52 protein-coding genes and 1 riboswitch (2 of these 53 running past the window's edge) are annotated in these 57671 nt (G+C 48.3%); of the genes, 23 read left to right on the top strand and 29 right to left on the bottom strand.

The genetic code is table 11. The annotated features are described in order from the left end of the window. Window positions 1-568, bottom strand: the 5' portion of a protein-coding gene (locus tag D1B31_RS13725) for a FecCD family ABC transporter permease (RefSeq protein WP_118921353.1). The gene continues 488 nt to the left of window position 1, outside the view; the window shows 568 of its 1056 coding nt (coding positions 1-568); the start codon lies at window positions 566-568; its stop codon lies off the left edge, out of view. Further along, complete coding sequence (locus D1B31_RS13720; protein WP_118921352.1) at window positions 565-1569, bottom strand: FecCD family ABC transporter permease; 1005 nt, start codon at window positions 1567-1569, stop codon at window positions 565-567. Before D1B31_RS13720 ends, D1B31_RS13725 begins: the two co-directional genes overlap by 4 nt. A 365-nt stretch (window positions 1570-1934) precedes the next feature. Between D1B31_RS13720 and D1B31_RS13715 the strand changes: the two genes are divergently transcribed. The 4 genes from D1B31_RS13715 (at window position 1935) to D1B31_RS13700 (ending at window position 6916) form a co-directional block, all read left to right on the top strand. Then, entirely contained in the window at window positions 1935-2903 is a 969-nt protein-coding gene (locus D1B31_RS13715) for an ABC transporter substrate-binding protein (RefSeq protein WP_118921351.1), read from the top strand. A gap of 357 nt (window positions 2904-3260) precedes the next feature. Further along, window positions 3261-4739: a spore germination protein gene (locus D1B31_RS13710; RefSeq protein WP_118921350.1), complete on the top strand. Its 1479-nt coding sequence runs from the start codon at window positions 3261-3263 to the stop codon at window positions 4737-4739. Window positions 4740-4752: 13 nt separating this feature from the next. Continuing rightward, entirely contained in the window at window positions 4753-5850 is a 1098-nt protein-coding gene (locus D1B31_RS13705; protein ID WP_118921349.1) for a GerAB/ArcD/ProY family transporter, read from the top strand. Next, window positions 5837-6916, top strand: coding sequence for a Ger(x)C family spore germination protein (locus D1B31_RS13700; RefSeq protein ID WP_118921348.1), 1080 nt, complete (start codon window positions 5837-5839; stop codon window positions 6914-6916). The genes D1B31_RS13705 and D1B31_RS13700 overlap by 14 nt, the downstream gene beginning before the upstream one ends. A gap of 61 nt (window positions 6917-6977) precedes the next feature. On the opposite strand, the gene D1B31_RS13695 is transcribed toward D1B31_RS13700, so the two are convergent. Continuing rightward, window positions 6978-8138 (bottom strand): FtsW/RodA/SpoVE family cell cycle protein, encoded by a 1161-nt coding sequence (locus D1B31_RS13695; protein WP_118921513.1) that lies wholly within the window; start codon window positions 8136-8138, stop codon window positions 6978-6980. Between the two features lie 546 nt (window positions 8139-8684). Here D1B31_RS13695 and D1B31_RS23890 point away from each other — a divergent pair. Both D1B31_RS23890 and D1B31_RS13690 read left to right on the top strand, forming a co-directional pair. Further along, on the top strand, window positions 8685-8876 hold the full coding sequence (locus tag D1B31_RS23890) for a hypothetical protein (protein ID WP_142922592.1): 192 nt from the start codon (window positions 8685-8687) through the stop codon (window positions 8874-8876). Beyond that, on the top strand, window positions 8860-9642 hold the full coding sequence (locus D1B31_RS13690; RefSeq protein WP_118921347.1) for an undecaprenyl-diphosphate phosphatase: 783 nt from the start codon (window positions 8860-8862) through the stop codon (window positions 9640-9642). The genes D1B31_RS23890 and D1B31_RS13690 overlap by 17 nt, the downstream gene beginning before the upstream one ends. 181 nt (window positions 9643-9823) lie before the next feature. Here D1B31_RS13690 and D1B31_RS13685 read toward each other — a convergent pair whose 3' ends face one another. After that, window positions 9824-10312, bottom strand: a complete 489-nt coding sequence (locus D1B31_RS13685; protein ID WP_118921346.1) for a C40 family peptidase — start codon at window positions 10310-10312, stop codon at window positions 9824-9826. A 225-nt stretch (window positions 10313-10537) separates the two neighbouring features. Next, a complete protein-coding gene (locus D1B31_RS13680; protein ID WP_118921345.1) occupies window positions 10538-11203 on the bottom strand; it encodes an FMN-dependent NADH-azoreductase in 666 nt (221 codons plus the stop codon). A gap of 399 nt (window positions 11204-11602) precedes the next feature. Here D1B31_RS13680 and D1B31_RS13675 point away from each other — a divergent pair, with 399 nt between their 5' ends. Both D1B31_RS13675 and D1B31_RS13670 read left to right on the top strand, forming a co-directional pair. Next, window positions 11603-12550, top strand: a complete 948-nt coding sequence (locus tag D1B31_RS13675) for a helix-turn-helix transcriptional regulator (protein WP_118921344.1) — start codon at window positions 11603-11605, stop codon at window positions 12548-12550. Next, window positions 12543-13406, top strand: coding sequence for an ABC transporter substrate-binding protein (locus D1B31_RS13670; protein ID WP_118921343.1), 864 nt, complete (start codon window positions 12543-12545; stop codon window positions 13404-13406). Before D1B31_RS13675 ends, D1B31_RS13670 begins: the two co-directional genes overlap by 8 nt. A gap of 251 nt (window positions 13407-13657) precedes the next feature. On the opposite strand, the gene D1B31_RS23885 is transcribed toward D1B31_RS13670, so the two are convergent. Continuing rightward, complete coding sequence (locus D1B31_RS23885; protein ID WP_142922591.1) at window positions 13658-13843, bottom strand: hypothetical protein; 186 nt, start codon at window positions 13841-13843, stop codon at window positions 13658-13660. Window positions 13844-13871: 28 nt separating this feature from the next. On the opposite strand from D1B31_RS23885, the gene D1B31_RS13665 reads away from it, so the two are divergent. The 3 genes from D1B31_RS13665 (at window position 13872) to D1B31_RS13655 (ending at window position 17068) form a co-directional block, all read left to right on the top strand. Beyond that, the gene (locus D1B31_RS13665) at window positions 13872-14570 is read left to right on the top strand and encodes an ABC transporter permease (RefSeq protein ID WP_118921342.1); all 699 of its coding nucleotides are present in this window, start codon (window positions 13872-13874) and stop codon (window positions 14568-14570) included. An 8-nt stretch (window positions 14571-14578) separates the two neighbouring features. Next, window positions 14579-15301 (top strand): ATP-binding cassette domain-containing protein, encoded by a 723-nt coding sequence (locus D1B31_RS13660; protein WP_240035267.1) that lies wholly within the window; start codon window positions 14579-14581, stop codon window positions 15299-15301. A gap of 201 nt (window positions 15302-15502) precedes the next feature. Then, window positions 15503-17068 (top strand): BCCT family transporter, encoded by a 1566-nt coding sequence (locus tag D1B31_RS13655; protein ID WP_118921340.1) that lies wholly within the window; start codon window positions 15503-15505, stop codon window positions 17066-17068. Window positions 17069-17240: 172 nt separating this feature from the next. Here the strand turns inward: D1B31_RS13655 and D1B31_RS13650 are convergent, their stop codons facing one another. After that, window positions 17241-18137 carry a LysR family transcriptional regulator gene (locus D1B31_RS13650; RefSeq protein ID WP_118921339.1) on the bottom strand — a complete coding sequence of 299 codons (897 nt, stop codon included), beginning with the start codon at window positions 18135-18137 and terminating at the stop codon, window positions 17241-17243. A gap of 113 nt (window positions 18138-18250) precedes the next feature. On the opposite strand from D1B31_RS13650, the gene hutG reads away from it, so the two are divergent. The 8 genes from hutG (at window position 18251) to D1B31_RS13610 (ending at window position 27275) form a co-directional block, all read left to right on the top strand. After that, the gene (hutG, locus tag D1B31_RS13645) at window positions 18251-19216 is read left to right on the top strand and encodes a formimidoylglutamase (protein WP_118921338.1); all 966 of its coding nucleotides are present in this window, start codon (window positions 18251-18253) and stop codon (window positions 19214-19216) included. A gap of 16 nt (window positions 19217-19232) precedes the next feature. Then, window positions 19233-20438: a sodium/glutamate symporter gene (gene gltS, locus D1B31_RS13640; protein WP_118921337.1), complete on the top strand. Its 1206-nt coding sequence runs from the start codon at window positions 19233-19235 to the stop codon at window positions 20436-20438. A 273-nt stretch (window positions 20439-20711) separates the two neighbouring features. Further along, complete coding sequence (locus tag D1B31_RS13635) at window positions 20712-21686, top strand: LacI family DNA-binding transcriptional regulator (protein WP_118921336.1); 975 nt, start codon at window positions 20712-20714, stop codon at window positions 21684-21686. A gap of 15 nt (window positions 21687-21701) precedes the next feature. Next, window positions 21702-22577 carry a ribokinase gene (gene rbsK / locus D1B31_RS13630; protein WP_118921335.1) on the top strand — a complete coding sequence of 292 codons (876 nt, stop codon included), beginning with the start codon at window positions 21702-21704 and terminating at the stop codon, window positions 22575-22577. Between the two features lie 125 nt (window positions 22578-22702). After that, complete coding sequence (locus D1B31_RS13625; protein WP_118921334.1) at window positions 22703-23932, top strand: NupC/NupG family nucleoside CNT transporter; 1230 nt, start codon at window positions 22703-22705, stop codon at window positions 23930-23932. 213 nt (window positions 23933-24145) lie between these two features. Further along, on the top strand, window positions 24146-25078 hold the full coding sequence (locus D1B31_RS13620) for a nucleoside hydrolase (protein ID WP_118921333.1): 933 nt from the start codon (window positions 24146-24148) through the stop codon (window positions 25076-25078). An 80-nt stretch (window positions 25079-25158) separates the two neighbouring features. Further along, window positions 25159-26058 (top strand): EamA family transporter, encoded by a 900-nt coding sequence (locus D1B31_RS13615; protein WP_118921332.1) that lies wholly within the window; start codon window positions 25159-25161, stop codon window positions 26056-26058. A 230-nt stretch (window positions 26059-26288) separates the two neighbouring features. Further along, complete coding sequence (locus D1B31_RS13610) at window positions 26289-27275, top strand: nuclease-related domain-containing protein (RefSeq protein ID WP_240035266.1); 987 nt, start codon at window positions 26289-26291, stop codon at window positions 27273-27275. 359 nt (window positions 27276-27634) lie between these two features. Here D1B31_RS13610 and D1B31_RS13605 read toward each other — a convergent pair whose 3' ends face one another. From D1B31_RS13605 to D1B31_RS13575, 5 genes are all read right to left on the bottom strand, one after another. Continuing rightward, complete coding sequence (locus D1B31_RS13605; RefSeq protein ID WP_118921331.1) at window positions 27635-29008, bottom strand: HAMP domain-containing sensor histidine kinase; 1374 nt, start codon at window positions 29006-29008, stop codon at window positions 27635-27637. Beyond that, the gene (locus tag D1B31_RS13600) at window positions 28986-29699 is read right to left on the bottom strand and encodes a response regulator transcription factor (protein ID WP_118921330.1); all 714 of its coding nucleotides are present in this window, start codon (window positions 29697-29699) and stop codon (window positions 28986-28988) included. Before D1B31_RS13600 ends, D1B31_RS13605 begins: the two co-directional genes overlap by 23 nt. Window positions 29700-30711: 1012 nt before the next feature. Beyond that, complete coding sequence (locus D1B31_RS13590; RefSeq protein ID WP_118921328.1) at window positions 30712-31410, bottom strand: Crp/Fnr family transcriptional regulator; 699 nt, start codon at window positions 31408-31410, stop codon at window positions 30712-30714. Between the two features lie 400 nt (window positions 31411-31810). Further along, on the bottom strand, window positions 31811-33727 hold the full coding sequence (locus D1B31_RS13585) for a heavy metal translocating P-type ATPase (protein ID WP_118921327.1): 1917 nt from the start codon (window positions 33725-33727) through the stop codon (window positions 31811-31813). Between the two features lie 268 nt (window positions 33728-33995). Continuing rightward, the gene (locus D1B31_RS13575; RefSeq protein WP_118921325.1) at window positions 33996-34217 is read right to left on the bottom strand and encodes a heavy-metal-associated domain-containing protein; all 222 of its coding nucleotides are present in this window, start codon (window positions 34215-34217) and stop codon (window positions 33996-33998) included. Window positions 34218-34597: 380 nt separating this feature from the next. On the opposite strand from D1B31_RS13575, the gene D1B31_RS13570 reads away from it, so the two are divergent. Continuing rightward, complete coding sequence (locus D1B31_RS13570; protein WP_118921324.1) at window positions 34598-35710, top strand: acyltransferase; 1113 nt, start codon at window positions 34598-34600, stop codon at window positions 35708-35710. A gap of 148 nt (window positions 35711-35858) precedes the next feature. Here D1B31_RS13570 and D1B31_RS13565 read toward each other — a convergent pair whose 3' ends face one another. Further along, a complete protein-coding gene (locus D1B31_RS13565) occupies window positions 35859-37385 on the bottom strand; it encodes a flotillin family protein (protein ID WP_118921323.1) in 1527 nt (508 codons plus the stop codon). Window positions 37386-37396: 11 nt separating this feature from the next. Next, on the bottom strand, window positions 37397-37939 hold the full coding sequence (locus tag D1B31_RS13560) for an NfeD family membrane protein (RefSeq protein WP_118921322.1): 543 nt from the start codon (window positions 37937-37939) through the stop codon (window positions 37397-37399). A 235-nt stretch (window positions 37940-38174) separates the two neighbouring features. On the opposite strand from D1B31_RS13560, the gene D1B31_RS25040 reads away from it, so the two are divergent. Further along, entirely contained in the window at window positions 38175-38309 is a 135-nt protein-coding gene (locus tag D1B31_RS25040) for a hypothetical protein (RefSeq protein WP_275670721.1), read from the top strand. Window positions 38310-38971: 662 nt separating this feature from the next. Here D1B31_RS25040 and D1B31_RS13555 read toward each other — a convergent pair. From D1B31_RS13555 to D1B31_RS13545, 3 genes are all read right to left on the bottom strand, one after another. Further along, window positions 38972-39712: an amino acid ABC transporter ATP-binding protein gene (locus D1B31_RS13555; RefSeq protein WP_118921509.1), complete on the bottom strand. Its 741-nt coding sequence runs from the start codon at window positions 39710-39712 to the stop codon at window positions 38972-38974. A gap of 105 nt (window positions 39713-39817) precedes the next feature. Further along, complete coding sequence (locus D1B31_RS13550) at window positions 39818-40516, bottom strand: amino acid ABC transporter permease (protein ID WP_118921321.1); 699 nt, start codon at window positions 40514-40516, stop codon at window positions 39818-39820. Beyond that, window positions 40503-41330 (bottom strand): amino acid ABC transporter substrate-binding protein, encoded by an 828-nt coding sequence (locus D1B31_RS13545; RefSeq protein WP_275670720.1) that lies wholly within the window; start codon window positions 41328-41330, stop codon window positions 40503-40505. The genes D1B31_RS13550 and D1B31_RS13545 overlap by 14 nt, the downstream gene beginning before the upstream one ends. A gap of 436 nt (window positions 41331-41766) precedes the next feature. On the opposite strand from D1B31_RS13545, the gene D1B31_RS24290 reads away from it, so the two are divergent. Further along, a complete protein-coding gene (locus D1B31_RS24290; RefSeq protein WP_158587542.1) occupies window positions 41767-42129 on the top strand; it encodes a hypothetical protein in 363 nt (120 codons plus the stop codon). Here the strand turns inward: D1B31_RS24290 and D1B31_RS13535 are convergent. The 5 genes from D1B31_RS13535 to D1B31_RS13515 all read right to left on the bottom strand — a co-directional run bounded on the left by D1B31_RS13535 (window position 42066) and on the right by D1B31_RS13515 (window position 49657). Then, window positions 42066-43493, bottom strand: coding sequence for an amino acid permease (locus D1B31_RS13535; RefSeq protein WP_118921319.1), 1428 nt, complete (start codon window positions 43491-43493; stop codon window positions 42066-42068). The two genes, D1B31_RS24290 and D1B31_RS13535, sit on opposite strands and share 64 nt — an antisense overlap. Window positions 43494-43665: 172 nt before the next feature. Continuing rightward, window positions 43666-43842: riboswitch (Lysine riboswitch) on the bottom strand. A gap of 182 nt (window positions 43843-44024) precedes the next feature. Beyond that, complete coding sequence (locus tag D1B31_RS13530; protein ID WP_158587541.1) at window positions 44025-45233, bottom strand: MASE3 domain-containing protein; 1209 nt, start codon at window positions 45231-45233, stop codon at window positions 44025-44027. 227 nt (window positions 45234-45460) lie between these two features. Then, on the bottom strand, window positions 45461-46288 hold the full coding sequence (gene nadE, locus D1B31_RS13525) for an ammonia-dependent NAD(+) synthetase (protein ID WP_240035265.1): 828 nt from the start codon (window positions 46286-46288) through the stop codon (window positions 45461-45463). A 133-nt stretch (window positions 46289-46421) separates the two neighbouring features. Next, a complete protein-coding gene (cls, locus tag D1B31_RS13520; RefSeq protein ID WP_118921317.1) occupies window positions 46422-47933 on the bottom strand; it encodes a cardiolipin synthase in 1512 nt (503 codons plus the stop codon). A 701-nt stretch (window positions 47934-48634) separates the two neighbouring features. Then, on the bottom strand, window positions 48635-49657 hold the full coding sequence (locus tag D1B31_RS13515) for a ThiF family adenylyltransferase (protein WP_118921316.1): 1023 nt from the start codon (window positions 49655-49657) through the stop codon (window positions 48635-48637). 321 nt (window positions 49658-49978) lie between these two features. Here D1B31_RS13515 and D1B31_RS13510 point away from each other — a divergent pair, with 321 nt between their 5' ends. Next, window positions 49979-51820 carry an aldehyde ferredoxin oxidoreductase family protein gene (locus tag D1B31_RS13510; protein WP_118921315.1) on the top strand — a complete coding sequence of 614 codons (1842 nt, stop codon included), beginning with the start codon at window positions 49979-49981 and terminating at the stop codon, window positions 51818-51820. A gap of 681 nt (window positions 51821-52501) precedes the next feature. On the opposite strand, the gene D1B31_RS13505 is transcribed toward D1B31_RS13510, so the two are convergent. The 7 genes from D1B31_RS13505 to D1B31_RS13475 all read right to left on the bottom strand — a co-directional run. Then, entirely contained in the window at window positions 52502-53434 is a 933-nt protein-coding gene (locus D1B31_RS13505) for a nucleoside hydrolase (protein ID WP_118921314.1), read from the bottom strand. Continuing rightward, on the bottom strand, window positions 53435-54397 hold the full coding sequence (locus D1B31_RS13500) for a nucleoside hydrolase (protein ID WP_118921313.1): 963 nt from the start codon (window positions 54395-54397) through the stop codon (window positions 53435-53437). A 196-nt stretch (window positions 54398-54593) separates the two neighbouring features. Beyond that, entirely contained in the window at window positions 54594-54866 is a 273-nt protein-coding gene (locus D1B31_RS13495; protein WP_118921312.1) for a MoaD-like domain-containing protein, read from the bottom strand. A 3-nt stretch (window positions 54867-54869) separates the two neighbouring features. Continuing rightward, on the bottom strand, window positions 54870-55142 hold the full coding sequence (locus tag D1B31_RS13490; RefSeq protein ID WP_118921311.1) for a ubiquitin-like small modifier protein 1: 273 nt from the start codon (window positions 55140-55142) through the stop codon (window positions 54870-54872). 462 nt (window positions 55143-55604) lie between these two features. Continuing rightward, on the bottom strand, window positions 55605-56357 hold the full coding sequence (locus tag D1B31_RS13485; protein ID WP_240035264.1) for a glycerophosphodiester phosphodiesterase: 753 nt from the start codon (window positions 56355-56357) through the stop codon (window positions 55605-55607). Then, window positions 56358-57317, bottom strand: coding sequence for a peptide-methionine (S)-S-oxide reductase MsrA (gene msrA / locus D1B31_RS13480; protein ID WP_118921309.1), 960 nt, complete (start codon window positions 57315-57317; stop codon window positions 56358-56360). It lies immediately after the preceding gene. A gap of 178 nt (window positions 57318-57495) precedes the next feature. Next, window positions 57496-57671: the final stretch of a TVP38/TMEM64 family protein gene (locus D1B31_RS13475; RefSeq protein WP_118921308.1), read on the bottom strand. Its footprint extends 370 nt past the window's final position; 176 of the gene's 546 nt are visible here — the last part of the coding sequence; the start codon falls outside the window, past its right edge; its stop codon occupies window positions 57496-57498.

Genomic DNA, 57671 nt, shown 5'->3' with positions numbered 1-57671 from the left:
CGAGAATCATCATCAAGGTTGTCATTGCTTTCATCAATGCCATCAACCCGATTCCGATCAGGACGAGCCGGATTGGCGAGACGCCGTTTTTCCAGGCGAGCATGTACACAAGAAAGGCTGCGACGGCTGCTCCGATGAAGGCGGCGACTGGCAGCCAGGCGATGCTGACGGTCAGGGCGTTGCTTCTGTCAGAGAAGATGGCCAGGAAACCAACGACCGCGACCGAGGCGCCTCCGGTGATGCCAAGAATATCCGGCGAAGCGAGCGGGTTGCGGATCATTCCTTGCAAAATGCCACCTGCAACAGCGAGTCCCATGCCGACTGTGAGCGCGATGATGATGCGCGGCAGCCGGAACGATTTTATAATCAGCTGGTCCATTTCCGTTCCGCCGCCGAAAAAGACTTTGACGACTGTGAGCGGACTGATCTTCATTTCGCCCATCCCGGTGCTGACGACGAATACTGCCGCGGCGGCCAGGAACAGGCCAGCCAAGATAAAGATTGCTTTTTTATCGAGAAGGAAGGAAATCTTCCCTTTGAATAAACGTAAATTCCTGAATTGGCTCATCGGCTATTGAACCCCCTTCTCGCGATATAGATGAAAAACGGGGTGCCGATGATGGCCGTTGTGACGCCAACCGGGACTTCCTGCGGCATGAGCAGATACCGTGAACCGATGTCGGCCGCGAGTAAGAGCATCGCGCCCAAGAGCGCAGCGTACGGGATGACCCAGCGGTGGTCGATGCCAACGATCGAGCGGGTCACATGCGGGATGACGATGCCGATAAACCCGATCGGTCCGGCAACCGCGACCGCCCCGCCGGCGAGCAGGATGACAAGGATACCGACGCCAATTTTGACAAGAGCCGTGTTCAGACCCAGTCCTTTCGCCACGTCCTCGCCCATGGACAGGACATTCATTTTCCCAGCGATCAAAAGTGACCCAACCAAGCCGACAGCAAGGTAAGGCAGGACAGCAATCAAGTTGTCCAGATCCCGGCCGGCAACGGAACCGGCGAGCCAGAACAGCACCTGCTCGAGCGCGGCTTCGTTCAGGACGAGCAGGCCTTGGGTGAAGCTCGCGAACATCGCGGCCAGAGCGGCGCCGGCGAGGGTCAGCTTCATCGGCGTGAGCCCTTCGCGGCCGAACGAGCCGATTGCGTAGACGCCAATCGCGGCAGCCGCGGCGCCGAGGAATGCCATCCACGTGAACGCCTGAATGCTGTCGACTTTCAAGATGGTGACAGCGATGACGACCATCATGCCAGCACCGGCATTGACGCCGAAAATGTCAGGTGACGCAAGCGGATTTTTCGTCAGCGTCTGGAGAAGCGCCCCCGATACGCCAAGGCTCGCTCCGACGGCTGCGGCTATCAGCGCGCGCGGCAGACGGACTGATTCGATAATTATATGTTCATTGGATCCGTTAAAGTTCGTAAATGTGTCGATGGCCATCCTGATCGTTGTGTCAGTATAGCCAAAGACGATGCTCGCCCCCATCAGGACAAGCAGCAATATAAAGGCGGCGATCAAGCCGAGCCATTTTAAACTTGTATGCTTGAGGACCATTCCGGAAAACCTTTCTCATAGCGTATGTTTTTTTGCAAAAGAAACCCCCTTCTCGTTGAGGTTTCTACTATATCTTATATGTGTTTCATTCTATCTTTAGTCTAAAGCGGACCTAGTGGGGTGTCAATGACTATGAGAATCATTTTCAGTTAGAAATAGCTCTTTGTCCCTATTCTGACAAGACCTCACCTCATATGGCATTACAGCTTTGCTTATTGGTAAATCTAAAAATGTTCCCGTCACAAATTTGACTTTCAGTGAGAATTATTTTCAATTAAATGATTGACATGTAGATTTTATCATTTTATGATGAGGATGTCATTGAAAATGATTATCAATACCATTTACCAGGAGGCACGACAATCATGAAAAACACGAAGTACATACTTTCGCTGATGGCGATTTTCGCTGTGATGATGCTGGCGGCTTGCGGGGGCGGAAATGACAAAAACAATTCCGGCAGCAAGGAAAAGCCAAAGGCTGACGAAGCAAAGAGCTATACAGTTGAACATGCAATGGGCAAAACGACACTCGACAAAACACCTGAACGGGTCGTCATTTTAACGAACGAAGGAACAGAAGCATTGCTTGCCCTGGGCGTGAAGCCGGTTGGCGCGGTTAAATCGTGGACAGGCGACCCTTGGTACGACCATATTAAGGACGACATGAAAGATGCCAAGGTTGTCGGCGTTGAAAGCCAGGTCAATGTTGAAGCGGTTGCAGCGTTGAAGCCGGATTTGATCATCGGTAACAAGATGCGCCAGGAAGAAATTTACGAACAGCTGAAGGCGATTGCGCCGACCGTTTTTGCTGAAACGCTCCGCGGTGACTGGAAGGAAAACTTCGAGCTTTATTCCAAAGCGGTGAACAAGGAAGAAAAAGGCAAGGAAGTCCTCTCCGATTACGATAAGCGAATTGAAGATTTGAAAGGCAAATTAGGCGATAAGCTTGATATGAAGGTTTCGATGGTTCGTTTCATGGCTGGCGATGTGCGGATTTACCATAAGGACACATTTTCCGGCGTGATTCTTGATGAGCTTGGCTTCGCACGTCCGGAAAGCCAGGACGTCGATGATTTTGCCGAAAAGAACGTCACGAAAGAGCGCATTCCAGCAATGGACGGCGACATCCTCTTCTACTTCACATATGAAGAAGGTGACGGTAAAGCGTCCCAGGTTGAAAAGCAGTGGATTGAAGACCCTCTTTTCAAAAATCTTGAGGTAGCAAAGAAAGGCAACGTCCATAAAGTCAGCGACACGATCTGGAACACAGCCGGCGGCGTCATTGCGGCGAACTTGATGCTCGATGATATCGAAAAGTTTTTTGCAAAATAAATCCCACGGAACGACTTTGAAAAACCCTGTCCCTTCCCTTATATAAATCTTTTAGCACCTGCTGATGCGGGTGCTTTTTTTGTGTGCTTAATAACTAAAACAATAGAATGCTGCTAGCAGTTGCTATTCTTTATCCGTATTAGTTGTGACGTTATCCGGAGATTTTGTGACGTTATCAGGACTTTTTTCGATTTATCCGGAATTCGAAAATCTTCGGACAGGATTATACATTTAATTGGAACAAGCCCTCCAACCACGGGAGGGCTTTTCATTCATGGAGAACTCTCACTATTTTTCTTTTCATATTTCTCCCTAATCCGGTAATAATAAGTCCGTCGAGTATGAGGAGGTGTGGTGATGGGGAGAAAGTCCGGGGTCGAGGTGCCGTTGCCGGAGATTATTTTAAAGTCAAATGATTTTGTACAGCAGGAGTACTCGAATCGGAAGACAGGCGTGGTGTTCCACCTCTCCTTCTATTCCACCCTTGTGGATGATAAAGTTGTGCAGCGAGATATTCTTCCGTACCTGCTCGAGCGGCACTTTGAATTCATTGACGATGTGACGGCCATAGTGCCGATGACTGGAATCGAGATTTTGGATAAACCCGATAAGCTTGAGGAAAAGGTGCTGAGAGGCTATCTTCTTTTAACTGTCGGGACAGACCCGGGAAAGTTCGCCCTTTTCGAAACAAAAGAGGCAAACACCCGTGCGATTGCCCCACCTGAAGTTGAATTCAGCGTACTCGGACCAAAAGAAGCGTTCGTGGAGTCACTTGTCCTTAATACAAACCTGATTCGTAAACGGCTGCCAATAAAGGAGCTTGTCACGGAAGAGGTTACCATTGGTTCACTGACAAAAACGAAGGTGTCGATCTTCCATATCGAAGGCCTTACTAATCCTGAAAATGTAAAAATAATCTCAGACCGGATAAAGGCAATCGACTTTGATGCGATTATCGACAGTTCCTACATCGTGCAGCTCATTTCCGATAATCGCTACTCCCCTTTCCCACAGCTTCTTGATACAGAACGGCCGGATCGGGTGGCCGCCATATTAGCGGAAGGAAAAGTCGCGGTCCTTGTCGATGGCTCGCCGCATGCGCTCATCGGGCCGACAACGCTTGGCGAGTTTTTCAGCTCCTTTGATGATTATTTCCTGAACTGGATTCTGGCTTCCTTTTTCAGGCTGATCCGTTTTTTTTCTATCGCGTTTTCCGTATTGGTAACGCCTCTCTATGTCGCGGTCCTCACGTTTCATTATGAATTGATCCCAAAGGATCTGCTTACGACGCTAGTCAGTTCAAGAAGAGTGATTCCGTTTCCGCCAATTCTTGAGGCGGTCATCCTCGAACTGACGATTGAGCTGCTTCGTGAGGCCGGTGCCCGCCTTCCGACAAAGGTCGGCCAAACGATCGGTATTGTAGGAGGTATCGTCATCGGGACAGCCTCGGTTGATGCGGGTCTCACAAGCAACGTCTTGCTCATCTTTGTGGCCCTTGCGGCGCTTGCTTCTTTTACGACACCTGTTTACAAAATGGGCAATACGATTCGGCTGCTCCGATTCCCATTTTTGCTGTTTGCTTCGCTTTGGGGATTGCTCGGCATCGCCTTTTGTTTATGTATCCTGCTGACCCATTTGATTCGGCTTACTTCAATGAACAAACCGTTTCTCCAGCCTTTTTACCCGCCGCGGATGGTCGATCATAAGGATGTGCTCATACGGTTCCCGTTCTCGGCAGAGAGGACAAGGCCGTTGTTTTTGCATACGTTAAATCCATTTCGGTTTAGTTCTAAAAAAATGAAAAAGCTGAAGGAAATGAGAGACATAGACGAATAAAGGGGTGGATGGAATGTCGGTATTGGTTCCGGATAAGGCAAAAGTTTCCCCATTCCTCGTTTTCTTTATCTTACACGGAATGCAATTCGGGGTAGGGGTCCTCGGCTTCCAGCGGATCATCGCCAAACACGCGGGCTATGATGCCTGGATTGCCGCTTTGATAGGTGGTCTAGCGATTCATCCTTTAATTTGGATGGTTTATAAAATGGCTGGCATTGCCGGCGGTGATATTGTCTCGATTCATGAATATACTTTTGGCAAATTTCTCGGAAAACTGATTAGCCTGCCATTGATCGTTTATTATGCTTCGTTTAGCATTATAACGCTTCGAACCTTCATCCAAATTGTCCAGGTGTGGATGTTCCCTGGATTAAACACTTTCTGGTATGGACTCGCCTTTCTCGCACTGGTCATTTACGTCATTCAAGGCGGGTTCAGGACGATTGTTGGAGTCGTTTTCTTCGGGGTTCTTTTAACCTTTTACTTGTTGTTCGTTTTTTTGTATACGATTCCTTATTCAGATTACACCGACTTGCTGCCAGTTATGGACCATTCATTCAAAGAGATCGGCAGGGCGGCATTTCATATGTCACTCAGTTATGCGGGCTGGGATCTTCTGCTCGTTTACTACCCTTTTATTCAACAGCCACAATCCTCGCAAAAGTGGGCGCAAGGCGGGGCTTTGTTTACAATGGTTCAATATGTGTTCATTACCGTGATTTCCTTTGGTTATTTTTCCGAAGGCCAGCTGGAGCGGACGATTTGGGCAACGCTGTCGATGTTTAAGATTGTTGAAATGCCCTTCGTCGAACGGTTTGAATATATCGGGATTGTGACCTGGACATTAAATGTCCTGCCGATTGTTTGCCTTGGCCTGTGGGCTGCTTCACGGATTTTAAAGCGTACTTACAATGTAAAACAGAAATATAGCGTTTATGTACTTGCTGTATTAATCCTGGCCTCCTTAACACTTCTCCAAACGAGGGAACAGGAGAATTTACTGAGCGATATTATGGGGATAGTTGGATTTTCCTTCAATTTCGGGTATTTACCGCTCCTTTTTATCTCAGTTCTGATCGCAAGGAAGGTGAAAGGCAATGAGAAAACATAAGAGGATTATCTTCGAGATTGGGCTTTGCTCCCTGCTTCTTTTGGCCGGGTGCGTGCAATCGGAAATCATTGACGATGTCCGGCTCGTCACCGGAATCGGCTATGACAAGGGGAAGGACGATAAAGTCATCGGAACCATTCTGATTCCGTTCTATATGCCGGACCAAAAGGTATTAAATGACACTCTGACTACCTCAGCTTCGCCTACACGGGATCTTTTTGCTGATTTTGAACATATGTCCCAGGATCCGATTGTAGCGGGGTCTGTGGAGGTAGCGTTGTTTGGGATGGATATTGCCAAGACAGGAATCTATCAAGTGCTTGATGCTCTCCAGCGTGATCCAGGAGTCGGGACGAAAGTTTATTTGGCAGTCGTTGACGGAAAGGCGAAGGACATCCTTGAAGGGGATTATGGAAAACGGGGGAACTCCTCGTTTATTGCTGATTTACTCGATCAAAATATCAAAGAAAGGGATTTGCCCAAAACGAATTTGCATCTTTTCATGTCCGATTTCTACCAAGTTGGAAAATCCGCCTACCTTCCCATTATAAAAAGAAAGAATGCAACATCTGTCGAGATTTCCGGTATTGCACTACTGAAGGACGGGAAGGTAGTTGATAAAATTCCTCGGAATGAAATGTTCTTTTTCAAACTAATGAACGAAAAATACAGTGGGGGAACGGTACGCGTTGTTCTTGGGAAACATAAGGCTGTTGTAGAAAGCTTACATACGAAATCGAAAAAAAAGCTCGTCCGCCGCGATCCTTATGAAATTGATGTTCATATTAAATTGAAAGGGTACCTTCACCAGTATACCGGCCATAGTCTTGAACAAAAGACCATCCACGAAGTTGAGCGCGCCATAGAAAAGAAAATACGAAAGAATTCCGGGAAGCTCGTCAAACAATTCCAGGAACAAGGAGTCGACCCTTTCGGCTTCGGACAATTCGTCAGAACCAAAACGCGGAATTTCGATTACAACAAGTGGAAAAACCAAGACTACAAAGGCCTAACAGTGAACATCATACCGACCGTTACCATCGTAGAAAGCGGCGTCATTGAATAAATTGGGTGCCTTTAAATGAGTGCCTAAAGAAGAATAAGGTGCCGGGCATTTGCCCGGCACCTTATTCTTTCGTCGAGAACATGTATTTTTTATGGTGGTAGCGGATGGAGAAGATGAGTGCGATGGCGAGCATGTTGCCCATGAGGGAGCTGCCGCCATATGAGACGAAGGGCAGCGGAATCCCGGTGATAGGCAGGAGTCCGATCGTCATGCCGATGTTTTGAAAAACATGGAAAGTAATCATCGAGATGACGCCAACGCAAAGATACGTATAGTAGTTATTTTTTGTTTCCATTCCTACCTTTGTCAGGTGATAGATGAGCAAAAAGAAAATCGAAATCAGGATGCTTGCGCCGATGAAGCCGAATTGCTCGCCGACGACAGCAAAGATAAAGTCAGTATGGCTTTCAGGCAAGTAGACCTGCAGCTGGCCGAATCCTTTCCCCTTTGTCTGGCCAGAGCCGATCGCTAGCAGCGAACGTGTCAGCTGGAACCCAATTGAGCTTTGGTATGTATACGGGTCGATCCACGAGTACACCCGGCTAAATTGATATTGATGAAAACCCAAATACTTTTCAAGCCATTCGGGCTTCCAAATGACCAAGTATAGAATACTCGCGGCTATGGAAGCACCGCCTGCGAAAATCGGGACAAGCAGCTTCCACGTGATGCCGGCGATAAATACCGTCCCGGTTAGAATAGCCAGCAGGACGAGTGACGTCCCCAAATCGGGCTGCTGCATGATGATGATAAAAGGCACAAAAGTTGTGGCGCCCAATTTTGCCAAAAGGATAAAGTCGGTTCCGGTTGACTTGACCGGGTATTTTTCATGGTGAGACCAAGTTACTCTCGAGAGTGCTAGGATGACAAAGACCTTAACGAATTCAGATGGCTGAAGCGAGCCCATTCCAGGGACTTTGAACCATGACTTCGCGCCGTTGATGCGCGGGGCGATCGATTCCGGCAAGACAACGACGAGCACGAGCAAAACCAGCCCCAACCCATACGCATACCAAGTAATCTTTTTCAACTGGTCTGAATCAAGCGTAATAACCCCCGCAATAATCCCGCAGCCCACCCCATACCAAAGAACCTGCTTCAACAAAAAATTCCCTACATACTGCCCAGAACTCTGCGCACTATAAATCGAAATACAACTCGCAAAAAACAACAACAACAAAATAAAAACAAGATTATAATCAATATTCGATTGATTCTTCATCCTCAATAAACTACTCCTTTACCCAGTGAAGCACAGGGACGGTTCCAGTGCTTCTTTCGGTTACCGAATGAAGCAGCGGGACGGTTCCAGTGCCTCATCTCAGCTGGTCCGACTGCTTCAATAATTTTTAAAAGTGTACCACAGCTTTTGAATACGAATAATTGCCAATGTTTAAAATGAACGTTTTTCAGAAACCCTTTTTACAGAAAGGGGGTGTTTTGCCAATTTCATCTTTCATTACAATAGTCCATTATATTTTTTTTTACATGAAATCTCAACTTGAAGCCTTCAGATGGGGAAAATTGGCTGGGCAGACGGGCCACCCCTCCCGTCCTAGGCCGTTCACCTACACCGCTTGCATCAAGCTTCTCTTTCATCCGTCATATTCATTCTTGACGCGTAGGAAACCTGGAAACTACAATGAAATTGCGGCTGTTGGAAATTCATGTATATGGTACCCCCAAGGGAGTTTTTCACTCATTTCTATTGTTTAGGGAATCTGCATACATATTAGGAACTGGCTTCGGGTGGCGGGTTGCTTGCTACATGGTGAAATTGCCCACTGGGCTAGGACCTGACCGGGTTGCCTATGAGGAGGAGTACCGCTTGCCGAATACATTTGGCAAAGCCGATTGGGTTGCCGCTAACCGGCTCGCCAGCCGCTTTGACTCGACGCACGAGCCAACTATTTACACTTTTGAACTCATTTTGGAGGTACGCGATGTTAACGAAAATTGAAGCGTTCATACTCGGACTGATTCAAGGATTGACTGAATTTTTGCCAATCAGCTCAACGGGCCACTTGTATCTCGGACGGAATTTATTCGGCCTGCAGGAAGCCGGGCTGCTGCTTGATACGATGCTTCATGTCGGGACTTTGGTAGCGGTGTTCGTTTTTTACAGGCATGAGTTTCTTAAAATTCTCAGGAATCCGTTTGGCAGGCTCACTTGGCTTCTCGTCGTCGGGACAATTCCCGCGGTTGTGGTCGGCCTTTTGCTGAAGGATTATATTGATGAAATTTCGAGGACCGGCTCCACGATTGGCTGGGAATTCCTCATCACCGGCTTGTTTTTATGGATGGCAGATACGATAAAAAACGGCCACAAGAAAATGGACGACATTTCATATAAGGATTCATTCATCATCGGGCTTTTCCAGGCGGCTGCCATCATGCCGGCTATTTCCCGCTCCGGCTTCACAATCGTTGCTGCACTTTGGAGGAAGCTTGACCGCGAGACAGCTGCTTACTTTTCGTTTCTTTTATCAACACCGGCAATCGTCGGAGCCGTTGTCCTCCAATCGTTTGACTTGATGGACGCTGGCGGTGAGAGAATTTCACTTTCAGCGCTCGCCGTCGGCATCATCTCCGCCGCCATTTTCGGCTATATTGCGGTGAAATGGATGATCGGCTATTTGCGCAACCATTCCTTAAAACCTTTCGCCATTTATATATGGATTTTGGGTGTGCTTGTTCTGTTCTTTCAGTATACGGGGCAGTTTTAAGAGAACGCTGCGACATTATAAAGCACCTGTCCGGGCTCGGGCGGGTGTTTTTTTTGCAAAAGAATGGTCTGTGTGGCGGGGTTTGCTTCGTTAGCTGTGATTGCCTTTGAGGGCGGGATTAATTCTTAATAAAGAACAAAAAGGACTGGCAAGACCCAGTCCTTTTCGCTTTCCGCACTATTTACTGCTTCAATACTCTTTTCGCCCCAACGTAACTGTCTTTCCAATACTTTGTATCCATTGACTGGACAGAGACACCTTTTGAAGTTGTAACGGCGATGAATTTGTTTTTGCCAAGATAAATGCCCACGAATGATACGTCTTTTCCGTTCGTCTTAAAGAATACAAGGTCGCCTTCTTTAAGGTCTTTCTTCGCGACTGATTCCCCTACTTTGTACTGATCCTTGGATATGCGCGGCAGGCTAATTTTTGCAGCGGACTTTTTGTAAACGAACTGAGTGTAACCTGAAGCATCGAAGCCTTTCGCTGTTGTGCCGCCCCATTTATATGGCGTGCCCATATAACGCTTTGCCACTTCCGTTACCTCTTGCCCCCATGAAACGGATGCTTCGGCCTTTTTCGTGAACGGCGCAAAGAACATTGAAATTGCCAGAGCCAGAACCGCTCCCCACACAATCAAACCTTTTGAAATCCGAAACCCTACTGTCATTTTGATAACCCCCATTAAAATTTTGTTTGTTACATCACAATAGTCGATGAGAGGGCCGAATCCGTTTCAGTTTTTTTAAAAGGAGGTGCACGACATTTAATTTGCCGTAATGCGACAAATTTCCCAGGAAATACGCCTATCCCTTTTGCCCTTGCAAAAAAGTCTTTTCCAACTCAAATGGAAAAAAGCAGGAAATGAATTCTCCTGCTTCTTCGCCATACGTTATTATTCTACTGCCACTTTTCCTCTCGCCATTTCGTGGGCTGCGGCCGCTGCCTTTTCCTTCGCTGCCGCCATGATGGCCGGAACTTCTTTCGGGAAATGATCGACGCCTTCCGCATAAACCGTATCCAGCACTTCCATGCCGAGGAAGCCAAGCGCTGTTGTCAAGTATTGATCACCAAAGTTGAAATCCTTCAGCGGACCTTCAGAATAAATCCCGCCGCGTGTCTGCAGGTGGATCGCTTTTCTTCCTGTCAAAAGCCCCCTGCGGTTCCCTGGGTCCGGATCAAACGTTTTGCCGGCGATAAAAAGATTGTCCATGAACGATTTCAAAATTGCCGGTGAGCCGAGATTCCAGATTGGTGACACGAATACATAGTAGTCATTGTCGATAAAGCGGTCAGCCAATGCGTGCATCGCCTTAATCTGAGTCCGCTCTTCTTCGCTTAATTCGTCCATCGTTTTGCCCATAAAACTCAGTTTGGCTCGCGCATAAAGCATATCCATATCAATTGTTGGAATATCCATATCATAAAGGTGCATATGTGTAATTTCCACATCGGGCTGCTCCTGCTTGAACGCCTCGATAAACGCCTCGCCTAGCTGCATCCCTTTTGAAAATTTACTATCCGGCTTCGGTGTAGCCGTCACATAAAGAAGCTTCGCCATCAATATCCCGTCCTTTTACATAAATTTCAACCTATCTTAATAGTACAGTAAAACTCATCTGTGATTCGTTGAACAATCAGTGACGTTCTTGAAGATTGTGTGAACACTCGACCCACCCCTTTGACCCTCCGTTCCTTCTCTAGCAAAATTACTCATTGTTACCTATAAAAAAACACTCATATAAGTAAATTCCAGAGCTGTGAACTGTTTCTTTCGAGAGGCGAATGAAGCACCGGAACCGTCCCCTGCCTCACTCAACCAAACGAAACTTAATGAAACTTAACGAAACTTGACAAAGTTTAACGATTTGTCACATTTCCCACTTCCACTTGTTGCTAATTTGGATTATTATGAAACTATCATATATGACTTTATTTTTTATCGGAGGAGGCTTCATTTGTGGAATTGAAAGCGTATACGCCGGATGAAGTTGCCAAGATCTTTCAGATTTCGAAGCACACTGTGTATGAGCTCATTAAGCGCGGCGAACTTCAGGCGTTCAAGGTTGGCAATAAAATGCGCATTGAGCATGAGGAAATTGAGCGCTATAAGGAAAGCATGATCGCTCCGGCGCGAAAGCCGGCAGCACAAGGCACTCAGGCGGCGGAACCAAAGCAAATTCATGCGCGCCTTGCCGGAAGCCACGATTTTCTTGTCGAGCATCTCGTCAAAGAAACGTCTGCGACTCTCGGCATGCAAATTCAGCCTACATATATCGGCAGCCTTGAAGGACTAATGATGCTGTATCGGAACCAGGCAGATATCGCCGCGATGCACCTTCTGGATCCGGCCTCCCAAGAGTATAACCTGCCGTTCATCAACCAGCTTTTCGTTTATGAAACGATCAGCGTCATGCGGCTCGCTTCCCGGGAACAAGGCTTTATTGTGGCAAAAGGAAATCCGAAAGGCATCCGCGGCTTTGAAGACCTTGCCCGCAAGGATATCCGTTTCATCAACCGGCAAAAAGGCTCCGGCACCCGCTTCCTGCTTGATTCAAAGCTGCTTGCCGGCGGAATCAGCCCGGCGGATATCAACGGCTACGAAAACGAGGAATGGACCCATCTTTCAACAGCCTCGCATATTAGCAGAGGCAGCGCCGATGTCGCGTTCGGCATCCGGTCGGCAGCAAGCCATCTCGGACTTGACTTTATCCCGGTGGCAAAAGAGCAATTCGACCTTGTTTTCAGATGGACGGATGACAACCGGGAAATGCTCGGGAAACTGGCTTCCTTTTTGCAATCAGAAGAATTTAAACAAAGCCTCTCAGACCTTGAAGGATATGACATCAGTGAACTCGGCACAATGATTTACGAAATCACCCAACCGGAGGAATCTACTAATGTTTAAAAAACGCTTTTTATCCGTATTTATAATTGCGATGCTTCTCCTTTTGGCCGCCTGTTCGTCAGGATCGACGACTGTCAGCAAAACTCCACAAAAGGAAAAACCGGCCGCCCCGCCAAAGGAACTTATCCTTGCAACGACAACAAGCACCCAGGACAGCGGGCTGCTTGACGAGCTGCTTCCAATATTTGAAGAAAAATATAATGCCAAGGTGAAAACAATCGCTGTTGGTACTGGCCAGGCACTTGAAATGGGCAAAAAAGGCGAAGCCGATGTTCTTCTGACACACGCTCCTGCTTCTGAACAAGAGCTAGTTGATTCTGGTGATGTAACAAACTACAAGCGCGTAATGTACAATGACTTCATCGTGGTTGGCCCGTCCAGCGACCCTGCCGGCGTAAAAGGCCTGCCAACTGGTGAAGCATTCAAGAAGCTATTCGATTCGAAAGCAATCTTTGTTACCCGCGGCGATGACTCCGGAACACACAAGAAAGAGCTTGGCATTTGGGAGAAGCAAAGCATCACGCCTGCTGGCGACAACTATGTCTCCACCGGACAGGGCATGGGCCCAACTTTGCAGATCGCATCTGAAAAACAAGGCTATACCCTGACCGACCGCGCGACTTACCTTGCGCAGGAAAAGAACCTGAAGGATGTTGTGATCATCGTTGAAGGCGACAAAGACTTGCAAAACGTATATCACGTCATGCAGGTGAACCCTGACAAGAATGACAAAATCAACTCTGAAGGCGCGAAACAATTCGTTGAATTCATGATTGCAGACGACACCCAAAACACGATCGAAGAATTCGGCAAAAAAGAATACGGGCAATCGCTGTTCTTTAAATATACCGAGTAATTTTGTGCGTATAGTCCCTTGACTCACACGTTATGAAATTAGTAAACAGGACTCCCTTATCCTGCTACTATAGAGTTCCCTTACATGTGCCCCCGTTTTCGCCAAGGACGGGGGCATCCCTATTTATTCCTTTCACGTGGTATAGTTTAATTATAATAGACAATCAGAATAGTTGGCGGGATGCCTGGTGGCTCGGCTGTTTGAATTGCTGGAGCGGCCGAATGAGTCCCTGATTGGGACGAATGAGTAGCTTATCTGGACGAAACACCGCCCGTTCTAGACGAATCATGCCGGCCCGGACGAATGTCCGCCTGATTCGGACGAATCACCGTCCGTTCTGGACGAATCAACGCTTGATCCGGACGAATCACGCCGGTCCGGTCGACTGGCCGGACAATCCAACCCGTTTCACCGATTTTCCTTTTGCAAAAACTCACTTAGTACATACAGAAAGGCCTGGCTGCGATGGATTTGATCATAGATGGATTTCAAAAAGCGATAGAGATGATTTTGTCTGGCGACAGGGAAATCCTTGAGATTACCTTGCTGACGCTCCAGGTGTGTTTCCTGTCGATTCTCATCAGCACGCTGATCGGGATTCCGTTCGGGATGCTCGTCGGCCTGACCCGTTTCCCGGGCAGAAGCCTCTTAATGGTATTCGTCAACATCGGCATGGGTCTTCCACCTGTTGTTGCCGGCCTCACCATTACCATCATGCTCTGGCGCTCCGGACCGCTCGGCGACTTGTCACTCCTCTATTCGCCGACCGCGATCGTCCTTGCGCAAATCCTTGTCTCACTGCCAATCGTTACCGGCCTGACAGCATCGGCGTTCCAAGGGCTTGACCCGAAACTTTTTTTGCAAATCAAAGCACTCGGCGCGACAAAGATGCAATCGCTTTGGCTCCTGCTGAAAGAAGCGAAAATCGCCATCCTCGCCGCGGTAATGGCAGGCTTTGGCCGCGTCATCGCTGAAGTTGGCGCCGCGATGATGGTCGGCGGCAATATCAAAGGTGACACGCGCATCTTGACCACAACAATCGTCATGGAAGTCTCGAAAGGCAACTTCGACGTCGCCATCGCCCTATCATTCATTCTGATGACCCTGGCATTCATGATCACATTTTTCCTTACCACCCTTCAGCAAAGGAAGCGACCGCTATGAACCCGTACTTGCACTTTCACACTATCAAGCATTATTTTGGCAAAAGAAAAGTGTTGGATATCCCCGAGTTTTCAATCTTCGAGGGCGAGTTTCTCGGTTTGATGGGACCCAACGGCGCCGGAAAAAGTACGTTTCTCAAAATCGCGTCCTTTCTGGAATCGCCTGCGGATGGGACGATTTCCTACCGGGGCGCTGCCGTTCCGAACGGCGGCGCACCGCTCGAACTGAGAAGGAAGTTTTCGATCGCCCTCCAGCAGCCGCTTCTGCTCGATACACTTGTCATGCAAAACATCGCGGTCGGACTGAAACTACGCAAAGTGCCACGCGCTGAAATTTGGCGACGGGTCGAAATGTGGATGGACCGGTTCCAAATTAGCCACCTTGCCCGAAAAAACGCTCGCTTCCTTTCCGGCGGCGAAGCCCAGCGCGTCTCGCTTGCAAGAGCGATGATCATTGAACCTGAAATCCTCTTTTTGGACGAGCCGTTCTCAGCTCTCGACTTCCCGACGAAAATCAAACTGATGGAGGATTTCAGGGGTATTTTTGCAGACGCTGGCACGACCGCCATGTTCATCAGCCACGATCTCGCCGAAATCAAATTCCTTACCTCCCGCCTCGCCATCATGGCCGGCGGCGAAATCAAACAAGCCGGTCCGACACGAGATGTGCTGGATGAGCCCAACGAGGCAGCCGGAGAGTTTTTGGAAGTTTGGAAGAGATATAGTATATAAGTTGATTTCTTGCCTGTTCCCCGCCCCGCTTACCGAGTGGGGTTTTTTTGCTATGTTTAATAAATCACGCAGACTTTCCCACTGCATCCACGATTGAAAAGCCCTCCAATTTCCTATCTTTTTTGCAAAACAGGTTTAGCTCCTTTTCCCATTGGGTACTTGTAACGTTTAGTAACCCCTACAAACTTGAAGGAGCGAATCATGAGGAAAGCAACAGAAGTTTTTTGGTATGCTTTAGGTATTTCGTTAATTGTCGTCATCTGGGGAGTTCTCGCGCCCCGAAATTTAAGTTCGATTACTTCGCAGTTAACTGCACATATTTATAAGGATTTTGGGTGGTTTTATTTGCTTCTCGTCCTGGCCATCCTCGTTTTTTGCATTTACTTGATGTTCTCCCGTTTCGGCGATGTCAAGCTTGGAAAGCCGGATGATGTCCCGGAGTTCAGCCGGTCTTCCTGGTTCGCGATGCTGTTCAGCGCCGGGATGGGAATGGGCTTGGTCTTTTGGACGACGGCCGAGCCCATTTCGCATGCCTTCATGAGCAGCCCTCTGGCAAAAGAAGGGTCTGCTGAAGCTGTCAAGGATGCGTTGAAATACTCGTTTTTCCACTGGGGCGTCCATGCGTGGGCCGTCTATGGCATCGTCGGACTCGTTCTCGCCTATTTCAAATTCAATCGCGGCGCACCAGGGCTCATCAGCGCGACACTCGTTCCACTGTTCGGCGAGGAGCGGATGCGGGGTCCGCTCGGTAAATGGATTGATGTCCTAGCGGTTTTTGCAACCGTCATTGGTGTTGCGGCGACGCTCGGTTTCGGGTCAGCGCAAATCACGGGCGGCCTGCATTTTCTAATCGGAACGCCAAACGCCTTCAGTATCCAGCTGATTGTACTTGCCGTTTCCACCTTCCTGTTCATCTGGTCCGCGTGGTCCGGAATCGGCAAGGGCATTAAGTTATTGAGCAACATCAATATGGGTTTGGCCGCGGTTCTCGTCGGTCTGCTCTTTTTTGCCGGCCCGACCATGTACATCTTAAACATGTTTACAAATACTTTAGGCAGCTATATCTCGGACTTTTTTGAAATGAGCCTGCGCCTTGCCCCGCTCGATAAAGAAGGGCGAAACTGGATTAACGGCTGGACGATTTTCTATTGGGCCTGGTGGATTTCCTGGGCGCCTTTCGTTGGCATTTTTATCGCACGGATTTCAAAAGGCCGGACGGTGAAGGAGTTTTTATTCGGCGTGTTGTTTTTGCCATCGCTCGTCTGCTTCATCTTTTTCGCTGTCTTTGGGGTCTCCGCGTTGCGTCTCGAGCAGTTAGGGATCGCGGCAATTTCCGAGTTTTCCCTTGAAACGTCAACGTTTGGCGTGCTGGCCGAGTACCCGCTTGGAACATTTATGTCATTCTTGACCGTGTTCGTGATCGCGATTTTCTTTATCACATCCGCGGACTCCGCGACCTTTGTCCTTGGTATGCTGAGCACAGATGGACTTCTCAACCCGAGCAACTCCGTCAAAATCGCCTGGGGGCTCATCCAGTCGGCCATGGCGGCTGCTGTTGTTTACTTTGGAGGAACGCAAGGCTTGCAAAATATGCTCATCATCGCCGCCCTCCCCTTTGCCATCGTGATTATTCTGATGGGCACATCCTTCCTGAAGGCAGTCCGCTCGGAAGTGCTGGTGCCGGTGAAAAAGGAGCGGGTAACGAAAACCACTGTCGTCAGTGACAGAAAATCTTCCTTGCAAAAAAAATCTCTTGTGGATAATTAAGCATTAAGTATAGCTCTTTTGTGGATACCACTCTGGATCGCCAGAGTGGTTTTCTGTTTTGTGGAAATATTCTGTGGATAAGTGCATATAGCTGTGGGTTTGTGGATAAAAACAGGCTTAGGATGGGGATAAACCGGGTTTGATCAAAAATGCTAAGCGGAAATCAAAATGTTCATCCTACTTGGTTATTTTTGAAAAAAATCTTTATTTCTTCAAATAACCGATGGACGGCAGGAGATAGATAACGGCCTTTCAAGTAAGCCAAATAGACGGTTCGCTCTAGGTGCTCTGACTCAATTGAATGGGCTTTAAGAGAAGGGTTCGCTGAGTATTTCACATAGCTTTCAGGAATAATAGTGATACCCAGTCCTTGTTCCACCAGACTGCATGCTGTTTCAAACCGCTCGATTTCATAAAAAATATTCGGAGTGGCATTTTCCTTTTTAAAAGCGGTTAAGACATCTTTTCTTGTCTGGAAGCCGGCTGCACTGATAATCAGTTCTTTTTCTTGAAGGTCATGGAGAGTGATCGAGTTTCTCAGGGCTAATTTATCGTCTGCACGGGTCACGAGAACGAGCTTTTCGTTGTAAATGGGGGTCAGTATAATCTGTTCATTTTTAATTGGCTGATTGGTTATCGTGAAATGAACGTCAAATTGCTTAAGTGACTCGATTACTTTTTCTTGGCCAAGGATTTCATTAAAACGGAAATGGACATTGGCGTAGTCCGCTTTAAAGCGATTTATTACCTTAGGGAACCAGAATTTAGCTGACTCGATCATTCCGACCGAGATGGTGCCGCTGCCAATTTGTTTCATTTCTTCAAGTTCTTTAAGCATATTGTTGAATTTGGTCAGCAGCTCCACTGACCGCATATAAAATATGCTTCCTGTTTCTGTGAGCTCAAGCCCGCGGGTATTCCGCTCCAGCAGTTGGCACCCTGTTTCCTCCTCAAGTTTGATAATTGCATTGCTGAGAGAAGGCTGAGAGATGTGCAATATTTTCGCAGCTCTTGAATAGTTTTTTTCTTGAGCAACGGTGATAAAATAGTGAAGCTTACGTAAATCCATAGTCAATTTCTCCTTATTTATAGCTTTAAGCTATTGATTTATCAAATATAGGTATTGGCTATTATATATTAACGAAATTATAATTTTTTAAAAGCAAATTATAAGGAGGAGCCATGTTAATTAATCCATCATTCAATCATTGGCAAGGAAGAACTGACTCCCAAACTGATCTGTTAAGCTTTCGTTACCATCAACAAATCAAGTTGACTAAGCCTTCCGATCTGGTAACGAATGTAAACGCAACAAAGGTTATGAGTATCATCGGCTTTAAATGTGATGAAGGGGTGAAAAGAAATAAAGGCAGAATCGGTGCTGCAGAGGCCCCCGATCATATTAGGCTGGCGTTAGCTAAATTGCCCTGGCATCTGCCGGCTGAAACTGAGGTATTAGATGCAGGGGATGTAAAATGTGAAAGCACACAAATGGAGGATGCCCAGCAGGAATTGGGAAACGCCGTCACTCTGTTATTGGAAAAAGGAGCATTTCCAATCATTCTTGGCGGTGGACATGAGACCTTATATGGGCATTACATTGGTGCCCGGCAGCATATCGGCCCAGAAGCCAGCCTAGGAATTATCAATATCGACGCTCATTTTGACATGAGGCCTTATGAAGAAGAAACTTCCTCGGGCACGATGTTTAAACAAATTTTAGATCATGACCGGAATTGCGGCTATTTTGTTGCCGGGATTCAACAGCAGGGCAACACAAGGGCACTGTTTGTGGAAGCAAAAAAACATCAAGTTGACTACATTTTGGAAGAAGATTTATCGATGCCTCGGCTTGAAACAGTGAAGCAGCAGCTTGACGAGTTTATGAGCCGGCATGATTATGCAATTCTCACGCTATGTACAGATGCAATCAATTCGGCCTATGCACCAGGTGTCAGCGCGCCATCTCCATTTGGGCTTGAACCGAAAGTGGTCCGTGCCTTGATCAGGCATATTGTGTCTAGCGGGAAAATCCTTTCTTTCGATATTTCCGAAGTGAACCCCTCCTTAGATGAAAATAATAAAACAGTTACAGTGGCGGCCCATTTACTAAACGAGGCACTTATCCACTTTCATTCAAAAAAATAGAATTTGGGGGTAGAAGATGAATTGGGAACTTGATCAAATCACAACTTTGTTTTTAGCTGTAGCATTGCTTTTAGCCGGCGGCTGGCTCATTAAAAATCTTACTATTTTAAAACGATTCTGCATTCCGGCACCTGTTGTCGGCGGATTGTTATTCGCCATCCTTGTTACCATTTCTAGACAGACGGGAATGTTGGACATTACCTTGGATACCTCACTTCAAAGCCTGTTCATGCTGGCATTTTTTACAACAGTAGGTTTGGGAGCAAGCTTTCAGCTCGTCAGGCTGGGCGGGAAGTTACTAATTATTTACTGGCTTGCTTGCGGGTTTTTAGCGCTTGCCCAGAGTGTGATCGGGATATCACTCGCCACAGTCCTTGGTTTGGAGCCTTTACTTGGTGTGATGATGGGAGCTGTCTCGATGGAAGGCGGCCATGGAGCAGCGACTGCCTTTGGGGGAACACTCGAGGAATTAGGCGTCGACTCAGCATTATCGGTTGGACTTGCTGCCTCAACGTTCGGCCTGATTGCCGGCGGGCTGGTTGGAGGCCCGACAGTAAAATACTTAATCACCAAATATAAATTGAAGCCTAATGAAATAGAGGTTAAAGAGGAAATTGCGGATGAAAATGAAAATGGTATTCCTTCTTCCAGTGAAGTCAACTCGCAAAACTTTATGGTCCAAGTCCTCATCATTACTTTTTGCATGGCCTTTGGTTCTTATTTGGGTGAGCTTTTTTCAAAGACAACCGGCTTTGTGCTTCCAAGCTATGTGGGGGCCATGTTTGTTGCCGTGATTGTCAGAAACATCCTTGACCGGGTAAACGAGGAAATCGTGAATATGAACGGCATTAATCTCATAGGTGACATCACACTCGGAATTTTCCTGTCAATGGCATTAATGAGTATTAAATTATGGGAACTGGCCGATCTGGCCTTGCCGATGTTTGTCATTGTCTTTGCACAAGTTGTTTTTATTGTCCTTTTGGGTGTATTTGTTTTATTCCGGTTGCTTGGGAAAGATTATGATGCAGCCGTCATGGTAGCCGGATTTACCGGACACGGGTTGGGAGCGACTCCGAATGCGATGGCGAATATGTCAGCCATTACCGGCCAATTTGGCCCTTCGAGGAAAGCCTTCCTCATTGTCCCAATCGTGGGAGCTTTCCTTATCGATGTATTTGCCATGCCGATTATTATTACGAGTATCAATTTGCTCAAATAAGTGACGGGATAAAACAAGCTTTCCAAACAAGACGGCACTGTAAAATAAAGTTTAAAAATAGGCTGGAATCAGGAACCACTGACTGATTTCGGCCAAATCCATTCAGCTGCAACTCCCTTACTTCATGCCGCTACTTTTAATCAGAAGATTGATTCATTGTCCAAGTCGTTTCATTTCCTATGAATCGGTGAATAAATTTTTTATTGACTTTTAAAACTGAAAAAGTTAAACTCTGTGTAACCGGTTACAGATTGATACCTGGGAGTGATCAGATTGGCGTCAATTAAAGATGTTGCGGGACGAGCGGGCGTTTCGGTGGCTACCGTTTCCCGAGTATTGAATGATAAAGGGTATGTAAGTGAAGAATCGAGGAAAAAGGTACAGCAGGCGATCAAGGATTTAAACTACAAGCCGAATGCGGTAGCGAGGAGCCTGTTTAATAAACAGTCGAAAACGATTGGCTTAATGGTCCCGGATATCATGAACCCATTCTTTCCGGAATTGGCCAGGGCTGTGGAAGACACATTAGCCGAGCTGGGATATACCGTAATCCTTTGCAACTCCGATGAAGATACAGATAAAGAACAAAGCTATCTGGAAATGATGATGCAGAAGTATGTTGATGGTTTGATCGTTTCATCGAACACCCTAAGTGCAGAGCGTGTCAAAGAATTTAAAATGCCTATTGTCAGCATGGACCGTGAAATTGCCAAGGGGCTGCCAAGCATCATTGTGGAAAATAAAAAAGGTGCGAAAATGGCTGTGAGCTTTTTAAAAGAAAAAGGCAGAAAGAGAATCGCCCATATAAGAGGCCCACATTCAGTTGGCAATGCCATCGACCGATGTGAAGGATACCGGGAAGTCGTAGGCGGCGAGCCATGGTTTAAAGAAAGCTATATCGCTTATGGGAATTACGATATGAAGACTTCCATCAACGCAACGATCAAGCTCTTGAAATTGCACCCTGAAATTGACGGGATTTTCGCAGCTAACGATATTAGCGCGATCGGCGCCATAAAAGCAGTGCACAAGCTGGGCAAGAAGGTGCCGGAGGATGTTGCCATTGTCGGCTTTGACGGGATTACCCTTTCGGAAGCAACGACACCGGAATTGACCACCATCGCGCAGCCGATTTATGAAATGGGAGAAAAAGCAGCAAAAATGCTCGTTGAGATGATCAAGCAGCAGCAAGTAGAGCAGACTATTTATCGGTTGGATGTTCAGCTGATTGAAAGGCAATCAACTTAAGGAGGCTTAATTTAAATGGGCGACAAGCCAGTGATAACCATTGTCGGCAGCATCAATATGGATTTAGTGACAATTGCCGACAATGTACCCAGGCAAGGTGAAACGCTCCAGGGAAAGCAGTTCCAAATAAACCCTGGAGGGAAGGGCGCCAACCAGGCTGTTGCAGCAGCAAGGCTTGGGGCGCATGTCCAAATGATTGGATGTGTCGGTCAGGATAGCTTTGGAAGGGACCTTCTTCAGCACTTGAGTGAACAAGGTGTTGATGTAAGTAATGTGGAACCGGTTACAGATATGACAGGAACTGCTACAATCGTTGTTTCCAATCAAGATAACAGAATCATTGTCGTACCTGCAGCCAATAATCATGTGACAGCAGAATTCGTGGAAACAAAGCGGGATGTTATCGCGGGAAGCGATATTTTAATTCTCCAGCTGGAAATCCCATTAGAGGGTGTCCGAAAAGCGGTTGAAATTGCAAAAGAAAACGGTGTTACTGTCATTCTTAATCCAGCGCCAATTCAGGACCTTCCGGCAGATCTTATCGAGCAGGTTGATTATCTGACTCCGAATGAGCATGAATTTCAGCTTTTGCAAAAGGGGCTGGATAAAAAAGAACTTCAAGAGAAAGTCATCCTGACAAAAGGCAGTAAAGGGGTCGCTTTATATCAAGGAGGCAAAGAGTCAACGATTCCGGCATATAAGGTGAACGTTGTCGATACGACTGGAGCAGGTGATTCATTTAACGGCGGATTGGCGGTGGCCTTAAGCAACAGCCTGCCGATCATGGAGGCTTGCCGATTCGGAAATGCAGTTGCAGCCCTGTCAACAACGAAGCTGGGAGCACAAACAGGCATGCCGACTGGAAAAGAAGTTGAAGCATTTATTAAATAAGGGGGTGATCATAAAGCGGATGACTGTTTTTCAGACAGTTATTTGCGCAAGCAATGTAAGCGTTAGCAATATCTGGTTTTCGTAAAATACTACAAAAATACACTACATCAGTGAGGTGAACGAAATTGAATATTCTCTGGGGATTAATCGGGTGTTCAATCATATTTTCAATTGCTTATCTAGTATCGGCAAACAGGAAGGCTATTAACTTTCGTACTGTTGGTTTAGGATTTATACTACAGCTTCTTTTCGGCTTTATCGTCCTGAAGTCCAAAGCAGGCCAGGAGGCATTGCAGACAGCTTCAGCTGGTGTGAACAAAGTCATCCACTATGGCGATGTTGGTCTCGCTTTCGTCTTTGGCAGTCTTGCTGACAAGACGGGGCCGGCCGGTTCGGTTTTCGCTGTCCGGGTTTTAGCAATTATCATCTTTTTATCAGCGTTAATTTCGCTTTTATATCATTTGGGAGTTATGCAATTTTTCGTCCGGATTATCGGTGGATTCATTTCGAGAGTTTTAAAGGTCAGCAAGACTGAGTCCATGTCGGCAACCGCCAATATTTTCGTCGGGATGTCTGAAGCGCCGCTTGTCATTAAGCCTTATCTTGCCCATATGACAAAATCGCAAATTTTTGCGGTCATGGTTGGAGGACTGGCATCCGTGTCCGGGGCCGTCATGATTGGACTTGCTGCGATGGGCGTATCGATCGATTATTTAATCGCTGCAAGTTTCATGTCCGCGCCGGCTGGTCTTGTCATGGCAAAAATATTAATGCCTGAAACAGAACAGAAGACAGAAATCGATCTTAAAAAACTGGCAACTGAAAGTGAAGAAGGGAACAAGAAAAGAAACATCCTTGAAGTCATTACGGATGGTGCCTTTGACGGAGCGAAAATTGCCATGGGTGTTGCGATTATGCTGATAGCGATTCTCGGCTTGGTTGCGTTTACGAATGGTATCCTAGGCGGGATTGGCGGCCTGATCGGGCTTGAAAATCTATCCCTGGAAGTGATCTTTGGTTATGTATTTGCCCCGCTTGCCTTTATTATCGGGATTCCCTGGAGCGAAGCGGTCATGGCCGGGAACTTGATTGGCCAAAAATTGATTTTCAATGAATTCGTCGCCTTCAGTTCCTATGCGGGACAAATGGCTGATTTCTCCCAGAAGGCTCAAGCGGTCATCACGTTTACACTATGCGGCTTTGCCAACCTCGGCTCAATTGGCATTTTGGTGGGAGCGCTGTCATCGATGGCTCCTAATCAAAAGCGCGTGATTCAGTCGCTTGCCTTTAGAGCATTAATTGCAGGTTCATTAGCCAACTTAATGAGCGGTGCCATTGCGGGGATTTATTTCTAGGCTGTGTTAAAGACAATGTTGGTTTTTAACTACGGTGATTGGAACGGAGGGCACCGACTCCTGCGGGATGAAGAGGCAAGGTGGAGACCCCACAGGCGCCGAGGAGGCTCCACTGACTCCCCGCGGAAAGCGGTGCCCGAAGTGGAAATCAACAGCCACGTATAACAAACACAGCCTATTTCTAAAATAAGAACGTGTAAAGGAGAGATTGATATGAAAAAGGTCATTATCGACGTGGATACTGGTGTGGATGACGCCCTTGCCATTTTGTATGCTGTACAGAGCGAGCAGCTTGATATCCTCGGTATCACCGCAGTGTCCGGGAATGTCCCATTAGAACAAGTAACCATCAATACGAATCGGATGTTAAATTTAATCGGGATAAATGATAAAATTACTGTATATAAAGGTGCTTCCCGTCCGCTCCTAAGAGAGCCGTTCCACGAGTTCCGTGTTCACGGGGAAGATGGAATTGGCGGCGCGCTTGATCATATTGATATGGAGATCCCTGAAAATGAGGTCTTTGCTGCTGACTTTATCATTGAGCAAGCGAAAAAGCATAAAGGCGAACTGACACTCATTATGGTAGGCCCGCTCACCAATCTCGCTTTAGCGATCCGAAAAGAGCCGCGATTGGCTGAATGGGTAAAGGATGTCGTGATCATGGGGGGTATCGTTGAATCAGCGGGCAGGGGAAATACGCTGCCGACATCCGAATTCAATATTTTTGCTGACCCGGAATCCGCCAAAATCGTCTTTCATTCAGGATTGGAGATGACCTTGGTCAGCCTCGATGTGACGCGGAAAGTCATGCTGATGGAAGAACATATCAATGAACTCGAAGGCACGAAGTATTTTGACTTTGTCAAAAATAGTACAGGCATTTACAGGAATTTTTCCGCCGGCCTGTATGGAATAAATGGCTGCGCGCTGCATGACCCGCTGGCTGTTGGGGTCGCTTTAGATAAGAGTTTTGTTAAAACAGAAAAGTATTATGTCGATGTGGAGACAAAAAGCGATTTAAGCTATGGGCAGACAATCGTTGATTTCAGGGGTCTCCTAAAGAAAGAACCAAATGTAAACATCTGTACAGATGTAGACCATGAAAGGTTTCTGAAGATGTTTCTCGACTGCTTGAAAAAATAATTTTTCCATTCACCCACTCTTTTTGATTTCTGATAAAAAGGGTGGGTCTTGCTTATTGTACGAACTGGGGAGTTGCTCATATGCTTAAAACGTACCACTATTCTCTACTTGTTTTTTTAGGTGCATGCAGTTACGGTTTGATTGCTGCCATCATCAAGCTTGCTTATATTGACGGCTTTACCGTGGGTGAAGTGATCAGCAGTCAATATTTTTTTGGCTGGGCAATGCTTCTCGTCTTAAACCTGCTGTTTTCCAGAAAGCGAATCCCGTTAAAGAAGGTTGTCATCTTGATCCTTGCCGGGACAAGTTCCAGTTTTACAGGGATTTTTTACGGAATATCCCTGAAGATGATCCCGGCGTCCATTGCAATTGTCCTTTTATTTCAATTTACCTGGATTGGAATTTTATTCGAAAGCATCGCCGATAAACGTTTTCCGAGCAGAGAAAAAATTGTGTCAGTGGCCATTCTGTTAATCGGTACATTTTTGGCGAGCGGCATGGTCGGCAGCAGTTATGCGGCACTTAATCTGAAGGGAACGATTTTCGGGCTATTGTCCGCGGTAACATTTTCTTTCTTTATTTTTAGCAGTGGCAGAGTCGAAGCGGATGCCCCATTTCTCATAAGAGGACTAAGCATGACGACAGGCGCGATGTTATTGTTGATGATCTGCTTTTCTCCTTCATTCTTATATAATGGGTCCATGTCTGAAGGATTATGGAAATATGGTATTTTACTAGGCTTGCTTGGAGTGGCGATCCCCGTCATCTTTTTTGCGATCGGGTCACCTAAAACCGGTTCAGGACTGGCAACGATTCTCGGAGGTGCCGAGCTTCCCACGGCCATCATTGCTTCCATTATTATATTGAAGGAATATGTCTCAATGATTCAATGGCTTGGTGTCCTGCTCATTCTCTTCGGGATTTCTGTGTCGCCCATCAAGCAATTATGGAACACGAAAATGAAAGTTCAGCGAGAGTAGGATGATATCGGCCTACCCCGTAAAAGAGCTCCTTTCTGCGAAAGGGGCTCTTCTGATTGGGGAGTGCTGGAAACATAGCCTCTGTGATTTGGGGATTTGAACGTTTTGTGGCGGATGGATTCGGGGAAGTTGCCAGGATGTGGGGTGAGGTATACTGGTGAGGCAGGGATGTTTTTTCGCAAAAAAGACGGAGGTGTTGCCAGTCATCGTTTCGAGCCTTGGTTTTTATTTTGCAAAAAGGTATGGAGTTCCTTATTTATTTCGACTTTGATTTTTATTTTGCCAAAAGAGAAAGGTTGTGGCTTATGCTATTTAAACCGCGGACTGAAGATCATGAGCTGCTCACGCTTGGCTCGTTGAATGCGCGTATGGCGCTGGACAGCGGAAAGCGGCAGTACTATTTAAACAAGAAGAAGGGCTATGACGGAGAGGTGATGTTCGATGCGTACACGGAAAAGTTAGAATGCGAGTGCCTTGTGCTGAATGATTTACTGCTGAAGTTTAATAATAAAACATTCCAGATTGATTCGTTACTCATTGCGGAAAGGGTTCACCAGTTTGAAGTGAAGAATTTTACAGGCGATTATTTTTACGAGGACAAGAAATTTTATTTCCTTTCCAAAACTGAGGTTGAAAATCCAATCAATCAGCTAACTCGCTCCGAGTCTCTGCTCCGCCAGCTGTTTGCCAGCTTAGGATTCAATCTCCCCATCGAAGGTCGCGTCGTTTTCATCAACCCCGATTTCTACTTATACCAAGCTCCTCTTGATCTTCCAATTCTTTTTCCAACCCAGATTAACAGGCATATGCAAAAACTAAATACGGCGCCTTATCGAATGAACGGCAAACTTAAAGCCCTCGCTGATAAATTGGTAGCGCAAAGTGCCCAAAACTATTTAGAATCACCTTATACTCAATTACCGCGTTATTGTTATGAAGACATAAAACCTGGCATGAATTGTATGAAGTGCCAAGCATTTTCTGTGGTGCTGTCGGGGAAGAAGCTCGGTTGTACGGTTTGCGGCTTTGAAGAAAAAGTGGAGTCAGCCGTTCTTCGCACCGTTTTTGAATTCAAGCGGCTTTTTCCTAGTGAGAAACTCACCACGAGCAGGATCTATGAGTGGTGTGGGGGGATAGTGTCCGGAAAGTGGGTGCATGGGATACTTGAGAGGAATTTTAAGAAGTTTAATAGCAACCGATGGACTTATTTTGAATAAATTGGTTGGAGTTCTGTTCCAATTGACTAGGGATGATTCATTTATTCGTCGTTATAAATCCTACTTTGCGAGTGCAGGAGTAAAGAACGTTCCTCTTCGACCGCAGCACTGTTTTTTTACTGTTGCAGTCGTTGAGAACGCTCCTCTTCGACCGCAGAACTATTTTTTTTACTGGTGCGGTCGTTGACAACGCTCCTCTTCGACCGCAGAGTTTATTTTTTACTGTTGCGGTCGTTGGGAATCCTTCTCTTCAATCAAAATCATATTAGAGGCAGATTGGATTTCTGAGGAGATACTGAAAACAGCATAAAAGCCACTCCAATTCCGGAGTGACTTCATCCTTAATCCGCACGCGCCCGTCACTCTTCCTCCCTCGGAAACCAAAGCGTGAACGCGGTGCCTTTGTTCAATTTGCTTGTGACTTGGATGCTGCCTTTGTGGGCGTCCATGAGCGCTTTGACGATGGATAGGCCGATGCCGGCGCCGCCGGTTTTGCGGTCACGGGATTTGTCGCCGCGGTAGAAGCGTTCGAAGATGTGCGGGATGTCGTCTTCGGCCATGCCGGCGCCTTGGTCGCGGATGATGAAACCGACTGAGTATTCGTTCACGCCGGTGACAGAAATGGTGACCTCTTTCCCTTCCGGCGTATATTTTAGCGCGTTGTTGATGACGTTGGAAAGGATTTGCATGACCTTGTCCTTGTCGCCGATAAACCATTCCTCTTTATCCGGCAGGCTGTGGTTCAACTTAACGCCTTTACGCGTAAAGGCCGGGACGAACATTTCCCATAACGATGACAAAATTGCACCTGCCTCGAGCCGGGTCATCTCCAAATGAATTTGCGGGTTTTCCGCGGCGAGCAGTTTCTCAAGCTCGTTGACAAGGCGGACAAGACGCATCAATTCAGCATGGCTTGCTTCGAGTCGTTGCGGTGTCGGTTCCCACACGCCGTCCTGGAATGCTTCAATTTGGCTGCGCAGTGTGGCGAGCGGCGTCCTTAATTCGTGCGCGAGGTCGCCGGTGAATTGCTTGCGGAGCATTTCTTCTTTTGAAAGCGATTCGGCTAGGCTGTTAAACGAAATCGCCAGCTGCTTCACTTCGTCGGGCAGGCCTCTCAGCGGGATGCGGATCCCAAGATTGTGGTTTTGCAGCTCGTTGGCGGCGAACTGGAGCTTCTTCAGCCCGGACGTCAGCGTTTTTGAAAAAATCATAGAAAACAATATTGCTATGATGACTGTCAGGGCAACCGCCCCGTAAATATACACCTGGATTGTTTGCAAAAAAGTAGACTCTTCCTTAATGAATCCCTGCGGGTAAATGGCGGTGATTTTGCCAAAATAGTGACCGTCATCTATTAAATCATACGACTTGGATTGCCATTCGTCCCTACTCTCCGGAACGATCACCCCAACGCGGTTCATCACATCACGGAGCTGAACGGTGTTGAAGCGCGTCCGGCCTGCTTCATCTTCAATATGAAAATATAGCTGCTCAGACAGCGCATATTCATGCATCAAACTTAAAATGGTATAATCGCTATAAATGCCTTCCTGCTTGTATTTCGCCTTTACTTGGCTGACGACCCGCTCGATTTTATGCTCGCGGTTCAGCTCAAGGTATTTGTTGAAGCTCTTGTCAAACCCCCACTGGATAAATAGGCTGACGAGCACGATTCCGATCATGGAAACGAGGAGGATGTAAAAAAGAAGCTTAGCCCTTAGCGTTTGAAGCATGCGGCATACCCCCGAATTTATAGCCCATACCGAAAACAGTTACAACGAATTGAGGCTGCCTCGAATCGGCCTCGATTTTTTTGCGCAGATTTTTAATATGCGTGTCGACGCTGCGCTCGTAGCCTTCGTAAAACATGCCTTCGTCCTGGATTTTCTCGAGCAGGTCCATCCTGCTGTAGACGCGGCCGGGGTTTTCGGCCATATTCGTCAGGAGCTTGTACTCAATCGGGGTCAGGCTGATCAGCTCCCCATTCATCGTCACTTCTTTTTTCTCGGTATCTATCGCAAGACCGCCCTCGAATTCGAGCCTGTCTGGATTATCGATGGTCTTCTTTACCCGGCGCAAAATGGCTTGGACCCGGACGACAACTTCACGCGGCGAGAACGGCTTGGTCACATAATCATCCGCCCCCATCACAATTCCGTTGATTTTGTCGTCCTCACCAGATTTTGCCGTCAGCATGAGGATCGGCACTTCCGATTCCTTCCTCACAAGCCTGCACACTTCTTCACCGGAAATGTCCGGCAGCATTAAATCCAATATGATTAAATCGGGATTTTCGGTGCGCGCCTTCTTCAGCGCGTCAATCCCGTTATCAGCTGTTTCAATCGCATACCCTTCACGTACGAGGTACGCCTCAAGCACTTCTATAATCATTTTTTCATCATCGACTAACAAAATTTTCACCATAAACTGTACACTCCTTCCACACTTCCATCATATCATTTTAACCGCCAACCAAATTTGAACAATTTTCATCTTCACAAAAACCACATAACTTCTTCATACCTTCTACATTCCGATTTTCTATTATAAAGATGTAGCAAGGGAGCACAAAAACTCACCAAGCTTCAGAATTCAGGAATACAATCCTGAATTGCCAAAAGGAACATACGCCGAATGCACATGGTGGGGCCGTGGCGCACAAAGCAAATGAACCTAAAAGGCAAATCAGAATTCTCTAATACGCAACTTAAATTGCAAATGTTTCACCCAGTTTCACATGTTTGAACAATCTAGCTTTACCCTTAATTAACCTCCCTTTAATAATATGGGCGCCTGCGACGCAGGGCCCACTTTTTTTTGCCTTTTTTGAGTTTTGGTTTTTGGTTTTGGGTTTTTGTTTTTTTAGTTTTTTGCCTAAAAGTGAGGCAGGGGACGGTTCTACTGCTTCATTTGGGAGGCGAAATAAGCAGCGGGACGGTTCTAGCGCTTCATTCGGGAGGCGAAATAGTTCAAATGGGGTCATTTCCGGATAAACCGGAAATAAGTCCGGCTATCGCCACAAATATTACGGATAAATCTAGCAAACTGCTAGCACCTCCCTCTCTCTTGCAGGACCAGTCCCCTTCCGTCTACTCACCGATTCCTCGTGTTTGGCAGTTCATTCACTAAGAAACATATTATCGTTGTCTTCTCAGCGGCGGAGTTATCGCTTCCACTTCCTGTTCACTGATTCGCCTTGGCTGACAGTTCATTCACTTAAAAAACCCGTTATCGTCGTCTCCCCTTCGGCGGAGTTACCCCTCCACTTCACCATGCACCAATTCGCCTTGACTGGCAGTTCGTTAACAAAAGCCGGCTATATAAAACCTAAGGCATTCCGCTGCTACGGAATGCCTTTTTCACTTTCCACAAAAGTGCCTGGCACCATGGCGGGACATTCTTCGTCCCACCATGGTGCCAGGCACTAAAATCCTTCTCACACCAGCAGCAGCCCATCCAAATCCACGATTTCTATTTGCCGGCGCGGTTTCTGCCGTATCAAACCGGCGTCTTCGAGGTCGCCGAGTTTGCGGGAAATTGTTTCGGGGGTCGTCCCGAGATACGAAGCGAGGTCTTTTTTGCTCATCGGCAGGACGATTTCCTGAGAGGTTCCGTCCGATTCCAAACACTCCGCGAGGAACAGCGCAATCCGCGTCTCCACTTTTTCGGTTGCGAACCGGGCGCTCTGCTTCTCCGACTGTGCGAGCCGGCTCGAGAATTCCCCAAGAATCCGCAATGAAATCGTTGGGTATTTCAGCAAAAACGCCTGCAAATCCTGGCGCCTGATCAGGCAAACCTGCGTTTCCTCCATCGCTTCGGCAAACGATTCGTGGACCGATTCGCTGAACAACGCAAGCTCGCCTGTGAATTCACCCGTATAAAGGATTCGCAAAAGCTGCTCTCGGCCCGACTCCGACAGCCGATAAATCCTGATTTTCCCCTTGCTGACGATGTAAAGCGAATCAGACGTGTCACCCGCCTGATAAATCAGCTCCCCTTTTTTGAACGAAAGCGAACGCGCCACCTCCATGATTTCGTTCATTTGCGCCTCCTCCAAATGGTTGAAGATCGGCACGAGCGAAACGCACGCTTTATGTGTAAGATGGCTGCAGCTAGCAGCTTGTCTCGATTCCATGTCAGTTCCTCCTTTCAAAATTTCTTACTCTCCATATTTCTTTCCCTCATTTTCACCTATCGCTTCGCCCGCGTCCACCCTTTACCCCTGTTGGATATATATGGCAGCGAGAATATGCTGTTGCAGCCTAAGCGAAGCCGGCACCTAAACCTAAACGGCTTTCGCTGAATAGGGAGCGGATGCGGACGAATGAGGTGGAAATCCGGACGAATAGCCTGCGTTTCTGGACGAATCCCCTCGTTTGCCGACGAATCCTCCTCGTTTCCTGGACGAATCCCCCGCGTATCCGGACGAATGACTCCCGATACGCGACGAATCTCCCTTCAATTCGAACGAATGAAGTCCCGCTCCGTTGCAAAACGCACTTCCAGCGGCAAAATCCAAATCCTATCCACGAAACCTACCGCGAAACCGCCTCAACTCCACCCGCTCGTCCACCGGCTATCTTCCCGCCAAAACGAAACCAAAACCGCGAACCAGCTCCAAACCGAATCAGCCGCATCGCGTTCAAAATCACGAGCACGACACTCGCTTCGTGAATGAACATCCCGGAAGCAAGGTGCACCGAGCCGTACAACACGCCAATCAGCAGCACCACCGCCGTCCCAATCGCAAACGCCGTGTTTTGCTTCATGTTGCGGATCGTTGCTTTTGCCAAAGAGTAGGCATGTGACAGCTGCCCGAGCTTGTCGGCCATCAGTACGACCCCGGCCGTTTCCATCGAAATGTCAGTTCCGCCTTCGCCCATCGCAAGCCCGATATCGGCAGTCGCAATCGCCGGCGCGTCGTTAATCCCATCGCCCGCCATCGCCACGACCCTCCCCTCGTCCTTCAACCGCTTCACGAAGGCGGCCTTCTGTTCCGGAAGCATCTCCGCGACAAACTCATCCATGCCGAGCTGGGCCGCAACCAATTCAGCGGTATGGCGGTTATCGCCTGTCAGCATAATCATTTTCCGGACGCCATTCTTCCTCAGCTCAGCCAATGCCTCACGAGCATCGTCGCGAATCTGGTCGGCAATCGAAATGATCCCCGCCAACTCCCCGTCCACCGCTGCAAAAACCGCCATGTTGCCAGCTTTTTCACGCTCAACCGCATACTCCGCGGCCTCACCAGCAAGCGGAACCCCCGCCAACTCCAGCAAAGCGCGATTCCCGATCACGAGCGCAACCCCATCAACAACAGCGCGGACGCCGTGGCCCTTGACCACCTCACCGTTTTCAACCTCGGCGCCCAATGCCAAATCTCGTGCCTTCGCCTCCTTGACAATCACACGGCCTAGGTGGTGTTCGGAAATCGTTTCAGCCGTACCAATCAAACGCAGCAGCTCTTCCACATTCATTTTGCCAAAAACCTTCACATCCGTTACTTCAGGTTTCCCCTTCGTCAACGTCCCCGTTTTATCAAAAACAACCGTATCAACCTTTGATAACGTATCCATGATTTCCCCACCCTTAATCAGGACGCCATGCTTCGCGCCATTGCCAATCCCGGCGACGCTTGAAACCGGCGCCCCAATCACGAGCGCGCCCGGACAAGCAATGACAAGGAACGTAATCGCCAGCTTCAAGTCCCGCGTCACAATAAACACGAGGACGGCCAGCACCATGATCGCCGGCGTATAATAAGCCGCAAACGAATCAAGAAACTTCTCGGCCTTCGACTTCGACTCCTGCGCCTCCTCGACCAACTCGATAATTTTTGCAAAAGTCGTGTCATCTCCAACCTTCTCCGCGACAATCTCAATGTAGCCATTGTCGACAATCGTCCCGCTATAAACCGCGTCACCAAGCGCCTTTCCAACCGGCACCGCTTCCCCGGTCACAGCAGCTTCACTCAAATCCGCCTGCCCCGACACGATGCTCCCGTCAACCGGCACCTTCCCGCCCGGCCGGATAATCACCCGGTCGCCGATCACAACCTCCTCCACCGGCACCGTCACCTCATCGCCATCCCGGACCACCGTTGCTTCCTGCGGCGCCATATCAACCAGCTTCCTGAGCGAGGACCGCGTCTTCTCCAGCGTCCGCGCCTCAAGGAAATCGCCGAACAAGAACAGAAACGTCACCACCGACGACTCCGTAAACTCCTGCAAATAAACCGCCCCAACCACCGCAATCGTCACCAGCACATCAATGCTGAACACCCGCATCCGCACCGACTGGACCGCCTTCAAGAAAATCGGCGTCCCCGCCAGCACCGTCGCAACCACCAGCGCCGCCGTCTTCACCCCCGCGAACCCAAACCAGCCCGCCGCAAACCCCGCCACAATCAACAAAAACGCTGCCGCCGTCAACTTATTTTTATATTTCGCCATTCTTCAAACCCCTTCCCTTTCTCTTTCCTTCATCATAAAGGAGAACCCCGCCCCCGTAATTGACCCCAATCAAGTTTGCTCTCAATTTCAAGCCCCCCTTGGCAAAATAAAAACCTTTCGTTTTGTTTCCGTGACCTAGATCGGTAAAGAGGCTCTCCCTCAACCAGGATGGCATGAAAAATGGCCCGCTTCCGTGCTGTTCGCGGAGTGAGCCATTTATGGTTTTCTCTCTCTGTCATAAGTGATTCATATCTTTCATTACAGCCTGTTACGAAACCTTTTGCGACAATACCGGATAGCCCAACTTCTTAAGCGTTTCTTCAATCCCGCTCGCGCTGATTTGCCCTTCATTAAATTCTGTCTTTACCTTGCTTAAGTTAAATAGCACCTTTACCGAAGTGACGCCCTCCGTTTTGCTTAGCGCTGTTTCAATCCTCTTAATGCATGACGGACAAGTAAGTGTATCAAGTTGAAAAACTGCTTTTTTCATTATAAATTCCTCCATTCATTATCTTTCTAACATCAATACTAAACCACATCCCACAATAAAAAATTGACCACCGTCAAGTTTCAGTAAGGCAGCATCAAGTTTCAGAGTTTCAAGTGAGGCAGGGGACGGTTCCACTGCTTCATTCGAGAGGCGAAATAATTAAGACAGAACCAACTCGGAACAATCCGGTAAGAGGAGTGGCGGCTTGCTCTCCCAAGCTAAAACATTATACTGATGTAACATTATTGCTATTTTGTTACACCATGAAAAAGTTTTATTAAAATACCTTTACAAATGAGGAATTACTAATGACTTTCCTTTACCATGTAGTAGTTAGGAATTTAGACAGCTTTCGCTACTACAGACAGGGATGTGAGATCATGAGTACTGATAGGAGACATCTTTCCGAAATTCATATTTTAAGAGCCATTGGCTGCTTATTTGTTCTTCTTGTCCATGTTTCAGCTGCCTTCTATTACGAGCATGGCGAAAAATATAATGAAATTACTCTTTTTATTAATCAAATCAGCCGTTTCGGAACTCCGATGTTCGCTCTGATAAGTGGATTTCTTCTTTTTTATCAAGTAAGGTTCAAGGGCTTCGATTTGAAAAGGTTTATATCCAGCCGTTTTACCAAAATTGGTTTGCCTTTTTTATTTTGGAGTATCTTTTATTTATTGTTTTCTTATTTGATCCTTGGGGTAAACCCGCTGGCATCCGGTAAAAAAATATTTCTTGTGAATTTTGCATTCGGCAATTTTTTCTATCATCTTTATTTTATGTCGATTGTTTTTCAATTTTATTTACTGTTTCCGCTTTTGCAACGGGTCAGGAGTAAAAAAATCTGGCCGGTTCTATTGGCCTTGTCGGTGCTTGTAAACCTATATTTTTTAAAGCTTTACACCCCCGGACAGTATGAGGGGATTTGGCGTGTCATTCTCAGCCAGCGCGCATTTTTGCCAAGCTGGATCTTCTTCTTCATTTTCGGCGGGTTCTTAGCTAATTATTGGGAGATAATTTTTTCGTTTTCCAAAAAGCACAGAAACATTTTAGGTATCGCTGTATTACTAATCACTGCTGCTGCCGTATGGGAATACAAAACAGTTGGCTCCATCCCGTCAAACAGGGCGACGAACATGATTAACATTCCAATCATTACATTGTTTGTGATCGGGATTGGAGACCTAATAGGAAAATTAAAATGGCTAAGCCGATTCTTTACCCAAATCGGATCATTATCAATGGCCATTTACCTGGTGCACCCTTTTGTTTTATATTGTTTCCAAACAACAGCACCCAGTTATATTTGGAAGGCATCCCTTTTCCCAGTCATATTTACATTTGTCCTTTTAGGGACAATACTCGTGGTAAAAATAATCCAATTACTGCCGTTTAACCAATATATCTTGACGGTGCCAAAAGTGAAGCCAGCTAAAAATAATGTCAGCTTGAAGCCTGCCAGCGTACAGGCAAATTCTTATTTGTCCCAGTAACGAAAAACACCAAAAAGAAAAGCCACTCCCGAAAGTAAAGCGGGAATGGCTCTTCGATTCTATAATGTATGCAGTTTGTCCTCCGTTGGTTCCTTCTTAATTTATTTCGCCTCTCGAATGAAGCATTGGAACCGTCCCCTGCATCACGTTAAGACTTCACGGTTTCCTTCTGGCTTTCCTCTTTCATGACGGTTTCGATGACGTTCTGGCGTACGTTTGACTTGCCTGCATAAGATTCGATTAGTTCCTTCAAATCGATGCCGCTGGATGCCTTCAATGTTTCCTGAAGGCCCGCCATCAAGTTTGTGGCATAGCCGGTAACGCGGTTCGCGCCCCCGCCAGCACCGCCGCCGCCAGTGTCGACGATGGAAATTTTGTCAATATTGGCAAGTGGAGCGGCAACCTGCTTCGCGTATTCAGGAAGCATTTTCATGATCATGTCCATTACTGCTGCCTCGCCGAACTGCTCGAACGCTTCGGCGATCTTCTGCTTCGCTTCCGCTTCGGCAAGACCTTTCAGGCGGATGATTTCCGCATCGGATTCACCTTGTGCCCTGACGGCGTCCGCTTTTGCAAGACCGTCGAGGCGGATGCGCTCGGCTTCTGCCTTTGCCATTGCTTCAATCCGGTATTTGTTTGCTTCAGCCTCAGCCATTTGCTTTGCCTTTTCAGCGGCGGCAGCTTGCTCAACGGAGTAACGGTCTGCGTCTGCCTTCTTCTTGACTTCTGAATCATATTGGCGCTCACGGCGCTGGATTTCTTTTTCTTCAAGCTCGATTTGCTTCTGGCGCTCAATGATTTTGATTTGCATTTCCTGCTCGGTTACCTGCTGCTTTGAGCGGGCTGTTTCAAGGTCGTATGCCTGGTCGGCACGGGCTTTCGCGCTGTCCTGCTCGGCGCGGAATTCGGCGACCTTCAGCTGATTAACCTTTTCAGCTTCAGCGATTTCAGTCGCGCGCTCAAGCTCGGCGCGCTTCGCTTCCTTCGCGGCTTCCGCCCTTTTGACGCGTGTTTCCATTTCCGCCTCGGCCGTTGCGATATCGGCATCGCGCTTAACCTGGGCGATTCGCGGTTTACCAAGCGAGTCGAGGTATCCGTTTTTGTCACGGACATCTTTAATTGTGAATGAAACAATCACGAGGCCCATTTTTGCAAGGTCCTGGGAAGCGACGCGCTGGACTTCCTGTGAGAACTTGTCACGGTTTTTATAAATTTCTTCAACGGTCATCGAACCGAGGATCGAACGGAGGTGCCCTTCAAGGACTTCCTTCGCTTCGTTCTCGCGGTCTGACTTCGCTTTGCCGAGGAACTGCTCGGCCGCGGTCGCGATTTCGGAAATGGAACCGCCGATTTTAATAATCGCGACACCGTCCGCCATGACCGGAACACCCTGCTCCGTGTACACTTCCGGAGTCGTTACCTCAAGCTTGCTCGACAATAAGCTGAGCGGCTGGGACTGCTGGAACACTGGCAAAATAAACGTACCGCCGCCGCGGATAATCTTGATTTTATTACCTGACTCATCTACATGGACATTTTTATTGCCAAGCATGCTGCCCGTGACAATCAACGCCTCATCGGGGCCAGCCGTCTTATACTTCGTGACAAATACAGCCAGAAGCGCTACAACGATAAAGACCGCGATCCCCACTACAATCCACATCATATCAATCATTTAATCTCCTCCTAGATCCACTCGTTTTCGATTTTCTCTTTTACTGCGACTTGAAGCACTCCATTGGCTGTATCAACAATCAGCACATCCTTGCCGGAACTGATTTCAGCGCCGTCGAAGCTTGCGGCAGGTTTTGCAATCCGCCCGCTGATGCTGTCAATCATCACCTCGCCGTATCCGTCTGCAGGAATGGACGTAATCACCTTCCCAATCCGCCCGCGCAAATCAGACTCATTGTAGGAAAGCGACGCTTCCGCCTGCGACAACGGCACAAGCACGAACACATTCAGCAGTGTCACAAGGACCGCCGAGATTCCTGCGGAAATCACAAGAATCAGCAGCGAAGAAATGCTCGTCATCTTCTCAAAAATAAACCCGCCAGCCGACAAAAATGTAATGAATGAAAATAAAAGGACGGGGTTCATAAAATCCAAACTGTCCAACAAAGCCGAAAACACATCATTAAACAGCACGTAAATCAGTGTCAGTCCTCCGGCTATAATCAGGCTGTACAAATAAATCGTTTCAATAGGTACACCATTAATCGTTTCCATTTGCCATCACCCCCGATTGTCGTCTTCCCTTTTATTTTACAGTAAGGTATACGGGTAAGAATACAAAAAGTTTCGATAAAAGAAATATTTGTAACATTTTTTGCAAAAATTTCAAAAACGGACTGTTTGTTCTTTTGCAAAATCATTAAAAGTCCCGCCCACGTTTACTTTTGAAAAAATGAGGGTATAAGACTAATAGAGAGGGAAATAACATCATAAGGGGGAGGTCATCACCATGGAACCAATCGATCATTTGGCATGGGTTGTCCCGACCATACTGGGAATCTCATTCATTACCTCACTCATCGCAATTTCAAAAAAACCGCACTATCTCACCGCCAAAATCAAGAGGCGAAACTATAACAGGTAAGACAGACGAACGCGCCGGCCGAAAAGCCAGCGCGCTTTTTTTGCAAAAAATCTTATCCGACTTGTGCTGTCGTTGAGAACGCCCCTATTCGACCGTAGAATCATTTTTTGCCGCTACGGGCGTTGAGAACGCTCCTATTCGACCGCAGAGTCATTTTTTTGCCGCTGCGGTCGTTGAGAACGCCCCTATTCGATCGCAGAATCATTTTTTTGCCGCTACGGTCGTTGAGAACACTCCTATTCGACCGCAGAATCAACTTTTTGCCGCTACGGGCGTTGAGAACGCTCCTATTCGACCGCAGAGTCACTTTTTTGCTGCTGCGGTCGTTGAGAACACTCCTATTCGACCGCAGAGTCACTTTTTTGCTGCTGCGGTCGTTGAGAACGCCCCTATTCGACCGCAGAGTCATTTTTTTGCCGCTGCGGGCGTTGAGAACGCTCCTATTCGACCGCAGAGTCATTTTTTTGCCGCTGCGGTCGTTGAGAACACTCCTATTCGACCGCAGAGTCACTTTTTTGCCGCTGCGGTCGTTGAGATCCAGTCTCTCCAACCCAGGAAGCGAAAATCCTACTGTCAGAGGGTCACTTCATTTCTTCCGTAAACATTTCCGGCACCTTTTTTGCACAAGAAAAAACGCCAGCCACCAAGCCAGCGCTTCCTGTCTATTCCGCCTGTATCAAATTCAAGAATTGCCGTGTCCGGTCATGCTTCGGGTTGGTGAAGATATTTTCTGGATGGTCGCGTTCGACGACAACGCCCTTGTCCATGAAAATAACCTCATTGGCCGCTTCACGGGCGAATCGCATTTCGTGGGTGACAACGACCATCGTCATCCCTTCGGCCGCGAGATCCTTCATCACCTTTAGCACCTCGCCGACAAGCTCGGGGTCCAGTGCGGACGTCGGTTCGTCAAACAGCATTACTTCCGGCTCCATCGCCAGCGCCCGGGCAATCCCGACCCGCTGCTGCTGTCCGCCGGAAAGCTGGTGCGGATAAGAATCCAACTTGTCGGCAAGGCCAACCTTTTGCAAAATCATCGCCGCTTTCTGCCGCGCCTGCTCCTTGTTCTCGCCTTTGACAATAACCGGCCCTTCCATTACATTCTCAAGCGCCGTCTTATGCGGGAACAAATTATAACTCTGGAACACCATCCCGGTCAGCCTCCGGAACGAAGCAATGTTCTTCTTCGGAACCTCGTGCGAGAAATCGAGCGTCTTTCCAGAAATCGTAACGCTTCCCGCAGTCGGCGTCTCAAGAATATTGAGGCAGCGGAGGAGGGTTGTTTTGCCGGAACCGGACGGGCCAATCACAACGACCACATTCCCTTTCCCAACATCCAAATCGATTCCCTTCAGCACCTCAAGGTCACCGAACCGCTTCACTAAACCTTTTATTGAAATCATCGGGACATTCGCACCCGGTCCATTCACAGTACTCATCCTTCCATCCCCCTCAACATGACGCCGCCAAGCCTCAGGCAACTTTCGAAATCCATCCACGGCATGCTGTTACTTAACATACCGGTCCAGCTTCGCTTCCAGTTTGCCTTGGCCGAGTGACAGCCCAAAGCAGATAATCCAGTAAAGCAGCGCCGCTTCCGTGTAAAGCAGCAGGAATTCATAGTTCGTCGCCGCGATTTCCTGGGCGCGCCTGAACATTTCCGTCACAAGAATCATCGCCGCTAGCGACGTGTCTTTCACAAGGCTGATGAACGTATTCGACAGCGGCGGCACGGAAACCCTTGCTGCCTGTGGCAAAATGATCCTTTTCAGCAGCTGCGGATACGTCATGCCAATGGAATAGCCCGCTTCCCACTGCCCTTTTGGGATGGACAAAATCGCAGCGCGGATGACTTCCGATGCATAGGCGCCGACATTGAGCGAGAAGCCGATCACCGCTGCCGGAAACGGGTCAATCACGATGCCGACAGTCGGCAGACCGTAAAAGAGAATGAATAACTGAACCAACAGCGGCGTGCCGCGGATCGCCGACACATAAAAGCGCGCGATTCCCTGGAGCACTTTCACACTCGAAATCCGCGCAAGCGCCGTCAAAATCGCCAGAACAAGCCCGACAACGAAGGAAATGAGCGTCAGCGGGATTGTATAATAAATAGCCCCCTCCAGCAAAGGCAGGAGGGAACTTTTTGCAATCGCAACAAGCCGGTCAATCCGGGCGGGGTCGGCGAAAATACTATTCAAGTACATTCTCGCCAAACCATTTCTCGGAAATTTTATCGTATGTGCCGTCCTTGATTATCTCTTCAAGCGCCTTGTCTACTTCCTTCACAAGCGACTCGCTGTCTTTGCGGAACATGAGACCGCTCTTTGAAGCATTGCCAGACGTCGCGACAATTTTCACCTTCGCATCCGGGCGCTTCTTTTTGAAATCAAGGAAAGACAGATTGTCGTTCACCGTCACATCGGCCCGCTTCGAATTGATCAGCTCAATCGCCTGGTTGAAGCCCTCGACACTGACAATCTCAGCACCGTGTTCCCTTGCGATATCCGCATAGTTACTTGTCATCGACTGCGCAGACTTAAGGCCCTTCATATCATCAAACGACTTCACTTTATCATTATCATTGTGCGCAATCAGCACAGCAGTCGACGTGATATAAGGAATCGAGAACAAGTACTTTTCCTCGCGTTCCGGTTTAATTCCAACCTGGTTCGCAATCATATCAAAACGCTTCGCATCAAGTCCGCCGAAAATCGCATCCCACTGCGTCTCCAAGAACTGCGCCTTCACACCGAGACGCTTCGCAACCTCCTCGGCAACCTCAACATCAAAGCCAGTCAGCTTGCCCTTGTCATCATGAAACGTAAACGGCGGATAAGTCCCCTCCGTCCCAACAACAAGCTTTCCTTCCTTCTTCACTTTCGCGAGCACATCATTCCCGCTCTTCGTTTCTTCATTATTTTTATTGTTTTTCGCATTGTCACCGTCATTCGAACCACACGCAGCAACAACGAAAACAAGACTCAGCATTAGTGCAAACAGCAAAGATAACCTCTTCACATTTAATCTCCCCTAATTCTTATTGGTTTGGTCAACATTAAATATCATATTACAGGAACAGCCACGTGTCAAAGGATAATTATCATTATTTTACCCTGCCTGTTGGAGATTAATCGTTTTATAGAAAAGACAGGTTCGTAAGTGCTTCTTTTTGGCAAAAGTGGTCCACGCCCTCGAGCCGGCAACAGTAAAAAAGTCCCTGCACGCAAAACTTGTTGCAACGTTTGCAGCTCCAACCAAAATTGCCGCTGGGCCACAAAGTATAAAGAATCCTTTCATCAGTAGAATACTTGCTCGGCATAAAAACAGCCTGCCAGGAATTCCTTGGCAGGCTGTTTTTCGTTCATCTAAATTTAGGGAGTTTTCGATCCGAATTCGCCGGTCATTCGATAAGATTTCGTCCGAATGGAATCATTAATCTTATACCGACTGCCACTTGGCAAAATCGAGCGGTATTTCGTTCGGATTTAGTGCTCAAATGGGGGTGTTCATCCCAAACGGATCTGCCATTCATCTTAATCCAGTGGTTATTCATCCGGATTGGGTACGCATTCGTCCGGATTCGTGGGTCATTCGTCCGGATGGGGCGTTCATTCTTAAAGGGGACTTCGCATTCGTCCTAATTCGGCCGACATTCGTCCAGATTCGGCAGGTATTCGTCCAGATTCCGGGTTCATTCGTCCGGAAGACATTTGTTCAAATCGTCCCACTTCACGGGGACTATTTATGCTACTTTCAAGCAGCACGTTTCTTTTTGCCAGCAAGATTTGCCGCAGTTGTCTTCCGAAGCGGGCCGTAGAAGAAGATTCCGCTCACAATCAGCAGCATCCCAAAGGTGAACGTCTTCAGATCAGCTGTTCCGCCGATAATGACCAAGGTGGAATAAATCGTCGAAATCGCCGCAATAATCCCATCGGACAAGCGCGATTTGTCGCCAAGATACGTCTCTCCTGTGATCACAAGCTTCAGCTGATACAGCGACGCGATGAGATACGGAACCAAGTACGACAGTGTCGCAATAATGATGACAAATTCAAACGCTTGTGAAATCGAATTCGAAATCGTCGAAAATATGAACAGTTGGCCAAGCCCGTTTGTGACGATCATCGAACGGACCGGGATGCCCTTTTTGTTTTCCTTCAGGAACGAAGGCAGGAACAGGCCTTGTTTCGCCGCCTGGAACGGAATTTCCGCGCTCAGCATGACCCAGCCGAGTGTCGAACCGATCAGGCTGATTAGTCCAAGCACAGCGAGCGCCTGGCCGCCGACCGGACCGAGTACCTTGATAATGGCATCAATCAGCGGCTTATCGGACGCAATCAGTTCATCTTGGCCGAGCATGCCCATGACAAGGAGCGAAATACTGATGTAAATCGCGAGTGCGATCAGCAATCCAAGGATGGATGCCCGTTTGACGTCGACTGCCCGTTTCGCCCTGGAGGCGAAGACAACGGCCGATTCGACGCCGATGAACGCCCATAGTGTTGTCAGGGCGGCGGAGTTCACCTGTCCGAGCAGCCCGATTGTCTGGCCGCTTCCATCCACTCTTGGCGCTGTCAGCGGCAGGATATTTGTTTTGCTAAAAGCGAACAGGCCAACGATGATGAACAGCACGAATCCAATCACCTTCGCAGCCGTGGCGGCAAAGTTGAGCCTGCCCGCGTTTTCGATTCCACGCAAAATGATCGTGTGGGTCACCCATAGCAGCATCGTGCAGACGATGAACGTCAAGCCGTTGCCGACCTTAATTGTGAGTCCGCCGATGTCAAACCATTTCGCCTGGCTTGTCAGAATCGGGAAGAATGTAGAAAGATAGCCTGCGAACGTCGTAATGATGGCGATGTTACCAGCCAGATTCCCGATCCAATAGCCCCATGTGGCCATGAAGCCTGACAAGGTCGAAGCCTGTGTGCCCGGCTTGAAGAGTGCTTTTGCATAAATTTGCGGTCCGCCCTGAAGCTCCGGCTTGCGGATGGCGAGGTTGCCGAACACGAGGACCGTCATCAGGACGCCGAATCCGGTCAAACACCATGCGAGCAGCACGCCTGCCGGGCTTGCGGCCGCCGACAATGTGCTCGGCAGCATAAAAATGCCCGAGCCAACCATATTTCCAACGACAAGCGCCGTTAAAATCCATAAACCAAGTTTGCCTTGCTTTTCCATCTAAGTGGTCCCCTTCCTGTATCCTCTCGGTGCTCAAGTGTGGAGAATCTATCGTTTTATCAAAAAAATTATTATGTTTATTGGAGCGGAGGGCACCGACTCCGAATGTTTTGCAAAAAATGCGCACAAAAAAACACACCCTGATACGGAGTATGTGGCTGCCGCATCAGACAAAACGGATAGTTCATCATGGCTCTCCCATGACAGTCCTGCACCTATTCGGATACAGTCCCAGCTGCCGCAGACAGAGACCTGCAGCGCTTCGGCGATTGATCCTTTCATCCGGCCTCACAGGGATCCCTGCCCCTCTTCCGGATTACTCATAAAAACCGCGACCTCTACCTCATCTTGAGCTGATGAGGATTATAGAATTAAATTTTAATGTAATCAAAAAGTACTAATCAAGGATAAAGGAGCCTGCCCCGTTTGTCAACGGAACAATCTGGATACAGAATGCAAAGTGCCTGGCACCATGGTTGGGCGTTTTTTGTCCCACCAGGGTGCCAGGCACTTTTTTCAAAGCATTTTTTTTTACAAGGTTTGCAGCATTCTTTCCTCTTGTGCTTCACCCGCCATTGGCCTCGTTTTTGCTGGTGTTGCCGCGCTTTGGATAAAGGTTGATATGTCTGTGGCGGTGCCGGCTATTTCAATGACAATGCCCTCTTTAATAATGGGGGCGAGGGAGATGATCAGGTGCCGGCCTTTCAGGAATGCTGTAAAGGTGTGTTTGTCACCGGACTCCCAACTGTCATTGCAATGGTCGATGACCGCGCCTGCCGCCGGCGGAAGGAGGTCTTCGACTTGCGTGCCGGCCATTTGGCAAGGCTTCAAACCCATCTCGCCGAGCAAGCCCCCATCAATATAGGAAAAGATAAAGCGGCCGTCCATTTTTGCAAAAGAAAAAACAGCTCCTGGGCTTTGCTTCATAATCGATTCCGCGCTGCTCTTTTTCTCTGGTTTGAGCAATAAATAAAGTCCCTTTAAGATAAAATAATAGCCGAGCACCTTGAAAATGTGGCCGGAAAAGTTATCGAGATCGACTACGCTTTGGTAGACGGTGAAGATCATTTCCGATAAAAACAAATAAGTGAAGGCGAGCGCCAGATTTAAGTAGGTTGTGCTTTTTTCAAGATAGTAACGGTACAGGCAGACGATGAGTGACAGGAAATGCAGGAAGCTGATGAAATATTCAAGCCCGTTTTTCAGGGATGTCGTCCCCTGCCCTTCGACGACCAGGACAGGCAGGCTGTTTTCAAACGTAAAGACAACTGCCGCAATCACTATTACAAGCAGAAAAGACGCCGCAAGAACATGCTTCCGCCAGTCTTTTCTCACCCTTATTTCCGGCATGACCAGGACTGTCAGAATCAAGGCGGCTTCAACCATTCGAGCAAACACCCAGAAACAGGTTGCTTTTGCCACAGAGCTTTCGGTCAGGAAGTGCGGCATCCCTTTGAAGCTTAGCGTGTGAAGCAGGTCCACCATTCCCACAGTGAAAAAGGCAAATAGAAGAATGAGCAGCTTAGCCGACTTGTTTTGTTCAAGCTTCCGCCAGCAATACAGCACAATTAAAAAGGAGATGGATATGCTTGAAAGCTCAAGGAGCGCATGAAACGACACATAGTTTACCGGGTCATAGATTTTTACTAGCTGGGGATGAAAAACATGAATTCCCAACAGCGCCATAACCGCCCCCATCACATACACAAGAAACCGCCACTCCGTCATCCGATCCTCCAACACACCCAACCTCCCCCACAATCCGATTTCCTCCATTATAAAAGCCCCAGCCCCAAAAAACAGAACCGAATATAGCAGAATTATGAAGATTCCCAAAACAATTTGTGAAGTAGGGTGAAGCACGGGGACGGTTCTACTGCTTCATTCGCCTCTCGAAAGAAGCAAGGGGACGGTTCTGCTGCTTCATTCGGAACCCGAATGAAGCGCTGGAACCGTCCCCTGCCTCATTATTTCTGCCACCATTCGCTGTGGATGCTGGCTGGCATGTGGCGTTTGTGTTCGGAGATGGTGAAGCGCTTTGCGATTTTGGCAGCGTCTTCTTCCGCAATTTGTTTGCCTTCAAGGTAGTCATCGATGACGTCGTAAGAGATACCGAGTTCTGTTTCGTCAGATTGCAGAGGTACGTGGTCGAGCAGGTCAGCTGTCGGCTCTTTCAAGTAAAGCCGTTCGACCGCGCCAAGCTCTTTCATTAGTTCCCGTCCCTGGCGCTTGTTCAGTCCGGTGAGCGGGAATACATCGGCGGCTCCGTCACCATGCTTCGTGAAGAAACCTGTTACCGCTTCGGCCGCATGGTCCGTGCCGACGACAAGCAGCCCGTTCATGCCGGCATATGCATACTGGGCAATCATCCGCATGCGCGCCTTGACGTTTCCCTTTTGGAAGTCGGCGAGCACTTGTCCTGTCCCGGCCCGCTCATACTCCGCTTTCACCGCATCAACAGCATCCTTGATATTAAACGTATACTCCTCATCCGCTTTAATAAAATCAAGCGCGAGCTGCGCATCGTCTTCATCCTTCTGCAAACCGTACGGCAGACGGATTGCGATGAACTTGGCTTCATAACCTTCTTCCCGAAGCTCCTCGGCCGCAAGCTGCGCAAGCCGGCCAGCGAGCGTCGAATCCTGCCCGCCGCTAATCCCGAGCACAAACCCCCTCGCTCCAGCCTTCTTGCAATAATCCTTCAAAAATCCAATCCGGTTGCTGATTTCCTCTTTCGGATCAATCACCGGCTTCACATGCAACTCCGAAATAATACGCTCCTGCATTGCATCCATTACAATCCCTCCTGCAACAAATTCCTACTATATTTTACCGCTAACCCAATGTTTAAGAAAGCACGGGGATGCACGGGGACGGTTCTGCTGCTTCTTTCGCCTCCCGAATGAAGCACTGGAACCGTCCCCTGCCTCACAGCACTCCCGAGAATAGTCGGGCGAATGATTCTTTTGTGCGGTTCCAGAGTCCTCTTTTGTAGAAGTCGACGGCGCCGATTTTTTCGCTGTGTTCGATGTCTTGTTCGTAGTGTTCGACGAGGTCGCGGATCGAGCTTGTGCCGTATAGAAAGACGTTGACCTCGAAATTCAGGTGGAAGCTGCGCATGTCCATGTTGGCTGTGCCGATTGAAGCTAAATTCCCGTCTACGATGATGACTTTTTGGTGCAGGAAGCCTTTTTGATAGGAGTAAATTTCGGCACCATAACGAAGCAACTCCGGAAAATACGACCTCGTCGCATATTGAGTAAGGAAGCTGTCGTTTATTTCCGGCACCATAATCCGGACTTCAAGCCCCTTTGTCGCGGCAATCCTTAGTGCCGTCCGAATTGACTCGTCCGGAACGAAATACGGCGTGGCAATCCAGATCGAATGCTTGGCCGCCGCCATCATTGCATAGAAAAAGTCACCCATAATCCCTTGCTGTGTATCTGGCCCGCTCGCCACGACCTGAATCGCCCCATCCAGCACACTATCCTCAATCGGATGCTTCTTAAGCAAGTCGGTATCGAGCATTTTCTCGCCGCTCACATACTCCCAATCGAGCAGAAAGATTGTATGCAGCGTGTATACCGCTTCCCCTTCCAGCATCATATGCGTGTCTCGCCAATAGCCGATTTCCTCGTCTTCGCCAAGATATTCAACGCCGACATTCAGACCGCCGACAAAGCCAATTTTGCCATCAATAATAATAATTTTCCGGTGATTGCGGAAATTGAATTTCTGGTTAAAGAATCCGAACTTAAGCGGCGAGAATGGAATCGCCTTAATGCCTGCTTCCTTCATCGCCCTCAAATCAGCCGCAACGAGCGAGCGGCTGCCCGCCGCGTCAAAGATGAACCGTACCTCAACGCCCGCTTCCGCCTTGTCGATCAGGATATCGATAATTTCCCGGCCAAGCCGGTCGGACCGGAATATATAATATTCAATGTGAATGAACGATTTTGCCCCGCGAAGCTGGTCTTTGATCTGGCCGAACGTTTCCTTGCCATTTTTCAAAATCACCGACCTGGAAGCGGTACTGATTGGCGTCATCGCGACCTTCCCGGCAAAATTCGCAAAATTCTCCTGGTTATCGACCAGGAAAGTCAAATCCGGCGTCGTTTCCGACCGCATCATCCGCTCCCACTGGTTTCGGTTCAGCTGGCGCTTTGTTTTGAACAAATAGCCCTTCAGCAGCAGCTGCCCCGAATACAAATAAAAAATGTAGCCAAGAAGCGGGATGAACAGCAGCACATAAATCCAGAGGAGCGTATGCTGCGCCGACCGGTTCTCAAGCATAAGCGAAAAAACGCTGACTAAAATAATCCCCGCATACAAGAGGGCGAACCCCAGCTTCCAAAGCGGCTGCACGTTTGTATACACAATCATATACAAACAAACCGTCAGCGCAATCACAAATAAAAACTCAATTCTCCGTTTCAGCATAGTGTCTCCCCATGTCAGCCGCAGCGAAATTCATTCTTCTTATACCTATACCCTAACCCTTTTGCAAAAAAAACATCCCGCCGAAGCATGAATAAGGCAGAGCTTTCAAATGACGATATCGATTTCCCGGCTTCTTGTTGGCGGCATAACGAAGAATTGATGCGCTGAAGACTCCAACAAACTCGATTGGCGCCCTTTCGCCGGCTTTGTCAGTTGAAAAGGCAGCATAAAACACTCTTGGCGACGTTTCGCAAAATTCTTAGGCTGAAAGGGCACCAAGAACTAAGCTTGGTGACTTTTCAATTAATTTTTCGGTGCAAAAGGCGTCAACAATCCTTTCAACGACTATAAGCTAAACAAACTCCGAAATTCGGGATTAGAGAACGCTTTTCTACGACCGAAACAGAAAAATTTCAGGAATATGGGCTTAGAGAACCCTTCTCTACGACCGAAACAAGAAAATTTTCGGCATTCGGGCTTAGAGAACCTTTCACTACGACCGTAACAAGTAAATTTTCGGCATTTGGGATTAGAGAACCCTCCTCTAAGACCGAAACGTGAAAGCTTCCGAAATTCGGCCTTAGAGAACACCTCTAACCGACTGAAATCTAAGAGTTCAAAAAACACGCCCGTCTCAACGACCGAATTTCATGATTGCACCAGTAGCTTAACAAATTTTGCAAACAAATCCCTACTTCGCCTCATGCCCCGGCATACCTCGCAAAGTACGACTTCGCCTCAGCTAAATCGTTTGTGCCGTGGATGAGGACGCGGCCGTCTTTGAAAAACACCATGCTGATTCGCTCGTCTGGCTCGAATTTAAGCAGGAACGGGTTGGCGGCGGTGACTTTGCCCGCCTCTCTCAATATATTCGCCAGCTTTTCAAGCTCAACGGGGTTCTTTTTGCGAGGATTGATCTGGACCGTGTCACGGCCGCACAAAGCGGTGAAGGCGACCTGCTTATCCGATGAACGATCGAGGAAATCGAACTTTCTTTTGCCACAGGCCGGGCAGTCCGGGTTGCGCCCATTCGAGATGTCCATTTGCATGTTCGAGTTGTACCAGATGTCAATTTGCTCAAGATTCGGGTTGTGCTCAGCACCAACGAGGATTTTTATGGCCTCCATTGCTTCGAAGGAACCGATAATTTCGGTAATCGGCGATAGGACGCCAATCGTGTCGCATGTTTCGCCGAGGCCTGCCTGGGCATCAGGAAACAGACAGCGGTAGCACGGCGTTTTGCCGGGAATGATGACCGCGAACATGCCTCGCGAGCTGACCGCCCCGCCGTAAACCCACGGAATGTTGAATTTTATTGAAATATCGTTCATTAAATAACGGATTGAAAAGTTGTCCGTGCCGTCGACGATGACATCAAAGCCGGCAAGAAGATCCTCGGCATTGTCGAGATTGACGTCGGCAATGACCGGGGCAATCGTGATTTCTGAATTCACCGCTCTCAGCCTGTCAGCTGCGGCAACTGCCTTCGGAAGATTTTTGCGCGCATCCTCCTCGGTGTATAGGGTCTGGCGTTGAAGATTAGACAATTCAACCAAGTCGCGGTCGATGAGCCGGACATAGCCGACGCCAGAGCGGACGAGATGATTGGCAATGACCGTGCCGAGCGCCCCCATTCCGACAATAGCCGCCCGGCTTGCCAGCAGCTTTCTTTGCCCTTCTTCCCCTATAGGCTTAAATAATATTTGCCGCGAATATCGTTCCATTTCGACCGCTCCTCCCAAAATTCGTCCAGTATCTACACTCCCATTATAAAAGCTTCCTGAATGAATTTACAAAAGATTTAAAATTGTTTAAAATAAAAGGAGGAATTTATACCCATTAACTAGAATAGTTTTAAGGTACAGTTTTTTTGCCAAGGGAGGGGTCTGTCCTTTTCCCTATGCAAAAGAAAAACGGGCAGTCCGCTTTAAGGGAAGCGGGACAACCGGTTTTTCTCTATAGCAGCCTGGCTGTCCGCTCTTAAGGGAGAGTGGGTACCCGGTTTTCTTTATCTTACCAATTTTATGTAAGGGGGCATCAATCCGATGAATCTTGGCGGCTTCAAAAACAATGAAGTAGTAGTTGATCTGACTAACGGCACAGTGGAGTACAGGGGCATTGAGGAAGAAAACGTGCGGAAGTATATCGGCGGGCGCGGCCTGGGCGTGAAATACGTCCTGGACAATGGGCCTGAAGTGGAACCGCTTTCCGAGGAAAACATTCTTTGCATTATGACCGGTCCGGTCACCGGATCCCGTTCCTCAATGAGCGGACGGCTGGCTGTTGTCACGAAATCCCCGCTGACCGGAACTGTGACAGACTCCCATATGGGCGGCTGGACTGCTGCGCGCCTAAAGTGGGCCGGTGTGGACAACGTGATTATCAAAGGGAAAAGCGACAGACCTGTTTATCTTTACATCGAGGATGGCAAGGCGGAAATCCGCGATGCATCTGCCGAATGGGGCACGAGCACACGGGCTACCGTTAGAGCAATGAAGGACCGGTATGGCGCGGAGGATCTGAGTGTCATGGCAATCGGCCAGGCTGGGGAAAACCTTGTCCGCTATTCATCCTTCATCAATGAGCATGACCGTTCCGCAGGGCGCGGAGGAACGGCGGCTGTCGCTGGTTTCAAAAAACTGAAGGCCATCGTCATTAAAGCGGAGCAAAAAGGCAATATGCCGCAGCCAGCTTTGGCGGACGATTATAAAGAAGCAAACAAAAAAGCGGTCAAAGCCATCCTTGAAGGCGGGCTGACTGCACCGAACAAAGGCGGACTCTCTGTTTACGGCACAAACGTCCTGACGAACCTGATCAACGAGGTCGGCGCCTTGCCAACGAAGAACGCCCAATTCACGAACTGGGACGAGGCTGAGCTGCATAGCGGCGAGTACGTCAATGAGCATTTGCTTGTGGCGAACAATACGTGCCACGCCTGTCCTGTCGCCTGCAAAATTGAGGTTGAAGTCAAAGACGGCAAATATAAGACACGGGTTGAAAGCTTCGAATTCGAGTCCGCCTGGGCGCTTGGCGCAAACAGCGGGCTGAGCAACTCCGAAGCGATCGCCTACTTGATCGATTCGTGCAACGAGTACGGCATCGATACGATCGAACTCGGCAACGCGTTCTCAGTGACAATGGAAGCATACGAAAAAGGCATTGTCGACGAGAAGCTTGACTGGGGCGACGCAGACAAGATGATTGAAATGACAAGGAAAATCGCCCACCGCGAAGGGTTCGGGGGTGTCCTTGCGGAAGGGCCGGCCCGCGCATCCGCCATGTGGGGAGCGCCTGAGCTGTCGATGTCCGTCAAAGGCCAATCTATCCCAGCATACGACCCGCGCGGCATCCAGGGAATCGGCCTCGGCTATGCGACGAGTAACCGCGGTGCCTGCCACCTGCGCGGCTACACCGTTGCATCCGAAATCGCCGGCATTCCAGAACCGACCGACCGTCTGCAGCCTGAAGGAAAGGGCGAGCTCCTGAAAATATTCCAGGACCTTCTCTCCTTCTCTGATTCAATGAATATTTGTAAATTCTCATCCTTCTCCGAAAACGCCGAGAACTATGCGGAACAGTACAGCGCCATGACCGGCATCCCAATGACAGCCGATGACGTCATGCTCGCTGGAGAACGGATTTATAACCTGGAGCGCTACTACAACAACCTCGCCGGCTTCAACAAACGCGAGGACGACTACCTGCCGAAGCGCTTCACTGAAGAACCAGCAACAGGCAACAGCGCGGGCTCCGTCAGCCGCATGGACATCATGCTCGACGAATACTACAACGTCCGCGGCTGGAAAAACGGCGTCGTCCCAGAAGAAAAACTAAGAGAACTCGGCATCCTCCCAGCCGCCGCAGAACCAGGCAGCCAACTCGTCTAAGAGTGAAGCATGGGGACGGTTCCAGCGCTTCATTCGGGAGCCGAAATACTCGTAATCCGAGCCTATTCCAGTGTTCGTGAGCAGAGGATGCAAGAAAAATAGATTTAATAACGGGGGCTTCTGCACAGTTGTGCGGAGGCCTTTTCATCTTCGAATGCAATTCTGAAAAATGCGCTCGAATTGGTGTAAGCTGTGTGGCTCTTGGGAAATATACAATTTTGTGAAAATCGAGATATGATCGAATCCCGCAATAATTAATCGAATCTTTAAGGTAATTAATCAACCTATTTGTCTCTGTGACCCGAGCGACTGCCAATTATGGAATTCGGGCTTAGAGTGGCTCTCTCTACGACCGTAGCATCGAAAAAAAGCGAATTCGGGTTTAGAGAACACACCTCTACGACCGTAGCATCGAAAAAGTTCAAGGACGGGCTTAGAGAACCCATCTCTACGACTGAAACAGCTAAAAATTTAAAAAACGGGCTTAGAGAACTCGAGATCAATTTTGCACAAAAAAAGAACTGCCCCATCTCAAATCGGTGGGGCAGTTCCGCTGCAAAGCTCTTATACATATTAACGCTATACCGCTGTACAACATTAACAACCGCAACAGCTTCCGTCGGAAACCCTTCGCATAAGCCGCCGGTCAAGCGTGCTAACCTAAAAACCAGTTCCCGTCAATCACACAACCACGCTCAAAAAGTGCTCCAAAAACCCTTCCTCATCGACTTCCAAAGCAACATCAACATTCGGGGGATTTGCCGGGATGCTCCGCAAATCCGGAATGGTCCTGCCGACGGAGTGGATGCCTTCGCAGTCGACCTGGATGTGCATCGGCACAGTTTTGATAAAGCGGGGATTAATGACCGCGCCAATCGCGAGCGGATCGTGGAGCGCACAACCACCGATGCCCGGATAAAATCTCAAATAGGAATCCATATAAAAGCCGACAATATGAGCCATGAAATCGCCAAGCGGCGTCTGTTTCGCCTTCCAGACTGCAAGCTGTTCACGCGGAAGCAACGTTTGCATCGTGACATCAAGACCGACCATGGTGATTGGCAGCCCGGAACGGAATACATATTCAGCCGCTTCAGGGTCCGTGTAAATATTCGCCTCCGCTGCCGGTGTAACGTTGCCTGAAACAGTAGCAGCGCCGCCCATGATGACAACGCGTTCGACTTTCTCAACAATCGAAGGCTCCCTCATCACAGCGAGCGCCAAGTTTGTCATGCTGCCAACACAGACAAGCGTGATTTCCTCCGGATGCTTCAGGATCATCTCCACCATGTACTCAGCCGCATGTTTCCCGGAAGGCTCCATTTTTGGCAAAGGGAGCGAATGGTTGCCCATCGCGTCCTCCCCATGGACAAACGTCGCCTTCTGCTTCAATGGCGGTCTGAAAAGCGGCGTCGCGGCACCAGGGGAAACCGGGATATCCTCGCGGCCGAGCAATTCGAGGAGTTGAAGCGTATTGCGTGTTGCTTCATCCAAAGAGGTATTTCCGAAGCAAGTCGTAATTCCAACGAGATCAATGTCTTTCGAGCGCGCGGCATACGCAATCGCCATCGCATCATCAATCCCCGTATCAACATCAAGAATGACTTTCTTCATTTAAATAACCTCCCTTTTCTTGCCAGTTATGATTTGCAAAAATCCCCCCATAAAGCGGTCTGCGTCGACATCAACACAGACGTTTGCGTTCGGTATAACCGTATCCCGCCCACGCAGGTCTGCAATCGTCGCACCTGAAGAAAGCTCGCCTTTCGTTTCAATCACGACATTCATCGGTTCAGTTTTAACAATGTCCGGATGCAGCGCAACCGCAACAGCAAGTGGGTCGTGAAGCGGGCTGCCATTAATTCCATGCATCTTTTTATAAGCGGCGATCCTGAAACGGAGCATTTCAGCGATTGCGTCGATGAGAGCCTCGTTCGTATCATCCTTTTGGCTGACCATCCATTCCACGTCTTCAGCGGTCATTTGCGTTTGCATCGTGACATCGAGCCCGACCATTGTTAGCGGAAAGCCTGCCTCGAAGACAAAACTGGCCGCTTCTGGATCGCCGGCGATATTCGCTTCGGACACCGGGGTGACATTCCCCGGTACCGTGACCGCGCCGCCCATGATGACGACTTCTTTTACCTTTTGAGGAAGCGCCGGGTCTTTTGCTAGTGCTTCAGCGAGATTGGTCAGGCGCCCAACGAAGATGAGTGAGATTTCACCAGGTTCTTCATTCGCTGCCCGGACAATAAAATCGGATGCCCGTTCTTCCCTGGCTTTTTCTTTTGGCAAAGGAAGGGAAACATTGCCGATTCCATTTTCACCGTGAACATGGACGACAGGGCCCGTCCATTCCCTAAGAAGTGGTTTGGCCGCGCCGGCGTAGACCGGCACCTGCGATGCGCCCGCGAGTTCGGCGATTTGGAGTGTGTTCAGTGTTGCCTGGTCGACGTCGACATTTCCGAAACCTGTCGTTAGCCCTTTTACTTCAACATTCGGATGCTTCAACAGATAAAGGATAGCGAGTGCGTCATCAATGCCTGTATCGATATCCAAGATTACTTTTTTTGTCACTTTTCACACCTGCTTTTTCACTAGTTGTAATGTTTAAAATTCTTTTCTAGCATACCGTAAAACGCTTTATTCGCAAAATGTAAATCCAGGGATCTCCCGAAAAGAAGCGTTCTCGGAATTGGCCACTTTTGAAATTTTGGGACAAAAAAATCCAGGCTTTGAATTCCAGCCCGGATTTAATGCTCGGCACCCAGTTTCAGCCGCCGATCCTTGTCGTTTTGTATCGGTAGTTTTTGAGAAGACTGGCGAGCTCTTCTTCTGTTTTCGCCACAAAACGGATATGTACCGCATTGACCTTGAAGGTTTTTGTAAAGGATATTTCTTTTTCAGACAGGATTTCCGCGCTCCACTGTTCGCCTTCGTATCGAATGGGCAGCTCGTTCGTCTTCCGGATGCCGCCCAGCTCTTCGAAGTACGTTTCAAGGTGGCTGAGCCGGATTCCGCGGAATTCAAGGATCGTTTCTGTCATCGGTCAGCCACCCGCAACCGGCGGGAAAAGCGCGAACTGATCGGTTTCATCGACCTCTGTCTCAAGGTCATTCAAGTGGACGATATTCTTGCCGTTAATATACACATGGACAAAGTCTTTCAGCGTCCGTTCCGCCGTAAAAATTTCCTCTTCTATCGCCGGAAACATATCGACCATCTTTTCCAGCACGTCGATCACCCGGTTCCCATCCGGCTTCACTTCAACCGTAACGCCCCCGCAAATCACGCGAAGATTGGCAAACACCTTTACCTGCATGGAAAACTCCCCCTTTTTACCCCCAACTTAAGGATTCGATTGGTTCAGCTAACCATAAGCAGGGAATGGCATCTACTTATGGAAGATTCACTTTACCTTCCATCTTAAGGGAAACTTTCAGAATTGTCACTTAGGGTAATTTGTTCATAGGAATAATAGAGTGAGGATGTCCCGGCTAGTAGGATTTTACTAGTGAATCAGCACAGTATTATCGGGAGATACCTAGTAAGCCCCCAGCAACTACCTAGTCTATTTTTGCAAAAAACACCAACGTAACTAGCCAGCCTCTGAGGTTGACTACATGCTTCTAGTCATCTCATCACACTTATTCACTACGAAAAACCCTTTTATAGTCCCTAATTACTACACAGTAACTATGGAAAAACCACCAATATTCACTAGCTATCTGGACCTAACCAACGAAAAAAAGGAGCCCCCCTCAGGGGAGGCCCTCTAAGAACTTTACTCTCTCTTTCCATCCCTGATTGCAAGCGCAAGCTCCGGATAATCGGTCATAATGGTATCAACGCCAGCCCTAAAGAGATTCCGCATATCCTTTTCCTTGTTCACAGTAAAAACCCTGATAGGAAATCCATGTGCCGGCGCCTCCCTGGCCATTTCCGAATAGGCAACCGAAAGATGGACGTGAAGCGCGGATGCGCCGACGGATTTTGCATAATTCCACGGTTGATATAAAAGTTCCATAAAGAGGATGGCCGTCCGCATATTTGGATTCAGCTCACGGATTTTTTTCACACTGTAATGATTAAAGGATGAAATGACCGTGTTTTCCAAGTACCCATGCCGGCCGATCGTTTCCAGGACCTTTTTCTCGATTCCTTCATACGGGATGACATCGCTCTTGATTTCCACATTAAGCTTGATGCCGGTTCCCTTCAGCAACTCAAGAACTTCGTCTAGCGTCGGTATGGTGGCGCCAGCGAATTCCCATGAAAGCCATGAACCCGCGTCAAGGCTTTTCAGCTCTGCAAGTGTCATCTGTCCCACCTTGCCAGAGCCATTTGTCGTCCGGTCGACTTTTTCATCATGGATGATGACCAATTCGCCATCCTTTGATAAATGGACATCCAGCTCAATCCCGTCCGCCCCGACCCTGATCGCCTCCCGGAACGCTTCAAGCGTATTTTCGGGATGTGTCCCTTTGCTGCCGCGGTGGGCGAATATAAGTGTTTTCCCCTTTTGCACTTCGGTCACCTACTTTTCAAAAAGTGACAAAAATTCCCCATACCCTTCTTCTTCAAGCTTTTCCTTCGGTACAAAACGGAGCGCCGCCGAGTTGATGCAATAGCGCGCGCGGTCGGGTCCGGGACCGTCGTCGAACACGTGGCCCAGATGGGAGTCAGCCGTTTTTGACCGGACCTCAATCCGCCTCATTCCGAACGAAGTATCAAGTTTTTCCTCGATTTCATTCCTTCTTATCGGCTGTGTAAAGCTCGGCCAGCCGCAGCCTGCATCGTATTTATCAGTCGAGCTGAACAGCGGCTCACCCGAAACAATGTCAACATAAATACCATCTTCCTCATGGTCCCAAAACTCATTCTGAAACGGCGGCTCGGTTGCATCGTTCTGTGTGACCTCATATTGCATCGGCGTCAGCTCGCTGCGCAGCTCCTCAGCGCTCTTTTTCTTCTTCCAATTCTCACGGATAAAACGCGCGCGTCCTGAGCCTTCCTTGTACATATTGTAGTGCCATGCATTCTTTTTGTAATAATGCTGGTGGTTCTCCTCAGCGCGGTAAAACGGTTTTGCCGGAAGGATTTCCGTCACGATCGGCTTGCTGAAACGGCCGCTTTCCGCGAGTGCTTGCTTCGACTCTTCCGCAAGCCTGCGCTGCTCCTCGTTATGGTAAAAAATCGCCGTCCGGTACGATGAACCCCTGTCACCGAACTGGCCGCCCGGGTCGGTCGGGTCGATTTGCTGCCAGAATAGCTCTAGCAGTTTTTTGTATGGAAAAACAGCCGGATCGAACGTAATCTGGACCGCCTCATAATGCCCGGTCGTATCCGAACAAACTTCCTCATACGTCGGATTCTCCGTATGGCCGCCCGTATAGCCGGAAACGACCTCTTTGATGCCAGGCTGCTCATCGAACGGCTGCACCATGCACCAGAAACAGCCCCCCGCAAACGTCGCACGTTCAAATTGTTCAGACATGAATGCTCCTCCTTCTATCTTATGGCAGCGCACTCCTTTTCAAGGCGCCTTTTTTGCAAAAGTTTTCTTAGAACTTTGGAAATGTATTTTTACAAGACACTGCTTTGGTCGGATTTTTGCAAATAAACTCTTAAAAATTCACTAGTTTTTCTTATCTCAGACTAGAGTTTTGCAAAAGTTACGTCCTTCTATTCTTGATGCCAAGATACATAATGATAATTGAAAAAATAATTAAGATTAGTTTGCCCTGAACCGTCCACTGTGTAACCTGGTAAACGGAATAAGCCTCAATGAGGAGGGCAGGAATTTTGCCAATCGTACTTGCGGCAATAAAGGTGGAAGCTCCGACAGAGC

The organism is Neobacillus notoginsengisoli (assembly GCF_003515685.1).
Classification (GTDB): Bacteria; Bacillota; Bacilli; order Bacillales; family Cytobacillaceae; genus Bacillus_D; species Bacillus_D notoginsengisoli.
This window is presented reverse-complemented; position numbering and strand designations above follow the sequence as displayed.

Bases quoted from the DNA above. Each gene is read 5' to 3' on its own strand.
- D1B31_RS13720 (WP_118921352.1), bottom strand. From the start codon at position 1,569: ATGGTCCTCAAGCATACAAGTTTAAAATGGCTCGGCTTGATCGCCGCC.
- D1B31_RS13715 (WP_118921351.1), top strand. From the start codon at position 1,935: ATGAAAAACACGAAGTACATACTTTCGCTGATGGCGATTTTCGCTGTG.
- D1B31_RS13710 (WP_118921350.1), top strand. From the start codon at position 3,261: ATGGGGAGAAAGTCCGGGGTCGAGGTGCCGTTGCCGGAGATTATTTTA.
- D1B31_RS13705 (WP_118921349.1), top strand. From the start codon at position 4,753: ATGTCGGTATTGGTTCCGGATAAGGCAAAAGTTTCCCCATTCCTCGTT.
- D1B31_RS13700 (WP_118921348.1), top strand. From the start codon at position 5,837: ATGAGAAAACATAAGAGGATTATCTTCGAGATTGGGCTTTGCTCCCTG.
- D1B31_RS13695 (WP_118921513.1), bottom strand. From the start codon at position 8,138: ATGAAGAATCAATCGAATATTGATTATAATCTTGTTTTTATTTTGTTG.
- D1B31_RS23890 (WP_142922592.1), top strand. From the start codon at position 8,685: ATGGTGAAATTGCCCACTGGGCTAGGACCTGACCGGGTTGCCTATGAG.
- D1B31_RS13690 (WP_118921347.1), top strand. From the start codon at position 8,860: ATGTTAACGAAAATTGAAGCGTTCATACTCGGACTGATTCAAGGATTG.
- D1B31_RS13685 (WP_118921346.1), bottom strand. From the start codon at position 10,312: ATGACAGTAGGGTTTCGGATTTCAAAAGGTTTGATTGTGTGGGGAGCG.
- D1B31_RS13680 (WP_118921345.1), bottom strand. From the start codon at position 11,203: ATGGCGAAGCTTCTTTATGTGACGGCTACACCGAAGCCGGATAGTAAA.
- D1B31_RS13670 (WP_118921343.1), top strand. From the start codon at position 12,543: ATGTTTAAAAAACGCTTTTTATCCGTATTTATAATTGCGATGCTTCTC.
- D1B31_RS13665 (WP_118921342.1), top strand. From the start codon at position 13,872: ATGGATTTGATCATAGATGGATTTCAAAAAGCGATAGAGATGATTTTG.
- D1B31_RS13655 (WP_118921340.1), top strand. From the start codon at position 15,503: ATGAGGAAAGCAACAGAAGTTTTTTGGTATGCTTTAGGTATTTCGTTA.
- D1B31_RS13650 (WP_118921339.1), bottom strand. From the start codon at position 18,137: ATGGATTTACGTAAGCTTCACTATTTTATCACCGTTGCTCAAGAAAAA.
- hutG (WP_118921338.1), top strand. From the start codon at position 18,251: ATGTTAATTAATCCATCATTCAATCATTGGCAAGGAAGAACTGACTCC.
- gltS (WP_118921337.1), top strand. From the start codon at position 19,233: ATGAATTGGGAACTTGATCAAATCACAACTTTGTTTTTAGCTGTAGCA.
- rbsK (WP_118921335.1), top strand. From the start codon at position 21,702: ATGGGCGACAAGCCAGTGATAACCATTGTCGGCAGCATCAATATGGAT.
- D1B31_RS13620 (WP_118921333.1), top strand. From the start codon at position 24,146: ATGAAAAAGGTCATTATCGACGTGGATACTGGTGTGGATGACGCCCTT.
- D1B31_RS13615 (WP_118921332.1), top strand. From the start codon at position 25,159: ATGCTTAAAACGTACCACTATTCTCTACTTGTTTTTTTAGGTGCATGC.
- D1B31_RS13605 (WP_118921331.1), bottom strand. From the start codon at position 29,008: ATGCTTCAAACGCTAAGGGCTAAGCTTCTTTTTTACATCCTCCTCGTT.
- D1B31_RS13600 (WP_118921330.1), bottom strand. From the start codon at position 29,699: ATGGTGAAAATTTTGTTAGTCGATGATGAAAAAATGATTATAGAAGTG.
- D1B31_RS13590 (WP_118921328.1), bottom strand. From the start codon at position 31,410: ATGGAATCGAGACAAGCTGCTAGCTGCAGCCATCTTACACATAAAGCG.
- D1B31_RS13585 (WP_118921327.1), bottom strand. From the start codon at position 33,727: ATGGCGAAATATAAAAATAAGTTGACGGCGGCAGCGTTTTTGTTGATT.
- D1B31_RS13575 (WP_118921325.1), bottom strand. From the start codon at position 34,217: ATGAAAAAAGCAGTTTTTCAACTTGATACACTTACTTGTCCGTCATGC.
- D1B31_RS13570 (WP_118921324.1), top strand. From the start codon at position 34,598: ATGAGTACTGATAGGAGACATCTTTCCGAAATTCATATTTTAAGAGCC.
- D1B31_RS13565 (WP_118921323.1), bottom strand. From the start codon at position 37,385: ATGATTGATATGATGTGGATTGTAGTGGGGATCGCGGTCTTTATCGTT.
- D1B31_RS13560 (WP_118921322.1), bottom strand. From the start codon at position 37,939: ATGGAAACGATTAATGGTGTACCTATTGAAACGATTTATTTGTACAGC.
- D1B31_RS25040 (WP_275670721.1), top strand. From the start codon at position 38,175: ATGGAACCAATCGATCATTTGGCATGGGTTGTCCCGACCATACTGGGA.
- D1B31_RS13555 (WP_118921509.1), bottom strand. From the start codon at position 39,712: ATGATTTCAATAAAAGGTTTAGTGAAGCGGTTCGGTGACCTTGAGGTG.
- D1B31_RS13550 (WP_118921321.1), bottom strand. From the start codon at position 40,516: ATGTACTTGAATAGTATTTTCGCCGACCCCGCCCGGATTGACCGGCTT.
- D1B31_RS13535 (WP_118921319.1), bottom strand. From the start codon at position 43,493: ATGGAAAAGCAAGGCAAACTTGGTTTATGGATTTTAACGGCGCTTGTC.
- nadE (WP_240035265.1), bottom strand. From the start codon at position 46,288: ATGGATGCAATGCAGGAGCGTATTATTTCGGAGTTGCATGTGAAGCCG.
- cls (WP_118921317.1), bottom strand. From the start codon at position 47,933: ATGCTGAAACGGAGAATTGAGTTTTTATTTGTGATTGCGCTGACGGTT.
- D1B31_RS13515 (WP_118921316.1), bottom strand. From the start codon at position 49,657: ATGGAACGATATTCGCGGCAAATATTATTTAAGCCTATAGGGGAAGAA.
- D1B31_RS13510 (WP_118921315.1), top strand. From the start codon at position 49,979: ATGAATCTTGGCGGCTTCAAAAACAATGAAGTAGTAGTTGATCTGACT.
- D1B31_RS13505 (WP_118921314.1), bottom strand. From the start codon at position 53,434: ATGAAGAAAGTCATTCTTGATGTTGATACGGGGATTGATGATGCGATG.
- D1B31_RS13495 (WP_118921312.1), bottom strand. From the start codon at position 54,866: ATGACAGAAACGATCCTTGAATTCCGCGGAATCCGGCTCAGCCACCTT.
- D1B31_RS13490 (WP_118921311.1), bottom strand. From the start codon at position 55,142: ATGCAGGTAAAGGTGTTTGCCAATCTTCGCGTGATTTGCGGGGGCGTT.
- msrA (WP_118921309.1), bottom strand. From the start codon at position 57,317: ATGTCTGAACAATTTGAACGTGCGACGTTTGCGGGGGGCTGTTTCTGG.